Source organism: Sulfitobacter sp. HNIBRBA3233, assembly GCF_040149665.1.
Classification (GTDB): Bacteria; Pseudomonadota; Alphaproteobacteria; order Rhodobacterales; family Rhodobacteraceae; genus Sulfitobacter; species Sulfitobacter marinivivus.
Genome location: NZ_JBEFLP010000001.1, coordinates 1,911,960 through 1,965,009 on the forward strand (window position 1 = coordinate 1,911,960; position 53,050 = coordinate 1,965,009).

Here is a 53,050-nt window from a genome sequence, read left to right on the forward strand (position 1 = left end):
GCCTCGAAGAGACCGCGCTTGTCACCGTACCACCGGTAGAGGGTCTCGTTCGACGCTTTCGCCGAGCGCGCGATGCTCAGCATCGACGCGCCGTCGTAGCCCTTTTCGGCCAGCAAGCCGTAGGCCGCCGCTGCAATCGCTTCGTGTCGCTTCTGCTTCTTGTCGCCCTGCATGACGCGCTCCGATTTTTTTCTTGCCCGAATCCGTACACATCGTTACGCCTTAGGTAAATCCGTAACGATGTGTACGCTTTTGGAGACCCCTCATGCACCGCACAGCCCAGGCACTCATCCTCTTGTCGCTCCTGCTCAGCGCGGCGATCTTCGGCTTCTTCTACGCTTGGGTCTGCTCGACGATGTGGGGGCTCGACAATGCCGATCCGCGTGTCGCGATTGCCGCGATGCAGGCGATGAACGCCTCGGTCCGCAACGCGGTCTTCGCGCCCGCGTTCTTCGCAACCCCGGTCGTTCTGGCGTTGACCGCGGCACTCCTGCGCAAACAGGGGTTTACGCCCAGCGCCGTCCTCTTCGCGCTCGGCGCCACCGTCTATCTGTGTTTCGGCCTGATCCTGACGATGCTGGTCAACGTGCCGATGAACGAAGCGCTGGCCATGCAACCCGTTCCGGCCACAGCCGAAGCGGCCGAGAGTATCTGGCAGGGCTACTCGACCCGATGGCAGCTGTGGAACCAGATCCGAACCGTCGCCTCTGGCGTCTCCTTCCTTCTCACCACCTGCGGTTTGCTGGCCCTGCCCCGCACCGCGCCCGCTGCGGCCTGACCGGCTAGTCCTGCCGCATTCACGCTTCACAGGTACCGCCAACACGGCATAGCCTTCAGACACCCCAAACCAGAGGTCCAGAATGATCACAGTCCAATTCCTCCTGACCGCCCTCGTGGTGGTCATCGCTCCCGGCACCGGCGTCATCTACACGATTGCGCTGGGCCTCGGTCAGGGCAGGCAGGCGGCACTCTGGGCCGCGCTGGGCTGCACCTTCGGCATCGTGCCACACCTCGCCGCGGCCACGCTGGGCCTCGCGGCGGTGCTGCACACCTCGGCGCTGCTGTTCACGGCGGTCAAATGGGCGGGCGTGTCCTATCTGCTCTATCTCGCGTGGCAGACGCTGCGATCGGGTGGCGCGCTGAATGTGAACGCCGCACGAACCACGCAGGCGGGGTGGACCGTCGCGCGGCGCGGCGCGCTGATCAACATCCTCAACCCCAAGCTCTCGATCTTCTTTCTGGCGCTTCTGCCGCCGTTCCTCTCCGGCAACGCGGCCACGGCAACGGCAGAGATGGCAGTGCTGGGCGCGGTCTTCATGGGGCTGACCTTCGCCATCTTCGTCCTCTACGGCATCTTCGCCGCAGCCGCGCGGCGCTGGCTGCTGGGGTCGCGGCGCGTGATGACCTGGCTCAACCGCTCGTTTGCCGCGATCTTCGCAGCCCTCGCTGGCCGGTTGGCACTCGAACGCGCCTGAGCTACCTCTGCCCCATCACCGCAGACGGAGACCGACCATGCCCCCCATTCCCCGCGCGCCGCTCTTGCTCGGCCTCGCCGGCCTTCTTCCCTTCATCTGGGGGGCGGCCACGGTTCTGTCGCCCGCACTGGCGGACATGGGCCTTGCCTGGCTCGGGTCGCGGTTCATCGGCCCCTACGTGCAGCTTTTCTACGGCGCGGTGATCCTTTCGTTCATGTCCGGCGTGCTCTGGGGCTTCGCTACGAAGACGACCGGCACCCGCGCCGCCATGGGCTACGCGCTCTCGACGGTGCCTGCCCTCTGGGCCTTCTTCATGACGGGCTCGGGCCCCACCTCCGCCAGCCTCAACCTGATGATCGGCTTTGCGGGGCTCTTGCTGCTCGACATCGCCTTCTGGAGCTGGGGCCTCGCCCCGCGCTGGTGGATGTCGCTGCGGCTCTTGCTGACGGCCATCGTGCTCGCCTGCCTGTCGGTCACCGCCTTTTTCTGACCGCGCGCGCCCCGGCCCGCGAAAAAGGCTGGACGTTCCCCCCGTCCATTGGATACCCCTCGCCGCAGATGCCTGAACTTTTCGCATATACAGACGGTGCCTGCAGCGGCAATCCCGGCCCCGGCGGCTGGGGGGCGCTCATGCAGGCGCGCGACGGCGACACCGTGGTAAAGGAACGCGAGCTCAAGGGCGGCGAGGCCAACACCACCAACAACCGAATGGAACTGATGGCCGCGATCTCGGCGCTCGAGGCGCTCGACCGCGACACAAAGATCACGATCGTCACCGACAGCAACTACGTCAAGAACGGCATCACCGGCTGGATCCACGGCTGGAAAAAGAACGGCTGGAAGAACGCCGCGAAAAAGCCGGTCAAGAATGCCGAACTCTGGCAACGCCTCGATGCCGCCAACGCGCGGCACAAGGTCACGTGGGAGTGGGTCAAGGGACACGCAGGCCACCCCGAAAACGAACGCGCGGACGAACTCGCCCGTGCGGGCATGGCCCCCTACAAACGCAAATGACCCTCGTTGCCCTGCTCGATTATGCCTCGGTGATCGTCTTCGCCATCACCGGAGCCTTGGTGGCAAGCCGCGCCCAGCTCGATCTGGTAGGCTTTGCCTTCATCGCCTGCCTGACGGCAGTGGGCGGCGGCACCATCCGCGACGTCCTGCTGGATCGAAACCCGATATTCTGGATCGCGGCGCCTGGCTACCTCGGTGCGGCATGCGCTGTGGCACTGGTCATCTTCTTCACCGCGCATCTGGTCGAAAGCCGCATGCGCGCGATCATCTGGCTCGACAGCCTCGCATTGGCCGTGGCGGTGGCGGCGGGCGCGGGGGTGGCTCTGGCACTGGTCCACGCCACACCGATCGTGATCCTGATGGGCATGATCACCGGCTGCATGGGCGGGCTGATGCGCGACGTGGTGGTGGGCGAAGTCCCTCTGGTTCTCAAACAGGGCGAACTCTACGTCACCGCCGCCTTCGCAGGCGCCGCCGCCGCCGCCGTGGCGGCACCGCATGTGCCGGATATGTCGGTCGCCCTGCTGATCGGCGCCGCCGTCACCTGGGTGCTGCGCGCCGGATCGATCCTCTTCGGCTGGCACCTGCCCGTCTACAAAAGCCGCCCGCCCCGCGTCTGAGGCGCCACGGCCCGCTTCTCCATTTTGCCAATAAACTCGAATCCCGTCATCGCCGCCAGTGGAACGGCACGATGATCAGCGCCCCGATCGAGGACGCGATGGCATTCAGCCCCGGCGACGCGAACCCGAAACCGAACATCAGCCGCACAAAGTAGAAGACGAAGGCGCCGCCCACGCAGATGATGATGCTCTGCAGGATGCCGTTTCGGGTCCAGCCCGTCTTTTCGGACAGGTAGCCGACGATGCCCGCGATCACCACGGTTCCGATCATGGTGGGAAACATTGCGCTATCCTTCCAGAACAACGCCCGGCGCGATCTGCGCACCGCGCTGGAATGTCTCTGCATCCTGCGCAGCCTTGCCCGCCCGTTGCAACCGCGTCAGCGCCACCGCGCCCTCGCCGCAGGCGACATGCAGCGCCGGGTCCAGCACCTCGCCGGGACGGCCCGCCCCCTCGACCACGCGCGATCCCAGCGCCTTGACACGCGCGCCGCCCAGCACGAACCAGGCTCCGGGAAACGGCGACAGCCCGCGGATCAACCGGTCAACCTGCGCCGCGGGGCGTGTCCAGTCTATCCGCGCCTCGGCCTTGTCGATCTTGTCGGCGTAGGTCACACCCTCCTCGGGCTGCGGCTCGGCGCTCAGCCTATCGAGACGCCCCAGCGCCTCGACCACCGCCGCAGCACCCATCTCGCTCAGCCGGTCGTGCAGTTCTGCCGTGGTCTCGCTCGGCCCGATATCGGTTTCGCGGCGCAGCAGCACGGGCCCGGTGTCCAGCCCCGCCTCCATCTGCATGATGCACACGCCCGTGCGGGTATCTCCGGCCATGATCGCGCGGTGGATGGGCGCCGCCCCGCGCCAGCGCGGCAGAAGGCTGGCGTGGATGTTCAGACAACCGTGGCGCGGCGTGTCCAGTATCGCCTGCGGCAGGATCAGCCCGTAGGCCACCACCACCGCGATATCGGGCCTCAGCGCCGCGAATTCCGCCTGCACCCCTGCGGTGCGCAGGGTGACCGGCGTGCGCACCTCAAGCCCCAGCTCCAGGGCCCGCGCATGGACCGGGCCGGGCCGCTCTTTCCTGCCGCGGCCCGCCGGGCGGGGCGGCTGCGAATAGACGCAGACGACATCGTGACCGGCCGCCACAAGGGCCTCCAGCACCGGCACCGAGAAATCGGGCGTTCCCATGAAAACAATCCGCATCGCTCAGCGCCCCGCCTTGCGGGCCCGGCGCAGCAGCATGTCGCGTTTGACCTTGCTCAACCGGTCGAAATACATCCGCCCCGCCAGATGGTCGATCTGGTGCTGCACGCTGGTCGCATCCAGCCCGACGAAATCGCGTTCGATGATCGCCCCGGTTTCATCCATGTACCGCACCCGCACGCCGCGCGGGCGCTTCACCCGCGCCGAGACGCCGGGCAGGCAGGGGCTGGCCTCTTCGTGCTCGTTCAGGATCGCCGAAGCGTCGACGACTTCCGGATTGGCGAGCCGGATCCGCTTGTCGCGCGCCTCGGACGTGTCGACCACCGCCAGCCGCTGCATCACGCCGATCTGCGGCGCACCGAGGCCCACACCCGGCATCGCGTCCATGGTGGCGATCATGTCGTCCCAGATCGCGCGCACCGCATCCGTCACCTCGGGCACATCGGCACAGGGGGTGCGCAGACGCTTGTCGGGCCATTGCAGGATCGGTTGCGGTTTCATGTCAGGCCCTCACTGTACTGCGCTTCCAGCGTGGCGCGGGTATCGGGATCGAGATGATCGAAGGTCACCACCCCGTCGAGATGGTCCAGCTCGTGCTGGACGCAGATGGCGCCGAACCCGCTGAACGCCTGCACGTAGCGCCCGCCGTCCAATCCGGTCCAGACCATCTGCACCGTCGTCGGGCGCGACACATCCGCTGAAACGCCGGGGATGCTCAGGCACCCTTCGGGGCCGGTCTCGCGGTCCTCGCCGACCTCCTGCAGCATCGGGTTGATGCAGACCAGCGGGTCGGAATTGCCCTCTTTCCATCCGATGTCCATGACGAACATCCGCAGCATCGCGCCGACCTGCGGCGCGGCCAGGCCACGCCCGGGGGCGTCGTACATCGTCTCGAGCATATCGGCAGCCAGCCGCTCGATCCCGGGGGTGATCTGCTCGACGGGGGCGCAGGTCTCGCTCAGCCGCGGATCGGGCCACTTCACGATGGGCAGAACGCTCATCCGCGCGCCAGCTCGCGTTTGAATTTCACCATCTTGCGGGTGATCATCTGGCGCCTCAGCGGCTTCAGGTGGTCGATGAACAGCGTCCCGTTCAGGTGGTCGATCTCGTGCTGCACGCAGGTCGCCCACAGCTTGTCCATCCCCTCGCGGTGCTCGTTGCCGTCGGCGTCGATCCATTTCACCTCGACTTCGGCGGGGCGGGTCACATCCGCGAACTGTTCCGGAATGCTCAGGCAGCCCTCCTCGTAGGTGTTCATCTCGTCCGAGGCGGCGATCACCTCGGGGTTGAACATCACCAGCGGGCGCGGGGTCTCGCCCTCTTCCTTCACGCAGTCCAGCACGATCAGCCTTTGCAGCACGCCCACCTGCGGTGCGGCCAGCCCGATGCCCGGTGCCGCGTACATCGTCGCCAGCATGTCATCGGCAAGGCTGCGCAGATCGTCGGTGATGTCTTCCACCGGCGGGCAGGTTTTCTTCAGACGCGGGTCGGGGTGATAAAGGATCGGGCGTTTCATGGCACGTCATGTAGGGCAACCCCCCGCATCCCGCAAGCGGGGCTTGCGCCCACAGGCGCGCGCGCTAGGGTCTCGCCGGACGGCAAACAGGAGATGGCGGATGAGTTTTGACACAATGATCGACCGGCGCGGCACCCATTGCGCCAAATGGGACGCGATGGAGACCCTCTATGGCGTATCGCCGGACACCGGCATCGCGATGTGGGTCGCGGACATGGATTTCAAAGCCCCCGACGTGATCCAGAAGGCCCTGCGCGACATGGTCGATCACGGGATCTACGGCTATTTCGGCGACGACAGCGCCTATCGCGCGGCGATCAAATGGTGGATGCAGGAACGCCACGGCTGGGACATGGACCCGGCGCATAGCTTCACGACACACGGTCTGGTCAACGGCACCGCGCTTTGCGTCGATGCCTTCACCGCGCCCGGCGACGGGGTGGTGCTGTTCACGCCGGTCTACCACGCCTTCGCCAAGGTCATTAACGCCTCCAACCGCCGCGTGGTGGAATGCCAGATGCCCCAGCAGGACGGGCGTTACCGGATGGATTTCGCGGCATGGGACGCACAGATGGACGGATCCGAGAAAATGCTGGTGCTGTGCTCGCCGCACAACCCCGGCGGCGCGGTCTGGACCCGCGAGGAATTGCAGGGCGTTGCCGATTTCGCCAGGCGTCACGATCTGGTGCTCGTCTCCGACGAGATCCACGCGGATCTTGTCATGCCCGGCCACAAACATATTCCCATGGCGCTGATCGACGGGGTCGAGGACCGTCTGGTGATGATGACCGCAGGGACCAAGACCTTCAACATCGCCGGTGCCCATGTCGGCAACGTCACCATCCCCAACCCCGACCTGCGCGCCAAGTTCGGCGCACGGATGGCCGCACTCGGCCTGTCGCCAAACAGTTTCGGCCTGCACATGATCACCGCCGCCTATTCGCCCGGCGGGGCCGCGTGGGTGGACGATCTGATGCAATATCTCGACGGGAACCGCCGGCTGTTCGACGACGCGGTCAACGCGATCCCGGGTCTGCGGTCGATGCCGCTTGAGGCGACCTATCTCGCGTGGGTCGATTTCGACGGCACCGGCATGACCCGCGAGGAATTCACCGAGCGCACCGAAAAGGGCGCGGACATCGCCGCAAACCACGGGCCGACCTTCGGCAAGGGTGGCGATACCTTCCTGCGGTTCAACATCGCAACGCCGCGCGCGCGGGTGCAAGAGGCGTGCGAAAGGCTCACCGCCGCCTTCAAGGATCTGCAATAGGCGCAAGTCCGGCGTGCGGTGCGCACACCGCACCCCAGCGGCGTCCTAGCGCGGTTTGTACCCGCGCGACGGAATCCCCACATCCGCTTCCAGCACACCGGCAAGGTGGCTTGAATTGGCGCGCTTGACCTCGAATATACGCTCGTCGTCGTTTTCCTGAACGGCGACGATCAGACCCTGGTAAAGATGCTCTTTACCGTCGAACACATCGACGACACCGCTCAGCGCGGGCACAGCCCGCGCGTCGGCGGCAAACCCGGTCGACCACGTCCGCAAGACCGGAAACCTGATCTGGCCGACTTCGATGTGCAATTGACGTTCCGGCTTCACACTGTGTCTGTGTGGCCGCGCACGGCCCGGCCGAAACCCTTCTGGCAGAAACATATCCATATCGGAGCCCCCCTCACTGGATACCCGGAATCTGTGTCGATAGTTACATATGACAAGTGAATTTTGTAATAAAATTTCAATGTGCGCCTACGCAGCTTTACTGCGCTTCCGAAATGCATCCCATTTGTGGCCCGAAACGTTAGTCTATCGTGAATAGACAAGGGGAGACACGCAGCATGGGCCTTCTGATCGACGGCGAATGGCACGACAAATGGTACGACACCGAGGAATCGGACGGTAAATTCGAACGCTCCGAATCGAAATTCCGCAACTGGGTCACCGCGGACGGCAGCGCCGGCCCCACCGGCGAAGGCGGTTTCGCGGCTGAGCCGGACCGTTACCACCTCTATGTCAGCTTCGCCTGCCCCTGGGCCCACCGGGCGCTTGTTTTCCGTAAACTCAAGGGGCTGGAGGATCTGATCGACGTCTCCGTGGTGCATCCGGACATGCTCGGCGACGGGTGGACCTTCGACACCGATTTCGACGGCGCCACCGGTGACCGCGTCTACGGTCACGACTTCGCCCGCGACATCTATACCCACGCCGAACCCGACTGCACCGGGCGCGTCACGGTCCCGATCCTGTGGGACAAGAAGCGCGAGACCATCGTGTCCAACGAATCATCCGAGATCATCCGGATGTTCAATTCGGCCTTCGACGGCCTCACCGGCAACACCGATGACTACTGGCCCGAGGATCTGCGCGAGGCCATCGCACCGGTGAACGACCGGGTCTACGACACCGTGAACAACGGCGTCTACAAGGCCGGTTTCGCCACCTCGCAGAATGCCTATGACGCCGCCGTGGTGCCGCTCTTTGCCAGCCTCGACTGGATCGAGGAGCGTCTGTCGAAGAACCGCTACCTCATGGGCGACCGCATCACCGAGGCCGACTGGCGGCTGTTCACCACGCTGGTGCGTTTCGATCTGGTCTATCATCAGCATTTCAAATGCAACCGCGCGCGGATCGTGGATTATCCGAACCTCTGGGCCTACACCCGCGAGCTGTTCCAGTGGAACGGGGTTCGCGAAACCGTCCACTTCGACCATATCGTGCGCCACTACCACTACAGCCACGAAACCATCAATCCGCACCGGATCATCCCGATCAATCCGCTGATCGATTGGGATGCGCCGCACGGGCGCGGCTGACCTCTGCGCCGTTTCGGTTTGGCTCAGGCGCTGTAATGCGCAACCATCGCCGCCAGATCCTCTGGCGGCGTATCGCTTTGGACAAAGGCCCGCGCATTGGCCGAATGGGCAAAAATCGACCCGTCCGAGAAGAAGCTGGTGTTGGTCACGAAAATCACCCGCGCGTCGGGCTGGCGGTAATTGGCGTAATCCGAAATCGCCAGTGCCGATCCGTTATCGATGACCAGATCCAGAATGATGATGTCCACGGTCTTGTTGGACAGATGCGCAATCGCTTCCTCCTGCCGGGTAACGGCAGTTACCTCCATGCCGCTACGCTCAAGGTGCCGCATCCAGAGCGCGGCCAGTTCCGGCCTGCTCTCGACGATCAGCACGCGCGGGGACTGTTGTGCATCATCTCTCATGGGTCTGAACCTTTGCTGAAAAACAGCGTTTGGCGAAAGGATTAACAAAGTATTAACGTATAAAAGCAACGAGGCCGGCGGTCCGCATGGCTTGCCATTTACGCGGAATTCCGCTTTGTCGCGATGGTCAATGGGCTGAAGGGCGCCTAGTCTCCCTAAAGTTGATCTTAATTCTAGCAGATATAGCATTACGGGCAAGATGCGAGACCATGGTGGGGGAATCGATGCCGCCTCCGAAAGATTCGGGGGCGCGCGGCAGGACTGGGTGGATCTATCCACCGGGATCAATCCGCATCCCTACCCGCTGCCGGACATTCCCCTGCACAGCTGGACAGCCCTGCCCGATCACGCCGCGCAGGCCCGTCTGGTCAGCGCCGCGCGCCGGTTCTGGTCCGTGCCCGAAGGTGCCGCGATCATCGCCACGCCCGGCGCATCGGCACCGATCGCGCTCTTGCCACGGCTGGCGCCTGCGGGCCGCGTCCATATCGCAGCACCGACCTATAACGAACACGCTGCCGCTTTTGCCGCGGCGGGCTGGACCGCCTGCGCCGATCCCGGCACCGCAGATGCGCAGGTGGTGGTGCATCCCAACAACCCCGATGGTCGATGCTTTGACGCGGGCGATCTCACCGCCCCGCTGCGGGTGATCGACGAAAGCTTTTGCGACGTCATGCCCGACGCGTCGCAGATGCCCGATGCCGTCCGGCCCGGCACCGTAATCCTCAAGAGTTTCGGCAAGTTCTGGGGCCTCGCGGGGCTGCGGCTGGGCTTTGCGATCGGTGATCCCGTCCTCATCGACGGGCTGCGCGACCTTCTGGGCCCATGGCCCGTCGCCGGTCCCGCGCTCGACATCGGTGCGGCGGCGCTGGATGATCCCGACTGGGCCGCCCAAACCCGCGACCGGCTGGCGCGCGAGGCGCGGCGCCTCGATACGCTCTTTACCGCCGCGGGGGCGACCTGCATCGGGGGCACGACGCTCTTTCGCCTTTTTGAGGTGGACGACGCGCAGGCGTGGCAGGACCGGCTGGCCCGCTACCACATCTGGACACGCGTCTTTCCCTATAATACCCGCTGGCTTCGTGTCGGCCTGCCCCCGCAGTCGCATTGGGCGCGGCTCGAGGACGCGCTGGCGTGAACACGGCGGCAATCCTGTGCCTCGCCCTCCTGCTGGATGGCGCATTGGGCGAACCGCGCTGGCTGTGGTCGCGCCTGCCGCATCCCGCCGTACTCATGGGTCGCGCGGTCCAACGGCTCGAACGCGGGCTGAACACCGGCTCCGCGCGCATCGCACGCGGTGCACTGGCCCTGGCGGTGCTGGTTGTCGCCGCCGGAGCGCTGGGGGCGGTGCTGTCCGCCTTCGGGCCGCTGGTCGAGGTGCTCCTCGTTGCGATCCTTCTTGCGCAGAAATCGCTGGTCGATCATGTGCGCGCCGTCGCCGAAGGGTTGCGCATGTCGCTGCCCGCAGGCCGTCGCGCCGTTGCCATGATCGTCAGCCGCGATACCGCCGCGATGGACGCGCCCGCCGTCGCCCGCTCCGCCATCGAAAGCGGCGCGGAAAACCTCAGCGACGGTGTCATCGCGCCCGCGTTCTGGTTTCTCGTCGGCGGGCTGCCGGGCATCCTGATCTACAAGATCGTCAACACCGCCGACAGCACCATCGGCTACCGCACCCCCCGCTACGAGGAATTCGGCAAGGCCGCCGCGCGCGCCGACGATGTGCTCAACTGGATACCGGCGCGGCTGACCGCCCTGCTGATCGCGCTGCCGGGGGGCATCACCGGTGGCTGGCGCGACGTGGCGGCGGACGCCCGCCTGCACCGCTCGCCCAACGCGGGCTGGCCCGAGGCGGCAATGGCGCGCGCCATCTCGGTGGCCCTCGCCGGTCCGCGCGCCTATGATGGGCGGATGCGCGATCTCGCCTGGGTCAACGGCAGCGCCGACCGCAACATCGGCCCGCCGGCGATCGACGCGGCCATCGCCCGCCTCTGGCGCGCCTGGGGCGTTCTGCTGGCGGCCTGCGCGCTGCTGGCCCTGATTGACTGACGGAGAGAGTGATGAAACCGATCCCGAGCCTTGTCGCCGCCCTTGCACTGGCCCCTTTCGCCGGATGGGCCGACACGCCCTGCGGCGGCAGCTTTGCCGCGTTCAAGGACGCGCTGGTGGCCGAAAGCCCAGAGCACGGCGTCGACATGGCGACCGCCGAACGGTTTCTCGCCGGTGTTCGGCAGGACGCAGCCGTGCTCAGGGCGGACAGCGCACAGGGCGTTTTCCAGCTTCCCTTCACCGATTTCGCGCGCCGCCTCATCTCGGCCGATCGCATCGAACGCGGCCGCGCCAATGCCCGCACCTACGACAACGTCTTCGACCGGATCGAGGCCGACTACGGCGTCGACCGTGGCGTCCTGCTGGCGTTCTGGGCGTTCGAGACGGACTACGGCAGCTTTCAGGGCGATTTCAACACCGCCAACGCGCTGGTCACGCTGGCCCACGATTGCCGGCGCCCCGAACTCTTCCGCCCGCAGGTCTTTGCCGCGATGAAGCTTTTCGCCCGCGGCGATTTCGATCCCGCCACCACCACCGGCGCATGGGCCGGCGAAATCGGCATGGTCCAGATGCTGCCCGAGGACATCCTTGAAAACGGCACCGACGGCGACGGCGACGGGCGCGTCACGCTCAAGACATCCGCGCCGGACGCGCTGGTCTCGGGCGGCCGGATGCTGGCCGGTCTGGGCTGGCGCGCGAACGAGCCGTGGCTGGACGAGGTGCAGGTGCCCGCCGGCTTCGACTGGTCGCTCAGCGGGCTCGAGACGCAAAAGACCGGCGCCGACTGGGCCGCGCTCGGGATCACGGCCCGCGACGGCGCGCTTGCCTCCGATCTGCCCGCATCGCTGCTGCTGCCGCAGGGCCGCGATGGTCCGGCCTTCCTCGCCTATCCCAACTTTCGTGTCTTCTTCGAATGGAACCAGAGCTTTACCTACGTGCTCACCGCCGCCTATTTCGCCAACCGCCTGAACGGGGCGGCGATTTTCGACGCAGGAAATCCCGCACCGGGCCTCAGCGGTCCGCAGATGCAGCAATTGCAGCGCAAGCTTCAGGCGCGCGGCTATGACGTCGGCGATGTCGACGGTATCCTTGGCGCGAAAACCCGCGATGCCGTGCGCGCCGAACAGGCCCGCCTCGGCCTGCCCGTCGATGCGTGGCCCACGCCCGACCTGCTCTCACGACTTTAGAAAGGATTGCCCATGCCCCTGAAAACCAGTTCCGCCGACATGGTCGCCCGCGCCCGCGCGCGGATCGAGGAAATCGAAACCGCAGATGCCATCGCCATGGTCGATGACCCCGACGTGCAGATCGTCGATCTGCGCGACCCGCGCGAACGCGAACGCTCGGGCTTCATCCCCGGCAGTTTCCACTGCCCGCGCGGCATGCTGGAATTCTGGGTCGACCCCGACAGCCCCTATTTCAAGGATGTCTTCGCGCAGGACAAGAAATTCGTCTTCCACTGCGCCTCGGGATGGCGCTCCGCCATTTCCGTTGCCACGCTTCAGGACATGGGTTTCGACGCCGCCCATATCAAAGAGGGCTTTTCTGCCTGGGAAAAGGCCGGCGGCCCGGTCGAGCGCAAGGGCTGACGCCCCGCTGCTCCGGACGGCAATCGGGGGGCCTTGGCCCCCGGCCGTCGCGCCCCCTGCCGGAGCGGCGGCCCGTCAAAATTAACCAAATATTTACAATATGTTACCCACGGGTAACCGCCAAGAGTGGCATCACGCGACCATCTTCTCGGCTTTCTTGAGGTCCACAGACACCAGCTGGCTGACCCCCTGCTCGGCCATGGTCACACCGAACAGCCGGTCCATCCGCGCCATGGTGACCGCGTGGTGCGTGATGATCAGGAACCGCGTGTCGGTCTGGCGGCACATCTCGTCCAGCAGGTCGCAGAACCGCGTGACGTTGGCGTCATCCAGCGGCGCATCCACCTCGTCCAGAACACAGATCGGCGCGGGATTGGCCAGAAACACCGCAAAGATCAGCGCCATCGCCGTCAGGGTCTGTTCGCCCCCGCTCAACAGGCTCAGCGTCGACAGTTTCTTGCCCGGAGGCTGGCACATGATCTCCAGCCCCGCCTCCAGCGGATCGTCGGATTCGACCATCACCAGATTCGCCTCGCCGCCGCCGAACAGGTGCCGGAACAGAAGCGAGAAGTTGCTGTTGACCTGCTCGAACGCGGTCAGCAGACGCTCGCGCCCTTCGCGGTTGAGGCTCGCGATCCCGCTGCGCAGGGTCTTGATCGCCGCTTCCAGATCGGTCTTTTCGGCCACCAGAGTGTCGTGCTCTTCCTGCACCTCGCGGGCGTCTTCCTCGGCCCGCAGGTTGACCGCCCCCAGCGCATCGCGCTGGCGTTTCAGCCGGTTCACATCCGCTTCCAGCGCATCCGCGCCGGGCATGCTGTCGGGGTTCACGTCCAGCTGGGTCAGCAACTGGTTCGGGGTCAGCTGCTGCTCCTCGGCGATCCGCTCGGCGGCGGCGCTCACTGTCTCGCGCGCCGCTTCCGATCGCGCTTCGGACCGCGCACGTGATTCCCGCGCCTCGGACGCCGTGCGTTCGGCGTCGCGCTCCGCAACCGTGGCCTCGCGCAAAGCGGCTTCCGCCGTGCTCAGCGCGTCCGCCGCCTGCGCGCGGCGACCTTCGCTGCGGGCGATCTCGGCGCTCAGCTCGGCGCGGCGCGCGGCGATCTCTTCGGGGGCGGCCTTGGCCTCCTCCAGTTCCGCCTGCGATGTGTCGCGGCGTTCGATCAATTCGGCGCTGCGGGTGGTCGCGGTCTCCAGCCGGTGCCGCCAGCCGCTCAATTCCTTGGTGACCTCCTGCGACCGCTTCAGACGCGCCTGCCCCTCGCGGCGCAGCTCGTCGTGGGCGGAGCGGCGCGACATCATCGTGATACGCGCGGCCTCTACCGTCATGCGCACGTCCTCGACGGCAGCGCGCGCGGCATCCAGATCGCCCAGCTCGGCCAGCGCGCGCTCTGCTTCCAGCACCCGCGCGCGGGCCTCCATCGCCTCTTCCTCGTGGCGTTTGACCGCCAGACCCAGCGACTCCAGCCGCCCTGCGGCAAGGTTGCGCTCGGCCTCGGCGCGGCTCAGCGCGCGGCCTGCGTCGGCCACCGCGCGGTCCGCGTCGCGGCGCGTCTCGCGGGCGCGTTTGTCGGCCTCCGCGCGGGTCGCCAGATCGCGGGTCAGGGTCTCATGGGCAGCGCGCGCGCCTTCGGCCCGCTGGCTCGCCTGTTCCAGCGCCTGTTTCAACGTCTCCAGCCGGTTCAGCTGTTGCAGCCGCAACGCCGCGGCCGATGGCGCATCTTCCGCCCACGCGCGAAAGCCGTCCCACCGCCAGAGGTCGCCTTCGGGCGACACCAGCCGCTGGCCGGGCCGCAGGCTGGCTTGCAGGCGCGGCCCGTCATCGGCGTCCACCAGACCGATCTGGCTCATCCGCCGTGACAGGACGTCGGGGCAGGACACATGCGCCGTCAGCGGCGTGACGCCTCCCGGCAAGGGCTGCGGATCGCTGTAGGCGGGCAGCACCGACCAGCCCGAAGGGCCGTCGGCATCGACTTCGGGCGCGCGCAGATCATCGGCAAGCGCGGCCCCCAGCGCCTTCTCGAACCCGTGTTCCACCTGCAACCGGTCGAGGATCTGCCCCCCCTCCGCCGTGTCGCGTTCCAGCAGCTTTGCCAGCGCCGCGGTTTCGGCCCGCAGCGCGTTCATCTCGCCTTCGGCTTCCGAGCGTTCGGCGCGGGCGTCGGCCTCGCGGGTCTGGGTTTCGGCGCGGGCTTCCTCGGCGGCGACAAGTGCGGCATCGGCATCGGTCGCGGCCTGCGCGGCGGCGGCTTCGGCGGCTTCGGCGGCGGCGTGGTCCTGCCCCGCGCGGGCCAGTGCCGCGTCACTCTCGGCCATCGCGGCGCGGGCGCGATCGGCTTCGGACTGGGCGCGGGCCTCGGTCTTGCGGTTGTCCTGCAACAGCCGTTCGGCAGAACCGTAGCGCGCAGCCAGACGAGCCACATCTTCGGTATGCTGACCCAGTGCCTCCTCGCGCGATTGCAGCACCGTGGCGGCCTCGCGCGCGGCTTCGGCGGCTGCCTCGAGCGCGTCCTCGTGGCCCTCACCCGCCTTGGCCAGTTCGGTCGCTTCCCAGTCGAGCCGCTTGATCGTGTCCTCGGCGTCGGCGTTCAGGCCCGCCTCGCGGTCGATATCGCGGCTAAGCTGCGCGATGCGTCCGGTCAGTGTCTCGATCAGTTGCCGCGCCCGGTTTTCCTGATCGGCGATGGTATCGCGCTGAACCACCAGACGTTGCACCACGGCGGCGGCAATCGCGTCTTCCTCGCGCAGCGCGGGCAAGGCCGCCTCGGCCGCCTCGCGGGCCTTGGCTGTCTCGCGCACCTGCGCTTCGGCCTGCGCCGCGGCGGTGACGCGCGCACGCAATTCCTGTTCGGCAGCGGCGCGGGCATCGTCCGCCTCGCGCCAGCGCCGGTAGAGCAGCATCCCCTCGGTGCGCCGCAGCTGGTCCCCGATCTCGCGGTAGCGGGCCGCCTGCCGGGCCTGCCGCGCAAGCTGTGCCAGTTGCGCGGCCAGCTGTTCGATCACGTCATCGACACGCGACAGGTTCGTCTCGGTCGCGTTGAGCTTCAACTCCGCCTCGTGGCGACGCTGGTAGAGGCCGGAAATCCCCGCCGCCTCTTCGAGGATCCGGCGGCGGTTCTTCGGCTTGGCGTTGATCAGTTCCGAAATCTGGCCCTGCCGCACGAGCGCCGGAGAATGCGCGCCGGTGGAGGCATCGGCAAAGAGCATCTGCACATCCCGCGCGCGCACGTCCTTGCCCGCGGCCTTGTAGGCGCTGCCGACATCGCGGGTGATGCGGCGCACGATCTCAAGCTGGTCCTCATCATTGAACCCCGCAGGAGCAAGCCGTTCGGAGTTGTCGATCGACAGCGCCACTTCGGCAAAGTTGCGCGCTGGTCGGGTGGCGGCGCCCGCAAAGATCACGTCTTCCATCCCACCGCCGCGCATCGCGGTCGGACGGTTTTCGCCCATCACCCAGCGCAGCGCTTCGAGCAGGTTGGATTTGCCACAGCCGTTCGGCCCCACAACGCCGGTCAGACCATCGGCGATGATCAGATCGGTGGGGTCCACGAAGCTTTTGAAGCCCGTCAGCCTGAGTTTGGAAAAACGCATGTCCTGCCCGCGCGGATGATTCCGGTTCGACCGTCAGCGTGGCGGGATCGGGTGGGACGAGTCAACCGTGCACCACAATGGAAAGCGGCGCACCGCCAGTTATCCACAAGATATTGCGATTTTGGGCGTTAGAGCGCCGGATCACACTCGATCTCGACCGAGGTGGATCCCAGCACGGTCAATTCGGTCCCGCGCACCGGCACGCAATCAAGATCGACGGCCAGCACCGGGCGCGCCTTGCCCCGCGCCCCGCGGCAATCGAGCAGCCCCAGCGCCTGCGCCTGATCGCCGCGCACCTCGGTCACGGTGCAGCCACTGACGCGGGCCATCGCGCGGCCCGCGCGGCCGCGGATCGGACCGAAGCGCGGCGCGTATTGCGGGTTGATGCGGATCGCCTCTGCCAGATCGCCGCGCACGCGCACGTCAAACACCGATCCGTCCACCGTGATGCGCGTGGCGGGCAGCCCGCGAAAATGCGGCCCGGCGGTGTTGCACGCCGCGAGAACGAGCAGAACGAAGGGGGCGAACCTGTACATGCCGCAAGCTGAGCACGGGCATGGTTAACGTCCACTTAACGCGAACGGCGCCAGCACCCTTGCCGGGCCCGCCCGGCGGTCATATCATTTGACCAATTCACGAGGTTCCGCCCCATGCCCTTCCGCCCGGTCACCCCCGAAAAACTGTCCACTGCGGTCGTGCGGCAGGTGGAGGAGCTGATCCTGCGCGGCATCCTGCGCCCGGGCGAACGCCTGCCGGCGGAACGTGAGCTGGCCGAACGGCTGGGCGTGTCGCGCCCGTCCCTGCGCGAGGCGATTGCCCAGCTCCAGCAGACCGGTTTGCTGAGCGCACGGCCCGGTGCCGGGGTCTATGTGGCCGATGTTCTGGGGTCGGCTTTCTCGCCCGCATTGATTGCCCTGTTCGAGCGGCACGACGAGGCGGCGATGGATTACCTGTCCTTCCGCCGCGATATGGAAGCGCTTGCCGCCGAGCGCGCCGCGCGACTGGGGTCGGACACCGATCTGGCCGTTGTCGCCGCGATCTTTGACAAGATGCAGGCGGCCCACGACACCCGCGATGCCGATCAGGAGGCCGCACTGGACGCGCAGTTCCACATGGCCATCGTCGAGGCGAGCCATAACGTGGTGATGCTGCACATGATGCGGTCGATGTACGAGCTGCTGCGCGGTGGCGTCTTCTACAACCGTCAGGTCATGTTCCGCCAGCAGACCACCCGCACCGCGCTTCTGGAACAGCACAGGGCCATCCACGATGCGCTGGTCGCACGGGATGCCGCCGGCTCCCGCGCGGCGGTCGAAGCGCATCTGAATTTCGTGGAACGCGCGTTGATCGACCAGCACCGCGCCGAGCGTCACGAAGAGATCGCGCGCCAGCGGCTGGATCACGAAATGGAAAGCTGAGGATCGGCGCCCTGTTGCAGTCGGGCTGAAATAGACAAGCCCCGGGGGCGATGCGGGGCTTGTCTTCATTTCGGCAGTGGAGGTCGCGGCTAGTGCAGCTTGGCGTCCACCTGTTCGATCGAGTCGTCGATCAGCCGGTTGGCTTCGGCGGCTGTCATCTGCTTGGCGATCACGTCGCGGGCCGCGGCGACGGCAACAACGATCGCCTGATCGCGCACTTCCTTGACAGCGGCGGACTGCGCCGATGCGATCTGCTCTTCGGCGGCGTTCAGGCGACGCTCCACCGATTTGGCGAGGTCGGCCTTGGCCTGCTCACCGGCGATGGCGGCTTCTTCCTTGGCCGAGGCGACGATCCGGTCGGCCTGTTCCTGCACATCCTTCTGCTTGCGCTCGTAGGAGGCCAGCAGCGTCTGCGCGTCCTCGCGCAGCTTGCGCGCCTCTTCCAGTTCGGACCGGATGCCGTCGGCACGCTTGTCCAGCATACCGCCCAGCAGTTTGGGCACGTTGAAGTAGAACAGGACCGCGATGAACAGCAGGAAAGCCAGCAGCACAATGAAATCGGTGTTGCCGAGCGAAACGAAGGGCCCTTTTGCCGCGAAGGCCGGTGTGGCCCCGAGCAGGGCGAGCGCGGATGTCAGTGTAAGACGCATGGCGTTATCCTTTCATCCGGGCGTTCACAGCCGCTGTCACGGTGCGGGCGTCGGCGTTTCCACCCATGGCGGCAACGATTTCCTTCGCCGTGTCCTTGGCGACTTCCTTCACGCTTTCCATGGCACCGTCGCGGATTTCCGCGATGGCCTTTTCCGACTCGGCGGATTTGGCAGCGATCTGTTCGTCGGCTTCGGCGATGGCCTTGTCGAGGTCGGCCTGCATTTCTGCCTTGGCTTCGTCGATGATGCGCTGCGCCTCGGCGCGGGCATCGACCAGCGCCTTGTCATAGGCCGCTTCGGCCGCTTCCGCCTTCGCCTTGAGATCCTCGGCGGCGGCGATGTCATTCGATATGGTGCCCTGACGCTCGGCCAGAACGGCAGAGATACGGGGCAAAGCGATGCGCGACAGGATGAAGTAGATCGCGATCAGTGCGACCACGAGCCAGAAGATCTGGTTGCCCCACCAGTCGAAACACAGCTGCGGCATCCCGATGGCCGATCCGTCGGGCCCTACACAGGTGCCTGCCAGTTCGACATCGATTGGTTCAGTTGCCATCATGGCCTCCTGTCATAACGTGTAGACTACGATGGGCGATGCGGACAGACCGCACCGCCCAATGCGTAAGGAACGAAACGTCAGACGCTTAGACGGCGAACATCAGCAGCAGCGCGACGAGGAAGGCGAAGATGCCCAGAGCCTCGGCAAACGCGATGCCGATGAAGAGTGTTGCTGTCTGCGACGCAGCAGCGGATGGGTTACGCAGAGCGCCTGCGAGGTAGTTGCCGGCAACGTTGCCAACCCCGATTGCGGCTGCGCCGGAACCGATTGCTGCCAGACCTGCGCCGATGTGTGCGAGTTCGCCTTCCATGTGAATTCTCCTTACGATTGGAAGTTGAGTAGGTAACCGTTGGGCGCGCCGTCAGGCGCACCCTTGGTCGGTCGTTAGTGTGAGGGGTGCAGCGCGTCCTTGAGGTACACGCATGTCAGAATGGTAAAGACGTAGGCCTGGATGAAGGACACCAGTACCTCCAGCCCGTACATCGCTGTAATCGCGACAACGGAAACCGGCGAGATCACAGCGATCGCTGCAAAGCCCGCGAAAACCTTGATCACCGCGTGACCGGCCATGACGTTGCCCGCCAGACGAATGGAGTGGCTGACCGGACGCACGAAGTAGGAGATCAGCTCGATCACCGCGAGGATGGGGCGCAGGGCCAGCGGCGCCGATGACACCCAGAACAGGCCCAGAAACGCCGCGCCGTTCTTGACGAAGCCGAGTATCGTCACTGTCAGGAACACGGCCATCGCCAGCAGCACTGTCACCGCGAAATGGGACGTCGGCGTGAAGGCCGTGGGGATGAGGCCAAGGAAGTTGGCGCAGACGATGAACATGAAGAGCGTCATGATATAGGGGAAATACTTCACCCCTTCCTTGCCGCAGATGTCTTCGACCATCTTGTAGATGAAGCCGTAGGCAAGCTCGGCGACCGACTGCATCCGGCCGGGCACGACCGCGCGCTTGGAGGTACCGACAACCAGCAGCAGGAACACGACCAGAACCGAAAGACCGGTCCAGAGCGCTGCGTTGGTGAGGGTAAACCAGCTGACCGGACCGTCGCCCATCAGGGGGCTGACGATGAACTGGTCCATCGGGTGAAAAACCAGACCGCCGCTCTCTTCGCCGTGTGCTTCTGTCGCCATTCTCAGGCCCCTTTGTTCTCGTCGCCCGGATCGCGGGCTGTGCCAGTCCTGCCCGTGTCGGGCGTATCAATCTCTTCCGCCAGCTCTGCCAGCAGCTTCGCCTGTATCTCGTTCGCCGAGCGCAGCATGGTCTTTACCCCCGCCGCAAGGCCCAGCATCGTGAACAGCACCATGAATATCGGCAGCGTCCCAAACAGAACATCCAGCCCGTATCCGATGCCGAAACCGATCCCGAGACCGGCAACAAGCTCTATCACCATCCGCCAGGCCAGTTGCGCCTGTGAATAATGCTCGTCCGCCCGGGGTTTGGGTGCGGTCAGGCCTCTGGCCTTCGCGATGCGCGCCTCGATCGCCTTCATCTGTTCTTTGCGATCTTGGTCTTCCACGCGCATTTCACCCCGGATGACGTGCGGATTAGCTACTGCGCTGCGGCGAAGGAGTCAACGCCGGGACGACGACCTGTAAGATACTGTATTTTAATGATATAAATTTAGAAACACGGCTGCCGAGCCTGCCGGCAGCGACCAATAGGACAGAAATGCTTATTCAACCATCCGGTTGATTGTACCCAATTGGCTGCGCGGACCGATGAGGCGCCCTGCCCCGATACGCCGCCCGCAGGGGCCGCACGAGGGGCTTGACGGGGCAGCACCCGCGTGACCTTTAGACATATGCCAACACCGCTAGACACCGTCTTTGCCGCCCTTGCCGATCCGACGCGCCGCCGCATCCTGTCGATGCTGCTGGAGGATGACATGGCGGTGACGGATGTGGCCGAGCCCTTCGAGATGTCGCTGGCGGCAATCTCGAAACATCTGGCGATCCTCGCCAATGCCGGCCTGATCGCGCAGGAAAAACGCGGGCGGGTGAAGTGGTGCAAGCTGGAGCCGGATGCGCTGAAGGCGGCATCGGTCTGGATGCAGGGGTTCGGCCAGTTCGAACCTGTCCACCTCGACGCGTTCGAGCGGTTTCTCGCGGCGGAGTTTCCCGACAGTTCCAGAAACGACTAAGGCAGCCGCCCTTGCCGGACCGCTGCCTCAAACTCGTTAATCAAAACGGTATTTAACCTGTCGACGTGCCTCAGAGAACGAACTGCACGATTGCCAGAACGATGACGACGAGACCGACGAGATAGATGATGCCACGCATTGGGGTATTCCTTTTCAGTTATCAGGCAAAGTTCTGAGCGGTGGTCAGGCCACCCCGAGCAGGCGCAATATGATGACGACGATCACGACGAGACCGACGAGATAGATGATACTGCGCACGACACGGTTCCTTGGCTTTGCGTTACCTTTCAACGCGCCGGGCGCGGATTACGTTCCCGATTTTGTGAACTTTCGTCATCGCGCAACAAGAGCAGCAGCGCGAGCACCGTCATCACCACACCCACGGCCATCACCGGCGGCGGCAGGGCGTTGCCCAGCGCGACCTCCCAGCCGATGACCCAGCTGGGCACAAGATAGGTGTAGGCCATGACCTTGGCCGAGGGCAGGCGCATGGTGGCGAACTGCACCAGCACGAATGTGATCGCACTGGCGCCCAGTGCCACATAGAAGATCGTGACCCAGACCAGCGGGCGCAGCGCGGTCCAGTCGGTCGCGGCGATATCGCGCCAGCCGATCAGCGCCATCAGCCCCGCCCCCGCAACCAGCGTGCCGAAGGAGAATACCACCGCGCTTTCGCCGCGGTTGAGCTTGCGGATCATCGGCGTATAGACCGCGTGGCTGAGGCAGCCGAAGAAGAAGATCAGCTCGCCACGGCCGATCTCGAACGCCAGCAGCGCCCCCAGATCGGCGCGGAAAATCACCCAGAGCGCGCCCGCCCCCCCGATGAGCAGCGCCAGCGCCATGCGCGCGGTGGTGCGCTGGCGCAGCAGAAACCACGCGATGACCGCCGACATCGCCGGCACGAGGGTAAAGACCGCCGCCGCACTGACGGGGCGCGCGGTTTTCAGCCCCTCGAACATCAGAACGAAATAGATCGAAAAGAAACCGCCCAGCACCAGATACCGCCATGGCGCGCGCAGGGCGCTGCGCGGGATGCCGCCGCGCGCCACCGCGACCGCGCCCACCGCCGCCCCCGCGATCACGAACCGCAGCGTGTTCAGTGCAAGCGGCGAAATCTCGTTCGCCACCATCGCCCCGAGAGAGAATGATCCCGCCACCAGCGCCGAAAACACCAGCATGGCCGCATGGCCCTGCGTCTGCGGCGACATCAGGAAGGTCCGCTCAAAACGTGCCCGCCACGACGTGGGTTTTCAGGAATTTCACCAGCGCCTGCACCTTGGTCGTGCGGTGCAGATCGACATGGGTCACCAGCCACAGCGGCGTTGTCCATTCCGGGCGCGAGGGGACGACCTCGATCAGGCCGGGGGTGGTGCGCCCGCGGTTTTCGGGCAGAAAGCCCAGCCCCGCACCGGCGCGCACCGCATCCTCCAGAACGTGGCTGTCGTTGCTGCGGAACACGACATTGGCGCGCGGGATCGCACCTGCGAGCCATTTCTCGAAGGGCGCGCGGCTGCTGGCGTCATCGGAGGCGACGAAGCGGTGGTTGACCAGATCCGCCGCATCGGCGGGCATCCCGTGCGCGTCGACGTAGCTTTGCGCGGCGAAGAGCGCCATCGGCGCCTCGATCAGATGCTGGACCACGTTGTCGGGTTGCTCTGGCGCGGCGCCCGCGCGGATCGCCACATGCGCTTCGCCGTATTCCAGCCGGAACAGGCGGTCGCCCGTCAGGTAGCGCACCACCAGATCGGGATACTGCGACTGGAAGTCGACCATCAGCGGCGCAAGCTGTGGCCCCAGCGACACCAGCGACGTGATCACCAGATCCCCCGACACGCCACTGCCCTGCCCCTTGATCCGGCTGAGAAGCTGCGAAAACTGGTCGTCGGTGGCCTGCGCCACGCGCAGAAGGTCCCGCCCCGCCTCGGTCGGGGTGTAGCCGCGGGCGTGGCGCTGGAACAACTTGATTCCCAACCGCCCTTCCAGCGCGTCGATGTGCCGGATCACGGTCGCGTGGTGGACGCCCAGTTGCTCGGCCGCGCCGCTGACCGTGCCAAGGCGCGCCACCTGAAATGCGGTCCTGACCTCATCCCAATTCTCCATGCGCACCCCGTCTGCTTACCAATACGCGCCCATTGTGGGGGGGATGCCGCACAAAGCGCAAGCGGGAAACCCGCGCGCCACGCCAGCCGGGCTTGCGGCGGGAGATCTCGCAAATTCGCACAGAGACTGTTTTGATTTCGACCTATCGTGCGAACGCAAACTCACTATCTGAGCAGCCTACATGAACACGAAAGGCAGTTCTCCCATGTCCATCCTTCACATCACCTCCTCCGCGAACCCCGGCGCCTCGACATCCAAGATGCTGGGCGAAGAAGTTCTGACCGCGATCGGCGGCAGCGTCACGCACCGCGACACCAACACAGGCATCCCGCCCGTGGATGGCGACTGGATCGCCGCCAACTTCACCCCTGCGGACGGTCGCAGCGACGCGCAGGCCGAAAAGCTGGCCCTGTCGGACACGCTGATCGAGGAAATCCGCGCCGCGGACACGCTGGTGATCTCGGCGCCCGTTTATAACTTCGGCATCCCCTCAACACTGAAAGCGTGGATCGACCAGATCTGCCGCGCCGGAGAGACCTTCCGCTACTCCGAAACCGGCCCCGAAGGCCTGCTGAAAGGCAAGCGCGCGATTCTGGTGCTGGCGTCCGGCGGGATGCCTGTCGGCTCCGAGTTCGACTTTGCCTCGACCTACCTGCGTCAGGTCATGGGCTTTATCGGCATCACCGATGTCGAGGTTATTGCCGCCGACCGCATCATGGAAGAAGGCGACGAAGCCGTGGCTGACGCCCGCCGCGCGATCGCCGCACTCTGACCCCGCCGGGGCCGGGTTGACAGATCCGGCCCCGCGCAGTATTCGGCCCTCACATCTCCGGAAGTGTGTTCTTCCGGTCCTGTTCTTTTCAGGATCGCCCCCAGTCAGCGTGTTACGCCCACTGGGGCATTTGTGCATTCACGCGGGCGTTCCTATTTTGGGACAGACCGCAACCGATACGAAGGGGCCATACGCCCATGTTTGAGAATCTCAGCGAACGCCTGTCCGGCGTTTTCGACCGGCTGACAAAGCAGGGCGCGCTCTCGGAAGAGGACGTGAAGACAGCCCTGCGCGAAGTCCGCGTGGCGCTTCTGGAGGCGGACGTGTCGCTGCCCGTGGCGCGCGATTTCGTCAAGACCGTTCAGGAAAAGGCGACCGGTCAGGCGGTGACCAAATCCATCACCCCCGGCCAGCAGGTCGTCAAGATCGTGCACGACGCGCTGATCGACGTTCTGAAAGGCGAGGGCGAACCGGGTGCGCTGAAGATCGATAACCCGCCCGCGCCGATCCTGATGGTCGGACTGCAGGGCGGCGGCAAGACGACGACCACCGCCAAGCTGGCCAAGCGCCTCAAGGAAAAAGAGGGCAAGCGCGTGCTGATGGCCTCGCTCGACGTGAACCGGCCCGCGGCGATGGAACAGCTGGCGATCCTCGGCACGCAGATCGGCGTCGACACCCTGCCCATCGTCAAGGGCGAAGACCCCGTCACCATCGCCAAGCGCACCAAGACGCAGGCGTCTCTGGGCGGTTACGATGTCTACATGCTCGACACCGCCGGTCGTTTGTCAATCGACGACGAACTGATGGCGCAGGTCGAGGCCGTGCGCGACGTGACCAACCCGCGCGAGACGCTGCTGGTTGTCGATGGCCTGACCGGTCAGGACGCCGTGCAAACCGCCGAGAATTTCAACACCCGCATCGGCATCACCGGCGTCGTGCTGACACGGATGGACGGCGACGGACGCGGCGGCGCCGCGCTGTCGATGCGCGCGGTCACCGGCAAGCCGATCAAATACGTCGGTCTGGGCGAGAAGATGGACGCCCTCGAAACCTTCGAGCCGGAGCGGATCGCGGGCCGGATCCTCGGCATGGGCGACATCGTGGCGCTGGTCGAACGGGCGCAGGAAACGCTGGAGGCCGAACAGGCCGAGCGCATGATGAAGCGCATGGCCAAGGGTCAGTTCAACATGAACGACCTGAAGATGCAGCTTGAACAGATGATGAAGATGGGCGGCATGCAGGGCATGATGGGCATGATGCCCGGCATGGGCAAGATGGCCAAGCAGATGGACGATGCGGGCCTCGACGACCGGATCCTCAAGCAGCAGATCGCCCTGATCAACTCGATGACCAAGAAAGAGCGCGCCAATCCCGCGCTGTTGCAGGCCAGCCGCAAGAAACGCATCGCCAAGGGTGCGGGCCTCGAGGTCAGTGACCTCAACAAGCTGATGAAGATGCAGCGCCAGATGTCGGACATGATGAAGAAGCTCGGCAAGGGCAAAGGCGGCATGATGAAACAGGCCATGAAAGCCATGATGGGCAAGGGCGGCATGGACCCCGCGGCGATGGCGCAGGGCATGGACCCCAAGGCGCTGGAAGCGGCAGCCAAGCAGATGGGCGGCAAGCTGCCCGGTGGCATGGGCGGCGGCATGGGCCTGCCCCCCGGCCTGTCCGGTTTCGGAAAGAAGAAATGATGCGCGCGCCAGTCTCCCTTGCGGCGGCCCGCACGCCGCGCCCCTGCGAGCACGTTGCTGCGCGCGCCAAGACTGTCGTCGCGCCCCGGCGCGGCATGGAGGTCACGCCATGACAGATGCCGTGACACGCGCCGCCGAGGTCCTCAAGGAGCACCGCGCCAGCATCGACCGGCTCGATGCGATTCTCGTCTACACGCTGGGCGAGCGGTTCAAACACACGCAGGCTGTCGGGAAACTGAAAGCCACCCACGACCTTCCCCCGTCCGATCCCAGCCGCGAAGCGGCACAGATCGCGCGGCTCGAAGATTTGGCAAAACAGGCGGATCTCGATCCCGAGTTTGCCAAGAAGTTTCTGAACTTCATCATCGCTGAAGTCATTCAGCACCACAAACAACACCAATCTGATACGTAAGGATACACTCCCATGGCTATGAAAATTCGCCTCGCCCGCGGCGGCTCCAAGAAGCGCCCGTTCTACAGCATCGTTGCCGCCGACAGCCGCATGCCCCGCGACGGCCGCTTCCTCGAGAAGCTCGGCACATATGCGCCGCTGCTGCCGAAAGACAGCGAGGACCGCGTCAAGATGAACATGGAGCGCGTTCAGTACTGGCTCGATCAGGGCGCCCAGCCCACCGACCGCGTCCAGCGCATGCTCGAAGCCGCAGGCGTCCGTGAAAAGACCGAGCGCAACAACCCCAACAAGGGTGCACCGGGCAAGAAAGCCCAGGACCGCGCACAGGAGAAAGCCGACAAGGCAGCCGCAGCAGCAGAAGCCGCCAACGCTCCCGCCGAAGAGGCCCCCGCGGAAGAAGCAGCCGCCGAAGAATAAGGCGCGTTGCCCGGCATGCAGTTTTCAGACGATTTCCGTGCCGGGCTGACCGACCTGATGCGCTGGCGCCGCGATGTGCGCCAGTTCAGAACCGACCCCGTGGAGGAGGCGCTCGTGACCGAGTGCCTCTCCACCCTCTCTCTTGCCCCTTCCGTCGGACTTTCCGAACCGTGGCGCGTGATCCGCGTGCGCAGCGCGGCCATGCGCGCGGCGGCGCGCGCGAATTTCGAAGCGGCCAATGCCGAGGCGCTCGCGGGATATGCCGGCGATCAAGCCGGCCTCTACGCCTCGCTGAAGCTGTCGGGCATGCGCGATGCTCCCGAACAGCTTGCCATCTTTTGCGACGATGGCACGACCAAGGGCGCGGGGCTGGGCGCGGCAACCATGCCCGAAATGCGCCGCTATTCGGTCGTGGGCGCGATCACGCTGATGTGGCTGCACGCGCGCAGCCGCGGGTTGGGGATCGGCTGGGTGTCGATCCTCGATCCCGACCGCCTGTGCCGCGATCTCGACGTACCGGCGGACTGGACGCTGGTCGCTTACCTTTGCCTTGGCTGGCCCAAGGATGTATCCACGACCCCAGAACTTGAGACCAAAGGCTGGGAGGCGCGCGCCGCCGAGCTGCATATCGAGGACCGCTGATGTTTGGCCTGTTGAAATTCCTGTTCGTGCTGGTGATCGGGGTTTACCTCGGCTTTCAGGCCAACATGATGCTGATGCGCAGCGAATGCGCCGCTGGCGAGGGCCAGTGGACCGGTACGATCTGCGTCGATTCGGAGCTGCTGCAATGAGCGATACCAAAGTCTGCGTCGGTGCGATCTCGGGCGCCTATGGCGTGCGCGGCGAAGTGCGCGTCAAAAGCTTCTGCGCGCGGCCCGACGATATCGAGGCCTACAGCCCCCTGACCGATGAAAGCGGCGACCGCAGGTTCACGCTGGCCCTGCTGCATCCGATCAAGAACGGGTTTTCCGCGCGGATCGCCGAGGTCGCCACCAAGGAAGAGGCCGACGCCCTGCGCGGCGCGCAGCTTTACGCGGATCGCACCCAGCTGCCGTCCCTGCCCGACGACGAATTCTACCATGCCGACCTGATCGGCGTCGATGTCTTCGACACCGGTGGCACGCGGCTGGGGCGGGTGAAGACCGTCCAGAACAACGGCGCCGACGACCTGCTGGAGCTGCAACTGGCGGGCGGGTCGAACACCGTTTTCCTGCCCTTTACCAAGGCGGCGATCCCGACGGTTGATCTGGCCGCCGGGCGCATCGTGGCGGATCCGCCCGACGGGCTGCTGCCGGAGGCCGCCGGTGGCCCTGCGGAGGACGCGCCGCACCAAGGCGCGGAGGACGCCTCCCGCGACACCCCCGAATGAGACGGGTGATCTTCCACGCGGGCTTCCACAAGACCGGCACCACGGCGCTGCAACAGACGCTGCGCGCCAACCGTCAGGCCCTGCGCCCGGAAATCCGGCTGGTACTGCGCCCGGGCATGACGGCGCTGTGCGAATCCGCCCGCGCCTACAGCCGCAGCCTCAGCGATGTGGACCTCGGCATGGTCAAATTCGAGGCCGCGGCCCTCGCGCGCGTGCTCGACGACGAAATGGCGGACCAGATCTTCATCACCTCCGAGGATCTGTCCGGCCACATGCCCGGACGCCACGGGTTGCGCGACTATGCCGCCGCCCCCGACCTGATGCGCGCGCTCGCTGTGGCCTTCGGTGCGGCCTGCCCCGAGGACGAGATCGCCTTTCTCTTCACCACCCGTGCCGCCGATCCGTGGCTGCGCAGCTGCTACGTGCAACATCTGCGCGCCAGCCGCATGGTGCTGGACGCGGATGACTATACCTCCCGCCTCGCGGCGTCGGCGGATCACGCGGCGATCATCGACCGGATCCGCGCCGAAGTGCCCGATCACAAGGTGCACGTCGCGGCCCTCGAAGACCACGCCGATGCGCCCCTCGGGCTGGCCGAAGTCGCACTCGACCTGCTGGAAGTCTCTGCCGCGCGCCGTGCAAGGCTGCGCCCCGCGCAGGGCCACCGCAACGCGGCCCCCACCCCCGCCCAGACCGCCGAGCTGCTGGCGCTCAACCGGTCCGATCTGTCTCAGGCCGATCTGAAAGCCGCCAAGGCCCGCGTGATGGAGCAAGACAGCTGATGCCCCGCCGGATCGTCATACACGCAGGCTTTCACAAGACCGGCACGAGCAGCGTGCAGCAGACCCTGCGCGCCGCGCGCGGCACGCTGAAACCGGCGCTGGCGCTGCGGTTGAAGGGCCAGATGACCGAACTGATGCAGGCCACGCGGGGCTATTCGACCTACCTGACCGAAGACGCGCTCGACAAGGTGTCGCGCCGGTTCGACGCGATGCTTGACGGGCTGCCGGGGATGCCGCGCCGCACGCTGCTGATCTCAGCGGAGGAGCTTTCGGGGCATCTGCCGGGGCGCGGGCTGCTGGCGACCTACAGCGCGGCGCCGGTGCTGATGTATCTCTACTGGCAGCGGATCCGCGCGCGGTTCACCGAGACGCCGGTGCATTTCTGCTTCACCACCCGCGACCCCGATACATGGCACCGCTCGGCCTGGGCCGAACATGTCACCTCCTCCTCGCTGACCCTGTCGTTCGAGGAGTTCTGCGCAAGCTATCCCGATGCGCCGGACCTGCGCGGGATCGTCAGCCAGGTCACCGCCCGCGTGCCCGCCCCCGTCCACGCCATCGCGCTGGAGGATTGCGCCGACCGCCGGCTCGGCCCCGCCGACGCGGTGCTGGATCTGTGCGACATTCCCGATGACCTGCGCGCCGCCATCCCCGCCCAGCCGCCCCAGAACCGGCGCGCCGACGACGCGACGCTTGCCGCCCTTCTGGCGGCGAACCGCACCCACGAAGACCCGGACACGCGTCGCGCCGCGAAACGCGCGATCCTTGCCGCCGCAGAGGGCCCCACCGCATGAGCGACAGCGAAAGACCTCTCAAATCCCACGGCACCCGCCGCGTGACTGCAACGCTGAAACCGCGCGAGCTGATGCAGGAGACGCCCGATTACGTCGGCGCGTGGCGCGCCCATGTCATCACCCTGTTTCCCGAGTTGTTTCCCGGTGTGCTGGGTGCCAGCCTGACCGGCCGCGCACTGAAGGAAGGCCGCTGGCAGTTGCACGCCCACGATCTGCGCACCCACGGGCTGACCAAGCACCGCAACGTCGATGACACCCCCGCCGGCGGCGGCGCGGGCATGGTGCTGCGCGCCGATGTGGTCGGCCCCGCGATCGAGGCTGTGATGGATCAGGCGTCAGGCCGCTGGCCGATCCTCTACATGTCGCCGCGCGGGCGGCGTTTCGATCAGGCGATGGCGCGCGATTTGGCGCGCTGCGACGGCGTGACACTGCTCTGCGGGCGGTTCGAAGGCGTCGACGAACGGGTGATCGAACACTACGGCATCACCGAGGTATCGCTGGGCGATTTCGTGATGACCGGTGGAGAGCTTGCCGCGCAGGCGATGATCGACGCCACCGTGCGCCTGCTGCCCGGTGTGCTGGGCAACGCCGAAAGCGCGGTCGAGGAAAGCCATTCGGACGGCCTGCTGGAGCATCCGCAGTATACCAAGCCTGCCGAATGGCAGGGCCGCGCGATCCCGCCGGTGTTGATGTCGGGCAACCACGCGGAAATCGCCAGATGGCGGCGCGAGATGTCCGAGAAGCTGACGCAGGAGCGTCGCCCCGATCTCTGGGCCGCGCGGAACGCAAAACGCGATGGCTGACTGGTCCGATCTGCGCGACGAGCTGGACCGCTGGCAACACGCCGGCCTGCGCCCGCGCCTGTGGTGGCGTGACGACGACGCCCAAGCCGTCACCCCCGCGCTCGACCTGCTGCTGTCGCAATCGGATCGCCACGGCGTGCCGGTGCACCTGTCGGTGATCCCCGAAGGGCTGCACCCCGATCTGGCCCCGCGTCTGGACCGCGCCCCGCGCGCGTGGGTGCTGCAGCACGGGCTGCGCCACCGCAACCACGAACCCAAGGGCAGCCCCGCCTCCGAAGTCGGTGCCACCCGCCCCCTGCCCGATCAGGTCGCGGACCTGCGGCGCGGCTGGGCGCTTCTTGCCGGCGCAGGCTTGCCCCGCCTGCTGCCCGCGCTGGTGCCGCCATGGAACCGCATCGGCGATGAGACCCGCGCGCGCCTGCCCGATCTGGGCTACAGCTATCTGTCCAGCTACGAGGGGCGCGGCGATGCCGCCCCGGTGCCGGGGCTTTTCCACCTCGATGCGCATCTCGACCCGATCCGCTGGAAAAAGGGAAATGTCTTTCGCGGCGCGCACAAGATGCTCGATATGCTGATCGACCATCTGGCGCAGCGCCGGACGGGGGCCCCCGCACATCCGGTCGGGCTGGTCACGCACCACTTGCAAACCGGCGATGACATCTGGGCCTTCACGGACCGGCTCTTTGCCGAAACCGCGGGCCTGTGGCACGATCTGCCCGCCCTGCGGCAGGAGGCCTGAGCAATGGTCGAGATCAGTTTCGCCACCCCCGCCCAGCGCGTCGAGATCGAAGAGTTCATGCACGCGGCTTTTCCACGCGCGAAATGGGGGCGTGACGGCTGGACCCGCCTGCTGGCCAGCCGCTGGCTGGAGGGCGGCGAATTTGCGGTGCAGGCGCGGGACGGCGATGCGCTGGTCGGCGTGATGGGCATGAACGACAGCCTGCGCCACACCCCGCGCGGGCCGCAAAGCTACCGCAACCTCACATCGTGGTACGTTCTGAAATCCCATCGCGGCATGGGGTTGGGAGAGCGGCTGATGCATCACGCCATGGCCGACCCGCAGGTCACCTCGACCAACCTGACCAGCGCCAAGGCGGCGCTGCCGCTGGTGGACCGCATCGGGTTTCGCGTGCTCGACGACACCCGCTATACGTGGCGCAAATCCGGCGCGCCCGCCCTGTCGCTCAGCCGCGATCCGCTGGCCGAGGCGCCGCTGGATGCCGTTGACCGTCGCGTGCTGGCCGATCACGCCGATCTGGACCTTGTCCCGCTGGCCATCGACACCCCCGACGGGCTGTGCACGCTGGTGCTGTCGGTCAAGCAAAAGCGCGACGAATACGTCACCCACGAAGTCGTCTACGCGGGCCAGCCCGACCTGCTGGCGCGCAACGCGGCTGCCATCGCGGACACCGTGCTGCCCGACACGCCCGCCGTCTTCAGCGTCGACAGCCGGCTGGCACCGGGTGCCGCGCCGCCGCTGGTCGAGATGATCGAGGTGCCGCGTTTCTACAAGGGCAGCAGCCTGCTGCCCGCCGAGATCGACCACATGTATTCCGAGGTCGTGCTGATGGGTATGAAGCTTTACTGAAAGGAACAATTTCCGCGCGGGCCGCGTTGGCGTGCCAAAGGAGACCCGTCATGCTGGAAATCATTCTCATTCTGCTAGTTATTGCCGCCGTGGCAGCGCTTTTGGGGTTCGGCCGCATCTCCGGCCTTGCGCTGACCGGTGCGAAGCTGTTGATCGGGGTGGTGCTGGTGCTGTTCCTGCTGGTCATCCTCGGCGTCATCGCCATCACCTGACGCGCGGGACCTGACCAAGGGGCTTGAACACGCGCCCCTTCCCGCCTATACGCCCCCTGTCTGGACCGCGCAGCGATTCCGGGCGCGTACGCCGTTGCGTATGGATCAAAGCAAAGACGATGCTACCTTCGGTGCGCCGCTGCGGCAGGCGCAACAGGACAGACCGAAGCTCTTGGATCAGATGAAAACCTTCGTGGCATACCACGAGCATATTTAGGAGAAGATCAGATGAACCTGATCGCACAGATCGAGGCGGAACAGATCGCCGAACTGGGTCACCAGATTCCCGATTTCCGCGCCGGCGACACCATCCGTGTCGGCTTCAAGGTGACGGAAGGCACACGGACACGTGTGCAGAACTACGAAGGCGTCTGCATCAGCCGCAAGAACGGCAAGGGCATCGCCGGTTCGTTCACCGTCCGCAAGATTTCCTTCGGTGAAGGTGTGGAGCGTGTCTTCCCGCTGCACTCGACCAACATCGACAGCATCGAAGTCGTTCGCCGTGGCCGTGTGCGCCGCGCGAAACTGTACTATCTGCGCTCGCGCCGCGGCAAATCGGCCCGCATCACCGAGAACGCAAACTACAAGCCAGTCAAAGCGTAAGGGTCAGACCGATGAAAGCAGATACACATCCCGACTATCACATGATCAATGTGAAAATGACCGACGGCACCGTGGTTCAGATGAAATCCACATGGGGCGCCGAAGGCGACCAGCTGTCGCTCGACATCGACCCCTCCGTGCACCCCGCATGGACCGGCGGCTCCTCGCGCCTGATGGACACCGGCGGCCGCGTGTCGAAGTTCAAGAACAAATACGCAGGTCTGGGCTTCTAAGCCACGACGACCCGCAGAGAGATATGAAGGCGCGCCCCCACAGGCGCGCCTTTTGCTTTTCGGGGCGCGCGCCCTGCGCGCGGATCGACCGGGCGGGCATCCCCCGGCTGTATCCGAAAGCGCGCCGGGACCGGACAAACATCGGGACAGGTCAGGCCAGCAGGCCCGCCAGCAGCGGATGCGGGAAGCTGCGCGGCACCGTGATCGCGTAGAACGTTTCGGTCAGGTCCAGATCGAAAGGCGCGGTTTGCAGCATCCCCGACGCGATCTCGTCGGCCAGCACCACATCGGGCGCCAGCGCCACGCCGACGTTTTCGCGCGCCAGCAGGCGGACCATGGCCACGTCATCGGCTTCGGCGGCGATGGTCGGCGTGATGTCCAGACGCGCCAGCAGGCTGTCGAACCCGACGCGGATCGTGCCCGTGGGCAGGATCAGCGGCTCGGACGAGAGCAGCGACGACAGCGTATCGTGGGCCATGCGCGAGGGCGCGCCGTGCAGGGCCACCCGCTGCGCCGCGATGCTGTGGGTGGTAAAGGCAGTCGCCTCGCCGCTGCGCGGCGGTTCCGTCGCCAGAACCACGTCCACGCCCAGCGCGCCCAACATCTCGAGCAGCCCTTCGGCCTGCCCCGATTTCAGGATCACCTCGCAGGCCCCCAGAACCGGACGCAGAAACTGCAACTGGAAGTTCCGCGACAGCGTCGACAGCGCCCCGACCCGCAGCGGCGGGACGTCGGCGATACCGTGGGCCAGCACGGCCTCGAGTTCGGATCCCGTGGCAAAGATCCGGTCCGCGTGGTCCAGCACGATGCGCCCCACCTCGGTCAGGCGCAGCTGGCGACCGACGCGATCAAACAGCGGATGGCCCAGACGTTCCTCCAGCGCCTTGATCTGCGCCGACAGCGCCGATTGCGACAGGTTCAGCCGCTCGGCGGTGCGCGTCAGATGCCCTTCGTGCGCGACGGCGTGGAAATAGCGCAGATGGTGGTAGTTCAGCATGGATCGCCCCTTTCATTCGTTTCAATAGAACGAAATACCGGTAAATCCACGCAGAATCGGACGGGCCATGTCTGGACGCGGCGATCGCTGTCTGCAATACGGCCGCTGCGCGCCCCGGCGCGCTGGTTTTCGGCAGGATTGCCTGTGCCAGCGTGTCCAAGGTGCTTTCCATAAAGGCAAACCCCACATATAGTGGCTGCAACAATATCCTGCGGCAAAGCAGGCTGGCATGAGGGACATTGGGCATGGCGCATATCATCGTCGTCGGGAACGAAAAAGGCGGGGCCGGAAAATCAACGGTCTCGATGCACGTTGCCACAGCGCTGGCGCGCATGGGCCATTCGGTCAGCGCGCTTGATCTGGATCTGCGCCAGCGGACCTTTGGCCGCTACGCCGAGAACCGCGTGAATTTCCTGCGCGAGGCGGGGCTGGACCTGCCCAGCGCGCGCTGCCACGACCTGCCCGAGATCGACGCATCGGCGCTGGCCCCCGGTGAAAACGTCTATGACCATCGCCTGTCCGCCGCCGTTGCGGAACTGGAGCCGTCGAACGACTTCATCCTGATCGACTGCCCCGGCTCGCACACCCGCCTCAGCCAGGTCGCGCACAGCCTTGCCGATACGCTGATCACCCCGCTGAACGACAGCTTCATCGACTTTGACCTGCTGGCCCACACCGACGCCAGCGGCGAAAAGATCACCGGCCCGTCGGTCTATTCCGAGATGGTCTGGAACGCGCGGCAGTTGCGGGCGCAGGCCGGTCTGCCCCCGATCGACTGGGTCGTGGTCCGCAACCGGATGGGCGCACAGCGCATGGTCAACAAGGAAAAGATGGAGCGCGCGATCCAGAACCTGTCCAAGCGGATCGGGTTCCGCATCGCGCCGGGGTTCAACGAGCGGGTGATCTTCCGCGAGCTTTTCCCGCGTGGGCTGACCCTGCTGGACCTCAAGGACATCGGCGTCAAGCAGTTGAACATCTCGAACATCGCGGCGCGTCAGGAACTGCGCGACCTGATCAAGGCGCTGAAACTGCCCGGCGTCGACGCGGATTTCTAGCCGCGCCGCCGTTGGCGCCGCTGGCGCATCAGCACGACTGCGTTGGACACAAACAGCGCTCCCAGCACCACAGCCCCCCCGCTCACGGCCCATGGGCCGGGATTCTCGGCCAGCAGCCACCACACCAGCAGCGGGGCGAAGACGCTTTCGCCCAGCACCAGCAGCGCCACCTCGGCGCTGGTGATGAACCGCGGCCCCAGCGCGAGGAAAATCGACGACAGCGCGATAAACCCCGCGTGCAGCGCCAGCAGCGGAACCTGCCCCGCCCCGACCGACAGCGGGGCCGCCAGCGGCAGGATCAGCAGCGCCACGACAACATAGGCAAAGGGCACGGCGGCAACCATCGACACATGCCGCAAGCGCCGCGCCGCGGTCAGCCCGCCGGCGAACATGGCCGAGACGCTCAGCGCCATCAGATCGCCCTTCAGCGACGCGCCCTCCGTCTCGCCCGAGCCGTAGGCGATGATGCTGAGCCCCACGGCCACGGCGGCAATGGTCAACAGCATCCGCCGCGTGATCGGTTCTTTCAGGAACACCCGGCTGAAGATCATCGCGAAGACCGGCATCGACGCGATGATGAAGACCACGTTCGCCACCGATGTATTGTCGACGGCAAGCACGAACATCGCACCGCTCAGCCCCGTGCCCGCGCCATAGATCACCCCCGGCCAGCCGGTCCGCATCACCGCGCGGAAGGGCGCCACCCCCTGCCAGACCAAAAGCCCCAGCGCGATCAGCGCACCGGCGTTCAGCAGCCGCCAGAAGGCGATGGTCAGCGCATCCGCCGCGATCACGCGCACGAACAGGCTGTCGGGCACGACGAAGGCCACGCCGAGCGCGGTCAGGATCAGGCCTTTGAGTTGGTCATTCATCCCTCACCACTGCCCCGAAATCCGGGGCCAGTAAAGCGCTGCGGTTGTTTTGATCCGTCGCGCCCTACCATGTGTTGCGCGAAGTGAAGGAAGACCGCCGATGCCCCTGCCCGATGACATCCTTGTCCCACGCAGCCTGCTGCGCGATCCCGACACATTCGGCGGCACCCGCGAAGGCGACTGCCAGCGCGGGCGTCCGCAGGTGCGCGGCGGATATCTTGCCGGGCTCGAGGCCGCGCCGCCGACCGACAGGCCCTGCCTCCTACTGCCAAGGCTAACGGAACCGCATTGCCATCTCGACAAATGTCACACCCTGCCGCGCATGGGGCCGGTGGCAGGCGATCTGATGACGGCGATCGAGGCGCAAAAGCGTGACAAGCAGAACTGGACCGAGCAGGACATCCGCACCCGCGCCACCCGCGGCCTGAACGAGGCGCGCGCGAACGGCACGGGGCTGATGCGCAGCCACGTGGACTGGGGCAAGGGGGCGGAGCCGCCGCTGTCGTGGCAGGTGCTCAAAGAGATTGCCGGACAGAGCCGCGACATCGCGCTGCAACTGTCCCCGCTGACCGATGTGGACGACTGGGCGGAGCCGGCCTTTGCAAAGGCCGTGGGCGGCGAGGTCGCCTCCGTCGGCGGCGCGGTCGGGGTATTCCTGCGCGGCCAGCCCGATGTACCCGCACATCTGCGCGCCATGTTCCGCGCGGCTGACAAACACGGCATTGCGCTCGATTTTCACGTCGACGAGGGGCTGGGCGATCTCAACGGGCTGGAACAGGTGGCCGATATCGCGCTGGAGACGGGCTTCGACGGGCCGATCCTGTGCGGCCATGCTGTCAGCCTGATGGACCGCGACGCGCAGGCCGTCGAGCGTATCGCGGACAAGCTTGCGCGGGCGGGGATATTCGTCTGCGCGCTGCCGACAACCAACCTCTATCTTCAGGATCGGCGCGACGGCACGCCGGACCGGCGCGGCATCACGCGCCTGCGCGAGTTGCGGGCGGCGGGCGTGCGCGTGCTGACCGGTTCCGACAACGTCAGCGATGCCTTCTGCCCCATGGGCCAGTTCGATCCGATGGCCGCCCTGCATCTTGCGGCACTGACCGCGCACCTCGACCCGCCGATGGGCGACTGGTTGCCGCTGATCACCACCGACGCGGCGCGGGCACTGGGGCACCGGGCCCCCCTTATCGAGGATACGCCACTCGCCGATTGCCTGATCAGCGATGCCACCGACACCGCCGGTCTGGTCGCGGGGCGCACGCCGCTGCGGCCCGCGCGCGGGGATCTGTCGGTTTCGCGCAATGAACTGTCGGCCCGCAAGGGTTGACGGGCGGGGGCGTATCGTCGGATCATCCCCACGCGGGTGCGGTAGCAAAAAGCGTATCCCTGAAACCAAGAAGCGGGAGAATAACCCGTCATCACCATGCCGCCCTTCGGGAAAGGCAAGTACGGCACCGCCGACACGCGGGGCCGTTTGTACAATAGAGAGGAAGACGATGACGTTCACCACACGCACCGGAAAGCCATTGCCGAAAGCCGTGCTCGATAGCGCGGAATCCGCCAAGCACGACGAAATTTCGCGCCGCGAGTTCCTCGCGACCGCCAGCGCCTTTGGCGCGACCGCCGCCACCGCCTATGCGATGATGGGCATGACCGCCCCCGCGCAGGCCGCAGCCCACGCCGACAAGAAGATGGGCGGCACCGTCCGCATGCAGATGGAGGTCCGCGCCCTGAAGGATCCGCGCACCTACGACTGGTCGCAGATCGCCAACTTCACCCGCGGCTGGCTGGAATACCTCGCCATTTACGAGAATGACGGCACCTTCTCGCCCGCGCTTCTGGAAAGCTGGGAAATCAACGACGACGCGACCGAATACACGCTGAACGTCCGTCAGGGCGTGAAGTGGAACAACGGCGACGACTTCACCGCAGAAGACGTCGCACGCAACATCGAGGGCTGGTGTGACAAGGCGCTCGAAGGCAACTCGATGGCGGGACGCTTTGCAACGCTGATCGACGAGGAAACCGGAAAGGCGCTCGAAGGCGCGATCGAGGTCGTCGATTCGCACACCGTGAAGCTGAACCTGCCAGCCTCCGACATCACGCTGATCGCGGGCATGGCCGACTATCCCGCCGCCGTCACCCACAGCTCGTTCGACGCCAACAACATGGTCGAGAACCCGGTCGGCACCGGCCCCTACATTCCCGAAACGCTCGAGGTGGGCGTGAAGGGCGTTCTGGTCAGGAATACCGAACACACATGGTGGGGCACCGAAGTCTACGGCGGGCCCTACATCGACCGGCTGGAATACATCGACTACGGCACCGATCCCGCCGCATGGATCGCCGCAGCCGAGGCTGAGGAGGTCGACGCCTTCTACTCCATGGAGGGTGATTTCATCGACATCCTGTCCGGCCTCGACGGCTGGGTCGAGCACGAGATCGCGACCGCCGCGACCATCGTGATCCGCCCCAACCAGCTGGCCGAAGTCGACGGCAAGCGCATCTACGAAGACCCGCGCGTGCGCCGCGCGCTGGCGATGGCCGTGGACAACAACGTGCTGCTCGAGCTCGGCTATTCCGGTCGCGGTCTGGTGGCGAACAACCACCACGTCGGCCCGATGCACCCCGAATACGCCGAAGTCGAACGCATTCCTTTCGATCCCGCAGGTGCCAAGGAGCTGATGGAAGAGGCCGGCATGGCCGATTTCGAGCACGAGCTGATGTCGATCGACGATGCATGGCGCAAGGACACCACCGATGCGGTGGCGGCCCAGCTGCGCGATGCGGGCATCAACGTGAAACGGACGATCCTGCCCGGATCGACCTTCTGGAACGACTGGGTGAAATATCCGTTCAGCTCGACCAACTGGAACCACCGCCCGCTGGGCGTCCAGATCTGGGCGCTTGCCTATCGCTCCGGCGAGGCGTGGAACGAATTCGGCTGGAGCAATCCGGAATTCGACGCCCTGCTGGCCGAGGCACTGGCCACGGCGGACGTCGAAAAGCGCCGCGCGCTGATGGCGAAGGGCGAGCAGATGATCCTCGACGCGGGCGTCACGATCCAGCCCTACTGGCGGTCGCTCTACAACCACACGGTCGAGGGGCTTGTCGGGGCAGAGCATCACATCAGCTTCGAATACCACCCTGCCCGGATGGCCTGGACAAACGACCGCGCCGATCAGTAAGATCGCGCCAGTCCAGCGAAAAGGCCGGAGCATCGCTCCGGCCTTTTTGCGTTTAGGAAAAATGCGCGCGACGCCTACGCCGCCGGTGCATCCCGCAGCGCCGCAACCTGCCGCGCCAGCTCTGCGGCGGCATCGCGCCGGGTGCGCCCGCCGGTGTCCACAACCGCATCCGCCCGCGCCAGCCGGGCGCCGCGCTCTTGCAGCAGACGCTCCAGATCGCGCGCCTCCGGCACGGGGCCGCCCTTTGCGCCAAGCCGCGCCAGATGCTCCGCCACCGAACAGCGCAGCCATATCGTATGACACTGCTCCAGCAGCCGGGCATAGCCCGCCTCGCGCTCCACAAAGCCGCCTGACACGGCCAGCACCATCGGCCCGTCCTGCGCCAGCAAACGCTCCAGCGCCTCTTCCTCGAGCCGCCTGTACCCTTCACGACCGTAGAGTTTCAGGACCTCCGCAACCGGCAGTCCGGTTTCGCGCGCGACCCAGTCCCCCAGATCGTTGAACGGCACACCAAGACTGTCGGCCAAGAGCGGGCCGAGTGTGCTTTTGCCCGCGCCGCGCAGCCCGATCAGGCAGACGCGCAGGGGGGCTTGCGCGCCCTCCTCCGCCGCAAGCGCGCGATCGACGGCCGCGCGGGTGCGCGCCGATGCCGCCGCATAGCGCCGCGCCACATCCAGCGCGTCAGGATCGAGGCCGGTATCATCGCAAATCAGCGCCTCGAGCGAGGTTTCCAGCGCGCGCGCCACACGTTCCAGCAACACGATGGAGATATTGCCCTCCCCCGCTTCAAGCTGCGCAAGATAGCGCGGCGACACGCCTGACCGGTCGGACAGCACACGGCGCGGCATACCGCGCGCCTTGCGGGCGGCGCGGACCCGCTCTGCCACCGGCGCGATCACGGCGCGGCGTGCGTCTTCTGTGCTGGTGTCTGTATCGTCATCACTCATGCTGACGAAAATAGTGCATCGCCCCCACAGTCAAAAGAAATTTTGAACCGCGTGGAACCTTTTCGGGCGCCGCGTGTTTCTAACGCTGCTTAGGGCAGCAGGAACAGCGTAATCGCCGGAAACGCCACGAGAATGATCACCCGCACGATATCGGATCCCACGAAGTACATCACCGCGCGGTAGGTATCGAACATCGGGGTCTCGCGGTCCATCGAGTTGATGATGAAGAGGTTCATCCCCACCGGCGGCGTGATCAGCCCGACCTCGACCACGATCAGAACCAGTATCCCGAACCAGATCGCCACATGTTCGGCTGGCATTCCGAAATCCATGGCCGAGATCACCGGAAAGAAAATCGGCACCGTCAGCAGGATCATCGACAGGCTGTCCATCAGGCAGCCGAAGATCAGGTAGAACGCAAGGATGATGATCAGAACCAGCCACGGGTTGAGCCCCTGCCCCACCACCCAGTCGGCCATCACCTGCGGCACCCCCGACAGGGCGAGGAACCCGTTGTAGAACGCGGCCCCCAGCACGATGAAAAAGATCATCGCGGTGGTGCGCGCCGTCCCCAGAAGGCTTTCCTTGAGCACGCCCCACCCCAGCGCCCCGGCAAAGAGCGCGGCGATCCCGGTGCCTGCGGCCCCCACGGCGGCCCCTTCGGTCGGGGTGAACCAGCCCAGATAGATACCGCCCACCACCAGCGCAAAGATCGCCAGCACCGGCCAGCAGCGGCCCAGCGCGATCCAGCGTTCGGCCATCGGCACCGGCGGTCGCGTCCCCGCCGCATCGGGGTTCAGCCGCACATACAGCGAGATCGTCAGCACATAGCCGACGGCCGCGAGGATGCCGGGCACGAAAGCCGCGAGAAAGAGCTTCGCGATGTTCTGCTCCGTCAGGATCGCGTAGATCACGAGGATCACCGACGGCGGGATCAGAATGCCCAATGTGCCACCGGCGGCCAGCGTGGCCGTCGAGAACCCGCCCGAATAGCCGTAGCGTTTGAGTTCGGGCAGGGCGACCTTGGACATGGTCGCGGCGGTGGCCAGCGACGATCCGCAGATCGCGCCGAAACCCGCGCAGGCGCCCACGGCGGCCATCGCCACACCGCCGCGCCGATGGCCCAGAAAGCTTTCGGCGGCGCGGAACAATGCCTGGCTCATCCCCGAGAGGGTCGCGAACTGCCCCATCAGCAGGAACAGCGGAATGATCGTCAGCGAATAGCTGGAGAAGGTGGTGTAGGTCTCGGATTTCAGCTTGGCCAGCAGCGGCGTGGGGTTGCCGCCCATGGCGAAATACCACCCCCCGAACCCGCAGAGCAGCATGGCCAGCCCGATGGGCGCGCGCAGAAAGATCATGAGCAGCAGAACGGGAAAGGACCAGAAGCCCAGTTCGAGATTACTCATGGGCTCAGGCCTCGTGTTCGGTGGGCAGAAGGGGGCGGCCCCGCATAGCCTCGGCGATGCGCATCACCGCGCAGTAGACCGCCACGATACAGGCGATCAGACCGGCGGCAAAGCTGGCGGCATAGCTCCACCAGACCGGAAATTGCAGAAACAACGTCGTCTCGCCGTTGCCGTAGTACCGCTCCAGCCCACCGTAGAGCCGCCAGACGATCAGCACGATCACGGCGGACAAAACGACCTCCCAGAAGGCCGCGATCACGCGGTTGGCGCGGGCCGGCAGACGCGCGGTAAAGATGTCCACCGTCGCATGCGCCCCGTATAGCTGGCACACCGGCAGGAACGAGAATATCGCGAAGGCAACCCCCGCTTCGAGGAGTTCGTAGTTGCCGTTGATCTCGCCGATGCCCAGATCGAGCAGCCATTGCGACAGCCCCCCGGACGCGCCCTCGGCGGCGTTGCTGTGCAGCGCCTTGTTGAGCGATCGGCCAATGATCGACAGCGTGGTCATCGCCGTCAGGACGATCAGCACGACCCCGCCCAGAAGAGCGGTGGCACGGGCGAGACTGCGGATGCTGCGGTGGATCATGTGGCGGAACTTCCGGCGGATGACCGCGCCGGTCGAAACCGGCGCGGCGTCAGTGTGGCGTCAGATCAGTCGGTATAGGCGTCCATGAGGCTGCGCGCTTCGTCGATCAGCGCCTGCCCGTCGATACCCTTGCTTTCCATATCGGCAAGCCATTCGTCATAGACCGGCTGTGCCGCCGCGCGCCATGCCTCTACCTCGTCACCCGACACGGTATAGATCGCGTTGCCCGCGTCGACAGCGGCCTGACGCGATGGTGCGTCTGCGTCCTGCATGCCGCCACCCGCAAGGATCGAGAATTCCAGCCCGGAGTTGTCATCCAGAACCTTCTGCAGCTCGGGATCGAGGCTCTCATAGCGGTCCTTGTTCATCGCCAGAACGAAGGTCAGCGTATAAAGCGCGTTGCCCTCGAATTCGGTATGGTTGCTGACAAGCTCCGGCACCTTCAGCGATCCGGTGACTTCCCACGGGATCGTGGTGCCGTCGATCACACCCTTGCTCAGCGCTTCGGGGATGGCGGGAACCGGCATACCCACGGGGGAGGATCCGACCTTCTCCAGCAGGGCGTTCGCCAGACGGGATCCGCCGCGAATCTTCAGCCCCTCCATGTCGCCGGGGGTTTTCACCTCACGGTTGGCGTGGATCAGGCCGGGTCCGTGGACCCATGTGCCGAGGATCTTGAGATCCTTGAATTCGGTGTCTTTCATGTGCTTTTCGAACATCTGCCAGTAGGCGGACGACATCGCGCGCGCGTCTGTCATCATGAAGGGCAGTTCGAAAACCTCGGTCGACGGGTAGCGACCGGGCGTATAGCCGACCACAGTCCATACGATATCGGCCACGCCGTCGATCGCCTGGTCCATCAGCTCCGGCGGCTTGCCACCCAGCGCCATCGCGCCGTAGCGTTCGATCTTGATCCGGCCATCGCTCGCCTCTTCCACGCGGTCGGCCCACGGATACAGAATCAGGTTCGGCACATTCGCCTGATCCGGCAGGAATTGGTGCATCCGCAGCGTCACGTCCTGCGCAGCGGCGGGCAGCGCGGGCGCCATCAGCGCAGCGGCAATCAGGCCCAATACGGATTTACGGGTAAAATTCATCGTCTCTCTCTCCCTTGGCGGCGCGTTTCCCGCGCCTGTTTGTGCCCAGACGCTAAGCGCTCGGGTCCCTGTTGTCACGACCCAAAACGCCCTGACGCGCACCCGCGTCCGGCGGCTGTGCGCAATGCCCGTGGAGATGTCGAAAAGGAGGATTTTGGTGGCGTTACCTGGACTTGAACCAGGGACCTAACGATTATGAGTCGTTCGCTCTAACCAACTGAGCTATAACGCCATGGAGCGCTGACCTAAGACAAGCCCTTGTCTGCGTCAACCTCAATCTGGCCGGTTCGGGACAGTTATTTATCCCTCAGACCCACTTCGCCAGCGGCGGCAGGCTCATCAGCACCGCATTCGCATCGTGGCCGGTCTCCAACCCGAATTTCGTGCCCCTGTCGTAGACAAGATTGTACTCGGCATAGAGCCCGCGATGGACCAGTTGCGCGTCCTTGTCGGCCTCGCTCCAGTCGCTCGGACGGCGTTTTTCCACCAGCGGCACATAGGCGGGCAGGAACGCGCGCCCGATATCCTGGGTAAGGGCGAAATCCGCCTCCCAATCGCCGGTGTTGCGGTCGTCCATGAAGATCCCGCCGACGCCGCGCGCGCGATGGCGGTGCGGTATGTAGAAATATTCGTCCGCCCATGCCTTCAGCTTCGGATAGATCTCGGTCCCGTGGGGATCGAGATATTGCTGTTGGGTGGCGTGGAAATGCGCGGTGTCCTCGGCGTATTCGAGGCAGGGGTTCAGGTCGGACCCGCCGCCGAACCACCACGCGCCGGGCGTCCAGAACATGCGGGTGTTCATGTGAACCGCAGGGCAATGGGGGTTTTGCATATGCGCGACAAGGCTGATGCCGGAGGCCCAGAACCGCGGATCGTCGGCCATACCGGGCACGCCGCGGGCGGCCATGGCGCGCTGCGCCCGCTCGCCCAGCGTGCCGTAGACGGTCGAGATATTGACGCCCACCTTTTCGAACACGCGGCCGCCCCGCATCACGCTCATCAACCCGCCACCGGCATCCGATCCGTCATCGGAGGTCCGCGCGGTTTCTGTCACCTCGAACCGTCCGGGCGCCATATCGGTCAGCGGGCCGGTGTCGTGACTGTCCTCCAGCCCCTCGAAAGCCTCGACGATATCGTCGCGCAACTGCCTGAACCACGCGGAGGCGCGGGATTTTTCGGTCTCGAAATCGGTCGTCATGGGGTCTTCTCTGTCAGGCTATGGGGACACCGCCTAGTGGGCAGGAGCGCTGACAGCATCCAGCAAAGAGCGTCCGCCGTCCACCACCATTATCTCGCCGGTCATGAAACTGGAACTGTCGGCCGCGAGGAACTGCACGGCTTCCGTCAACTCGCCGGGGGCGGCGATGCGGCCCAGCGGCGTGTGGCTGCGAATGTCGTCGCGCCACTCGCGGTTTTCGGCGACCGATGCCTTCAGCGATGCGGACATGACCGACCCGAAGGCGACCGCGTTCACACGGATGCGGTGCGGTGCCAGCGTCAGCGCCATCGACCGCGTCATCTGGTCCAGCGCCGCCGAGGCGATGGAATAGGCCATCAGGTTCGGCTGCGTGTGGTGCGCCGCGATCGAGCTGAGGTTGATGATCGACCCCACCTGCCCTTCGGACTGGTCTTCGGACTGCTTGATCATCCGCCGCGCCACCTGCTGCGACAGGCGCAGCGCGGTCATCAGGTTCTGTTCCAGCAACATCTCGACCGAGGTGTCATCGACATCCAGCGCATCGGTGGGCATCACCTGCCGCGACGCATTCACAAGGATATCCACCTGTTCGAAGGCGTCGATGGTGGCCGACACGAGATTGGCAATGGTCAGACGCTGGCGCAGGTCACCCGCGAAGAAGCGGATGTTGCCCTCGTCGCGGGTTTCGCCCAGCTCTTCTTTCAGCTTCTTTTCGTCGATATCCGCGCACATCACATTGGCACCCTTGTCGGCAAAGGTGCGGGCGATGGCCAGACCGATACCGTTCGCCGCGCCGGTCACGATGGCGGTCTTGCCGGAAATGGAAAAGGACATGGACGGGCCTCCAGTCGGGAGATTTAGCGGCGTCTGCGCTGCGGGCGCGCCGCGTGAAAAAGCTTGAACCGCGCATCGCCGCCGATCTCTTCGACCTGCGCGAAATGCCGCTTCAGCTCGGTCTCATAGGGCAAATGACGATTCGCCACCATCCAAAGATGCCCCTGCGGGGCCAGCAAACGCGCCGCTGACGCCACGAAAGCCTGCCCGATCTGCGGCTCTGCCGCGCGGCCCTGATGGAACGGCGGGTTCATCACAACGCTGTCCATCCGGTGCGCGGGCGACCACGTGGTCGCATCCGCCCAGTGAAACACCGCGCGATCGTCGACCACATTGCGGCGGGCGCATTCCAGCGCGATGTGCTGCGCCTCGACCAGATGCACAACCTCGACATCCTCGCGCGTCAGGATATGCGCCGCCAGAAATCCCCATCCGGCCCCGAGGTCGGCCACATGCGCGCCCAGTGTCTCGGGCAGCGCATCCGCCAGCAGGGCCGACGCCAGATCGACCGAATCCGCCGAGAACACCCCAGGCGCGGTCCAGAACCCGCCCTCGGTCAGGGTGGGCCCGTCCTGCCAGTCGACGAAACAATCCGCCGCCGGACTGCTGAGCCAGAAAAGCTTGCCATGCGCCTTGGTCACGGGGCCGTGCACGGTCACCCGCTGCTTCATCGCCTTCAGGATGCTGTCGACACCGTCTGTCTTCTGGCCGTCGATCACGACGATGCCATCACAGACCTCCGCCGCCCCGGCAATCAGCGCACGCGCCTCCGATTTTGCACGCGGCAGACAGACCACCGCAGCGGCATAGCGCCCTTCGCAGGTCACCACGGTGTCATAGCCGCGCTCGGCCCACAGATCGTGGGAGGGGCGGAACCCCTGTATGATCTGCACGCGGTCGCGCGGCAGATCGGACAGGTCAACCTCGTCAGCGGGAGAGAATACCGCGATCCGGCCCTCTTCGGGCCATTCAAGGCCGCCACTGTCCAGAGCGAGCGGCAGGCGCTTGTCGAGCATTCGTTATTCTTCTTTTTCCATGGTGCATTGCAGCGGATGCTGGTGGCGGCGGGCGAAATCCATCACCTGCGCCACTTTCGTCTCCGCGATCTCGTGACTGAAAACGCCGACAACGGCCAGCCCCTTCTTGTGCACGGTCAGCATGATTTCGAACGCCTGCGCGTGGTTGAGCCCGAAAAAGCGCTCAAGCACATGCACGACGAACTCCATCGGCGTGAAGTCATCGTTGAGCAGCAACACCTTGTAGAGAGGGGGCCGCTTCGTCTTCGGTTTGGTCTTGGTCAACAGTTCGGTGTCGTCACCGTCGTCTGGACCTGCCATCGTGATCGGGTCTAGGTGCATTGCTGCTCCTGCGGAATGTCGTTTTCAGCTGAACTTTGAGTTGTCTATATAACGTCTCGACCCCATTAGAAAAGAGGGACGGCTGCGAATGCCCGACAGGTTGACGACAATTGGCTTCGATGCCGACGACACATTGTGGCACAACGAACGCTTCTTCGCGCTGACACAGGCGCATTTTGCCGAGCTTCTGGCCGACTACGCGGAGCCCGCGACGCTGATGGACCGGCTGCTCGCGGCAGAGCGTCGCAACCTGCCGCACTACGGCTTTGGCATAAAGGGATTTACCCTGTCGATGATCGAGACCGCCATCGAGGTGACCGACGGGCGCGCCCCCGCCAGCGTGATCCGCGAGATCCTCGATGCGGGACGCGACATGCTGAGCCACGAGATCGAGCTGCTGCCCCACGCGCGCGAAACGGTCGAGGATTTGCGGAGTGATTTCAAGGTACTGGTCATAACCAAGGGCGACCTTCTGGATCAGGAACGCAAGCTGGCGCAATCGGGCCTGCGCGATATTTTCGACGGGGTCGAGATTGTGTCGGACAAGACGGCGCCAACCTATGCACGGATATTCGACCAGCACGGCACCGGCGCGCAAGAGGGGCTGATGGTCGGCAATTCCATGGCGTCGGATGTGCTGCCGATGATTGCCGCGGGCGGCTGGGGCGTCTTTGCCCCGCAGGAGATCGCATGGGAGATCGAACACGCCCCGCCGCCCGATCACCCCAGATTTCACGATATCGACGACCTTTCCGCGCTGGTGCCGCTGGTACGCGACATCGCCGGCACGCCGGGTTGAGCGCGCCATTTGCCGATTCGCGCGACCGTCCGGCATATTTCGAATTTCCACACGAAAAACCCGCCCCCGAAACGGCCCGCGCGCCAACCTGACTGTTCGATCAGGACCGCGCGCGGCGTTTTCCAGATTTCAATAAACTTAAACTGTAGCACGCCAGACGTATTCCACCGGAATTCGCCCCAATCGCGCCACAATTCTGCCTTAATCGCGGGTGTTGTGTTTGACCGATCAAGGATGTCTACATATGGAATGCCGCAGCGCAGAAATACCAATAAAACCCTTAAAAATAAGGGTTTTCGGATTGATTTAACCGTGCTACCTTTGTCTTAATCAATAATATGGCCACCCGAAAAATCGGGGGTCAGAGGCAGAAAAAGGCAGGCTATCATGAAGGTTCGGCGCAGGCAGCCGGCCCACTTTGGGCTATTCATTCTTGCAGCAATCTGGTTTCTCGTTCTCGTGCCGATCAGCGCGCTGGCAGCACCCTATGCGGCCTATGTGATCGACGCGCGATCCGGCGAGGTTCTGCATTCCAGCAACGCCGATACACGCCTGCATCCGGCCTCCCTGACCAAGATGATGACCCTCTACATCGCGTTCCAGGCGATCGAGCGCGGTGAAATCTCGCTCGATACGAAGGTCAAGATCAGCCAGAACGCCGCCTCCGAGCCGCCCAGCAAGCTGGGTCTGAAATCCGGCCAGACCATCGCGCTGCGCTATCTGATCCGTGCGGCGGCGGTGAAATCGGCCAACGATGCCGCCACCGCCATCGGCGAGGCGATCTCGGGCTCCGAAGCGAAATTCGCCCGCCGGATGAACCGCACCGCCACGCAGCTTGGCATGACGCGCACCACCTTCAAGAACGCCCACGGCCTGACCGAAAACGGCCACCTGTCGACCGCCCATGACATGACGATCATGGGGCGGCACCTGCTCTATGACTTTCCGCAGTACTACAACCTGTTCTCGCGCATCACCGCGGACGCGGGCGTGCGCCAGGTCTCGCATACCAACCGCCGCTTTCTGGGGTCCTACAAGGGCGCCGACGGGATCAAGACCGGATACACCCGCGCGGCGGGCTTCAACCTGACCGCCTCGGCGGAACGGGGCAACGAACGTGTGATCGTGACTGTTTTCGGCGGCAAATCCACCGCGTCGCGCAACGCCAAGGTGGCCGAACTGATGGACCTCGGATTTCGCCGCGCGCCATCGAATGCGCCGCTCAACAAACCGCAGGCTCCCGCCTATATCGCGAACGCCGAAACCGCCCCCGCCGGCGCACAGGGCAAGACCATCCGCCTTGTCGGAGCGGTGAAGGCATCCAAACGCCCCGCGATGCGGCCCATGGCCGAAGTCGTCGTCGCCACCGCCGAACAGCCCGGCGCCACCAGCGATTTCCTGTCTGCCGCGATCGACAGCGCGGTGGCCGAAGCGGTCAAGGCCCCTGTCACCGCAGCCCCCGCCGAGGCCGCGCCATCGGACAATGTGATTCTGGCCGCCGCGCAGCAGTCCGCCCGCCCCTCCCTGCGGCCGAAGGGCCTTGTGGTCATCGGGGCCGCGCCCAAACCGCGCATGGCAGCAGCCCCGCAAGAGGTCGTGACCCGCGTCTCCACCTCCGGCGGGCGTCACTGGGGCGTCAACGTGGGCCGGTTCGGCAACCGCTATCTGGCCGAGAAAATGCTGCTGAAAACCGCGCTTGCCGAAATGGCGACGCTCGACGGCACCCTGCGCAAGGTCGTGCGCAAGCCGCAGGGCTACGATGCGAACTTCCTTGGCATGACGCGCGAGACCGCGGACCTTGCTTGCCGCAGGCTCAAGGCGCGCAATGTCAGCTGCTTCATGATCGGGCCAAGCTGACCCTCCGGCCTATCTGCCCTGAGGCATCCTGAACCGCATCTGCGGCGGGACTGGATTCGGGCGATCAAAAGTTTCAGAGCGGACGCTCTACTCTGTCCGCCCCTCGCGCCTGAGCCATGTGACAAAGGATTTCAGCGGTGTGCGCAGCACGCCGGGCCGGGTGACGATGTGGTATCCGGTGCCGGGGATTGTTTCCTCGTGCAGCACCACAAGCCGCCCCGCCTCTATGTCAGGCTCGACAAAGCGGCGCGGCACCACGGTAACCCCCTGCCCGTCCCGCGCCCCGTCCAGCAACAGGTTGCCCGGCACCTGCAGTGTGCTGCCACGCCGCGTCTCTCCCATCATCCGGTAGCGCCAGCGGCTGGCCTCTGACATGCCGAATTCCTCGATCCACGGCAGGTCGGCCAGCGCCTCCAGATCCTGCGGATCAATTCCGGCGGTCAGCGACGGCGACCCCACCACCACCATGGCACTTTCCCACAAAAGCTCGGTCTCGACCCCCGCCCAGCCACCGCCGCCGTAGCGGATGGCCATGTCGATCCCGTCTGCCGACAGGGTCACCACCTTGGGCGTGGGATCGATCATCAGGTCGATTTCGGGATGCAGGCTGCGGAAGCCCGACAGCCGCGGCATCAACCACGAGGCAGCAAAATTTGGCGTGACCGAAATATGCAAGGGCCGCTCCTCGCGCGCAGCGACGATCTGCGCCACCCCTTCGGCCATCAGCGCAAAGCCGCCGCGCAGCGTGTGGGCCAGCTGCTGCCCCTCCGCCGTCAGCCGCAGCGCCCGCCCACTGCGGTCCAGAAGCGCCGCGTCGAGATGGGTTTCAAGCAGGCGCAACTGCTGGCTGACCGCCGCGTGCGACACCCCCAGCGCCACCCCCGCATCCGTGACATTGCCCGCTTCGGCAAAGGCGGCGAAGGCCCGCAGGGCCGAAAGCGGCGGCAGGCTGCGCCAGTCCATATGTAACTCCAACTTACATGAGGCAAGAATGCATGAGTCGCAATTTATGCCGCGATGGTCAAGTTTGACGACAGAGCAAAGGAGACTACCATGTTCACCATCTACGCAAACACCTTCATGAATGCGACGAGAACCGGCAAAACGCGCCTGCACGATATCCCTTCGGTGTCAGGACCAAAACGCCGCCGCTGGTTTACCCGTCGCACTCTCCGGGTGCCAAACTGAAAGACCTGTAAGGAAACGAATATGACCACCACTGCACTCATCGTAATCGACATCCAGAACGATTACTTCACCGGCGGCCTCTGGCCCGTTCACGAAATGGATCGCGTGGCCGAAAACGCCGCCAAAGCCTTGGAAAAAGCGCGCACAGAGGGGCAGAAGGTGATCTTTATCCGCCACGAGGCGCTCTCGGACGAGGCGCCTTTCTTCCGCCCCGGCACGGAAGGGGCGGAGATTCACCCTTCGGTCGCGCCCCGCGACGGCGAGCCTGTCGTGCTCAAGCACCGTCCGAACAGCTTTCACGAAACCGACCTGCACCAGCGCCTGCAGGACGCGGGTGTGACCGCCGTCACGCTCGTCGGCGCGATGAGCCAGATGTGCATCGACGCCACCGCCCGCGCGGCGCGCGATCTGGGCTATGACGTGACCGTCATCGCCGATGCCTGCGGTGCGCGCGAGGTAAGCATGGGTGACACGACGATTTCCGCACCCGATGTGCACGCGGCCTTCATGGGCGCGCTGCAGGGCGCCTACGCCGAGGTCGTCTGAACCGATCAAGAACCGGCGCGCCCGCGCGCGCCGGTTTACCGCGCGGCCTGCAGCAGGGTGCGCGTATATTCCGTCTGCGGATTGTCATAGAGCGCATCGACATCGCCCGCTTCCACGACATCGCCGCGCTTCATCACCATGACGCGATGCGACATCGCGCGCACGACCCTCAGGTCGTGGCTGATGAACAGATAAGCCAGCCCGTATTTCACCTGCAACGACCGCAGCAGGTCGACGATCTGGACCTGCACCGTCATATCCAGCGCCGAGGTCGGCTCGTCCAGCACCAGAAGCTTCGGTCGCAGGACCATGGCCCGGGCGATCGCGATGCGCTGTCGCTGCCCGCCGGAGAATTCGTGCGGGTACCGGTCCATCGACGCAGGGTCGAGCCCCACCTCCAGCATCACGTCATGCACCAGTTGCCGCTTGTCGCGGTCCGGATCGACGCGGTGGATGTTCAGCCCCTCGGCGATGATCTGCATGCAGGTCATGCGCGGGCTGAGGCTGCCGAAGGGATCCTGAAACACGATCTGCATGTCCTTGCGCAACCGGCGCAATTCCTTGGTGGACCATTTGCGCACATCGCGTTCGGTGAAATAGATGCCGCCTTCGGACGCGATCAGGCGCATCATCGCCAGCGCCAGCGTCGTCTTGCCGGATCCGCTTTCGCCGACGATGCCGATGGTCTCTCCGGCGCGCACGGTCAGGCTTGCGTCGTTCACCGCCTTCACATGGCCCACTGTTCGGCGCAGCAGCCCCTTCTGGATCGGGAACCAGACTTTCAGATGCTCGGCCTCGGCAATCACCTCGGCGCCTTCGGCGACCGGCGCGGGGCGGCCCGTAGGCTCCGCGCCCAGCAGTTTCTTGGTGTAGGGGTGGCGCGGGTTGGCAAAAATCTCTGCCGTGGGCCCCTGCTCCACGATTTCGCCGTGCTGCATCACGCACACACGGTCCGCGATTCGCCGCACCACGCCCAGATCGTGGGTGATGAACAAAAGGCCCATACCCTCGCTCGATTTCAGTTCGGCCAGCAGTTCGAGGATTTGCGCCTGAATGGTGACATCCAGCGCGGTCGTCGGTTCATCGGCGATCAGCACGTCGGGCTTGTTCGCCAGCGCCATCGCGATCATCACCCGCTGGCGCTGCCCACCGGACAGCTGGTGCGGATAGGCGTTCAGGCGGCTTTCCGCGTCGTTGATGCCCACGCGGTCCAGCAGTTCCAGAATACGCGTCCGCGCGGCGGCCCCGCTCAGCCCCTGATGCAGCGACAGCGATTCCGCCAGCTGCTTTTCGATGGTGTGCAGCGGGTTCAGCGACGTCATGGGCTCCTGAAAGATGAAGCTGATGTCATTGCCGCGCACCTTGCGCAAAAGCGCGTCACTGGCGCCGATCATCTGCTGCCCGTCGTAGGTCACCGACCCTTCCACATGGGCGGTTTCACCCAGCAGGCTGACGGTGCTCAGCGCCGAGACAGATTTGCCCGAACCGCTTTCCCCCACCAGCGCCACGGTTTCCCCGCGGTTGACGTGGAACGACACGCCCTTGACCGCCGGTATCAGCTGTCCGTCCTGCCGGAAGGACACGCGCAGGTCCTGAACGTCGAGTAGCGGCGTATCACCCATTACGAGAACGTCTTTCTGGGATCGAACGCATCGCGGATCCCTTCGAAGATAAACACCAGAAGCGACAGCATGATCGCGAAGGTAAAGAAGGCCGTAAAGGCAAGCCAAGGCGCCTGAAGGTTCTGTTTCGCCTGCAAGGTCAGCTCTCCGAGGCTGGGCGCCGACGAGGGCAACCCGAACCCGAGAAAATCGAGCACCGCCAGAGACGAGATCGTACCGGTGATGATGAACGGCAGCATCGTGAGCGTCGCGACCATCGCGTTGGGCAGCATGTGGCGGAACATGATCGTGGTATTGCTGACCCCCAGCGCCCGCGCGGCACGCACGTATTCAAGGTTGCGCGCGCGCAGGAACTCGGCCCGCACCACCCCGACCAGCGCCGTCCAGCTGAACAGCACCAGCAGGAAAACCAGCAGCCAGAAACTTCGCCCCAGAATGGCGAACATGATGATGATCACGTAAAGCGACGGCGTCGAGGTCCAGATTTCGATGATCCGTTGAAAGATCAGGTCCAGCCAGCCGCCGAAGAACCCCTGCACCGCCCCCGCCGCAATCCCGATCAGCGTCGACAGCCCCGTCACCAGCAGCGTAAAGACGATGGACAGCCGGAAGCCGTGGATCACCCGCGCCAGCACGTCGCGTTTGGTGCCGTCCGTGCCCAGCAGGTTCTCGCCGTTGG

The 53,050-nt window shown here is 65.4% G+C and carries 65 protein-coding genes and 1 tRNA gene (2 of these 66 only partly in view); 35 read left to right on the forward strand and 31 right to left on the reverse strand.

The features are described 5' to 3' along the window. A protein-coding gene (locus tag ABMC89_RS09340; protein ID WP_349567484.1) for a TetR/AcrR family transcriptional regulator crosses the window boundary here: on the reverse strand, positions 1–173 show its beginning. It extends 421 nt beyond the left edge of the window; the window shows 173 of its 594 coding nt (coding positions 1–173); it begins with the start codon at positions 171–173; its stop codon lies off the left edge, out of view. Between the two features lie 92 nt (positions 174–265). On the opposite strand from ABMC89_RS09340, the gene ABMC89_RS09345 reads away from it, so the two are divergent. The 5 genes from ABMC89_RS09345 (at position 266) to ABMC89_RS09365 (ending at position 3,109) form a co-directional block, all read left to right on the forward strand. Beyond that, complete coding sequence (locus ABMC89_RS09345) at positions 266–778, forward strand: anthrone oxygenase family protein (RefSeq protein WP_349567486.1); 513 nt, start codon at positions 266–268, stop codon at positions 776–778. Positions 779–860: 82 nt separating this feature from the next. Further along, a complete protein-coding gene (locus tag ABMC89_RS09350; RefSeq protein WP_349567488.1) occupies positions 861–1,475 on the forward strand; it encodes a LysE family translocator in 615 nt (204 codons plus the stop codon). Positions 1,476–1,512: 37 nt separating this feature from the next. Further along, a complete protein-coding gene (locus tag ABMC89_RS09355; protein ID WP_349567490.1) occupies positions 1,513–1,965 on the forward strand; it encodes a DUF3429 domain-containing protein in 453 nt (150 codons plus the stop codon). A gap of 68 nt (positions 1,966–2,033) precedes the next feature. Then, on the forward strand, positions 2,034–2,489 hold the full coding sequence (gene rnhA / locus ABMC89_RS09360) for a ribonuclease HI (protein ID WP_349567492.1): 456 nt from the start codon (positions 2,034–2,036) through the stop codon (positions 2,487–2,489). After that, positions 2,486–3,109, forward strand: a complete 624-nt coding sequence (locus ABMC89_RS09365; protein ID WP_349567494.1) for a trimeric intracellular cation channel family protein — start codon at positions 2,486–2,488, stop codon at positions 3,107–3,109. Before rnhA ends, ABMC89_RS09365 begins: the two co-directional genes overlap by 4 nt. Before the next feature lie 46 nt (positions 3,110–3,155). Here the strand turns inward: ABMC89_RS09365 and ABMC89_RS09370 are convergent, their stop codons facing one another. From ABMC89_RS09370 to def (ABMC89_RS09390), 5 genes are read right to left on the reverse strand one after another with little or no spacing between them, the layout of a single operon-like run. Continuing rightward, complete coding sequence (locus ABMC89_RS09370; protein ID WP_349567496.1) at positions 3,156–3,392, reverse strand: hypothetical protein; 237 nt, start codon at positions 3,390–3,392, stop codon at positions 3,156–3,158. A gap of 4 nt (positions 3,393–3,396) precedes the next feature. Next, complete coding sequence (gene fmt, locus ABMC89_RS09375) at positions 3,397–4,308, reverse strand: methionyl-tRNA formyltransferase (RefSeq protein ID WP_349567498.1); 912 nt, start codon at positions 4,306–4,308, stop codon at positions 3,397–3,399. A gap of 3 nt (positions 4,309–4,311) precedes the next feature. Continuing rightward, a complete protein-coding gene (gene def / locus ABMC89_RS09380; RefSeq protein WP_349567500.1) occupies positions 4,312–4,809 on the reverse strand; it encodes a peptide deformylase in 498 nt (165 codons plus the stop codon). Continuing rightward, positions 4,806–5,309: a peptide deformylase gene (gene def, locus ABMC89_RS09385; RefSeq protein ID WP_349567502.1), complete on the reverse strand. Its 504-nt coding sequence runs from the start codon at positions 5,307–5,309 to the stop codon at positions 4,806–4,808. The genes def (ABMC89_RS09380) and def (ABMC89_RS09385) overlap by 4 nt, the downstream gene beginning before the upstream one ends. Next, positions 5,306–5,824, reverse strand: a complete 519-nt coding sequence (gene def, locus ABMC89_RS09390) for a peptide deformylase (protein WP_349567504.1) — start codon at positions 5,822–5,824, stop codon at positions 5,306–5,308. The genes def (ABMC89_RS09385) and def (ABMC89_RS09390) overlap by 4 nt, the downstream gene beginning before the upstream one ends. A gap of 100 nt (positions 5,825–5,924) precedes the next feature. Here def (ABMC89_RS09390) and ABMC89_RS09395 point away from each other — a divergent pair, with 100 nt between their 5' ends. Beyond that, a complete protein-coding gene (locus ABMC89_RS09395) occupies positions 5,925–7,094 on the forward strand; it encodes a MalY/PatB family protein (protein WP_349567506.1) in 1,170 nt (389 codons plus the stop codon). A 45-nt stretch (positions 7,095–7,139) separates the two neighbouring features. Here the strand turns inward: ABMC89_RS09395 and ABMC89_RS09400 are convergent, their stop codons facing one another. Beyond that, on the reverse strand, positions 7,140–7,424 hold the full coding sequence (locus tag ABMC89_RS09400) for a hypothetical protein (protein ID WP_349567508.1): 285 nt from the start codon (positions 7,422–7,424) through the stop codon (positions 7,140–7,142). 236 nt (positions 7,425–7,660) lie between these two features. Between ABMC89_RS09400 and ABMC89_RS09405 the strand changes: the two genes are divergently transcribed. Next, positions 7,661–8,635 (forward strand): glutathione S-transferase family protein, encoded by a 975-nt coding sequence (locus ABMC89_RS09405; protein WP_349567510.1) that lies wholly within the window; start codon positions 7,661–7,663, stop codon positions 8,633–8,635. Between the two features lie 23 nt (positions 8,636–8,658). On the opposite strand, the gene ABMC89_RS09410 is transcribed toward ABMC89_RS09405, so the two are convergent. Further along, positions 8,659–9,039, reverse strand: a complete 381-nt coding sequence (locus tag ABMC89_RS09410) for a response regulator (RefSeq protein ID WP_349567512.1) — start codon at positions 9,037–9,039, stop codon at positions 8,659–8,661. A 199-nt stretch (positions 9,040–9,238) separates the two neighbouring features. Between ABMC89_RS09410 and cobD the strand changes: the two genes are divergently transcribed. From cobD to ABMC89_RS09430, 4 genes are read left to right on the forward strand one after another with little or no spacing between them, the layout of a single operon-like run. Beyond that, positions 9,239–10,174 carry a threonine-phosphate decarboxylase CobD gene (gene cobD, locus ABMC89_RS09415; RefSeq protein ID WP_349567514.1) on the forward strand — a complete coding sequence of 312 codons (936 nt, stop codon included), beginning with the start codon at positions 9,239–9,241 and terminating at the stop codon, positions 10,172–10,174. Continuing rightward, a complete protein-coding gene (gene cbiB / locus ABMC89_RS09420; RefSeq protein ID WP_349567516.1) occupies positions 10,171–11,082 on the forward strand; it encodes an adenosylcobinamide-phosphate synthase CbiB in 912 nt (303 codons plus the stop codon). Before cobD ends, cbiB begins: the two co-directional genes overlap by 4 nt. A gap of 11 nt (positions 11,083–11,093) precedes the next feature. Next, entirely contained in the window at positions 11,094–12,269 is a 1,176-nt protein-coding gene (locus ABMC89_RS09425) for a lytic murein transglycosylase (RefSeq protein WP_349567518.1), read from the forward strand. A gap of 12 nt (positions 12,270–12,281) precedes the next feature. Further along, positions 12,282–12,671, forward strand: coding sequence for a rhodanese-like domain-containing protein (locus ABMC89_RS09430; RefSeq protein WP_349567520.1), 390 nt, complete (start codon positions 12,282–12,284; stop codon positions 12,669–12,671). A gap of 132 nt (positions 12,672–12,803) precedes the next feature. Here the strand turns inward: ABMC89_RS09430 and smc are convergent, their stop codons facing one another. Next, the gene (gene smc, locus ABMC89_RS09435; RefSeq protein ID WP_349567522.1) at positions 12,804–16,259 is read right to left on the reverse strand and encodes a chromosome segregation protein SMC; all 3,456 of its coding nucleotides are present in this window, start codon (positions 16,257–16,259) and stop codon (positions 12,804–12,806) included. 128 nt (positions 16,260–16,387) lie between these two features. After that, positions 16,388–16,795, reverse strand: coding sequence for a hypothetical protein (locus ABMC89_RS09440; protein ID WP_349567524.1), 408 nt, complete (start codon positions 16,793–16,795; stop codon positions 16,388–16,390). 114 nt (positions 16,796–16,909) lie between these two features. Between ABMC89_RS09440 and ABMC89_RS09445 the strand changes: the two genes are divergently transcribed. After that, entirely contained in the window at positions 16,910–17,677 is a 768-nt protein-coding gene (locus tag ABMC89_RS09445) for an FCD domain-containing protein (protein WP_349567526.1), read from the forward strand. A gap of 89 nt (positions 17,678–17,766) precedes the next feature. Here the strand turns inward: ABMC89_RS09445 and ABMC89_RS09450 are convergent, their stop codons facing one another. The 5 genes from ABMC89_RS09450 to ABMC89_RS09470 all read right to left on the reverse strand — a co-directional run bounded on the left by ABMC89_RS09450 (position 17,767) and on the right by ABMC89_RS09470 (position 20,421). Further along, a complete protein-coding gene (locus ABMC89_RS09450; protein WP_349567528.1) occupies positions 17,767–18,327 on the reverse strand; it encodes a F0F1 ATP synthase subunit B in 561 nt (186 codons plus the stop codon). Between the two features lie 4 nt (positions 18,328–18,331). Beyond that, a complete protein-coding gene (locus tag ABMC89_RS09455; RefSeq protein WP_349567530.1) occupies positions 18,332–18,883 on the reverse strand; it encodes a F0F1 ATP synthase subunit B' in 552 nt (183 codons plus the stop codon). An 88-nt stretch (positions 18,884–18,971) separates the two neighbouring features. Further along, entirely contained in the window at positions 18,972–19,196 is a 225-nt protein-coding gene (locus ABMC89_RS09460) for a F0F1 ATP synthase subunit C (RefSeq protein ID WP_011567586.1), read from the reverse strand. A 74-nt stretch (positions 19,197–19,270) separates the two neighbouring features. Beyond that, positions 19,271–20,029 carry a F0F1 ATP synthase subunit A gene (locus ABMC89_RS09465; protein WP_349567532.1) on the reverse strand — a complete coding sequence of 253 codons (759 nt, stop codon included), beginning with the start codon at positions 20,027–20,029 and terminating at the stop codon, positions 19,271–19,273. 2 nt (positions 20,030–20,031) lie between these two features. Beyond that, positions 20,032–20,421 carry an AtpZ/AtpI family protein gene (locus tag ABMC89_RS09470; protein WP_439655645.1) on the reverse strand — a complete coding sequence of 130 codons (390 nt, stop codon included), beginning with the start codon at positions 20,419–20,421 and terminating at the stop codon, positions 20,032–20,034. Positions 20,422–20,700: 279 nt separating this feature from the next. Between ABMC89_RS09470 and ABMC89_RS09475 the strand changes: the two genes are divergently transcribed. Then, positions 20,701–21,039 carry an ArsR/SmtB family transcription factor gene (locus tag ABMC89_RS09475; RefSeq protein WP_349567536.1) on the forward strand — a complete coding sequence of 113 codons (339 nt, stop codon included), beginning with the start codon at positions 20,701–20,703 and terminating at the stop codon, positions 21,037–21,039. Between the two features lie 287 nt (positions 21,040–21,326). Here the strand turns inward: ABMC89_RS09475 and ABMC89_RS09480 are convergent, their stop codons facing one another. After that, on the reverse strand, positions 21,327–22,247 hold the full coding sequence (locus tag ABMC89_RS09480; protein ID WP_349567538.1) for a DMT family transporter: 921 nt from the start codon (positions 22,245–22,247) through the stop codon (positions 21,327–21,329). A 13-nt stretch (positions 22,248–22,260) separates the two neighbouring features. Then, positions 22,261–23,139 (reverse strand): LysR family transcriptional regulator, encoded by an 879-nt coding sequence (locus tag ABMC89_RS09485; RefSeq protein ID WP_349567540.1) that lies wholly within the window; start codon positions 23,137–23,139, stop codon positions 22,261–22,263. A gap of 205 nt (positions 23,140–23,344) precedes the next feature. Here ABMC89_RS09485 and ABMC89_RS09490 point away from each other — a divergent pair, with 205 nt between their 5' ends. From ABMC89_RS09490 to rpmE, 15 genes are all read left to right on the forward strand, one after another. Further along, entirely contained in the window at positions 23,345–23,911 is a 567-nt protein-coding gene (locus ABMC89_RS09490; protein WP_349567542.1) for an FMN-dependent NADH-azoreductase, read from the forward strand. Positions 23,912–24,108: 197 nt separating this feature from the next. Further along, positions 24,109–25,605 carry a signal recognition particle protein gene (gene ffh, locus ABMC89_RS09495; protein ID WP_349567544.1) on the forward strand — a complete coding sequence of 499 codons (1,497 nt, stop codon included), beginning with the start codon at positions 24,109–24,111 and terminating at the stop codon, positions 25,603–25,605. Between the two features lie 109 nt (positions 25,606–25,714). Next, on the forward strand, positions 25,715–26,017 hold the full coding sequence (locus ABMC89_RS09500) for a chorismate mutase (RefSeq protein ID WP_349567546.1): 303 nt from the start codon (positions 25,715–25,717) through the stop codon (positions 26,015–26,017). Positions 26,018–26,029: 12 nt separating this feature from the next. After that, positions 26,030–26,434 (forward strand): 30S ribosomal protein S16, encoded by a 405-nt coding sequence (rpsP, locus tag ABMC89_RS09505; protein ID WP_349567548.1) that lies wholly within the window; start codon positions 26,030–26,032, stop codon positions 26,432–26,434. 15 nt (positions 26,435–26,449) lie between these two features. Beyond that, positions 26,450–27,076, forward strand: a complete 627-nt coding sequence (bluB, locus tag ABMC89_RS09510) for a 5,6-dimethylbenzimidazole synthase (RefSeq protein WP_349567550.1) — start codon at positions 26,450–26,452, stop codon at positions 27,074–27,076. After that, positions 27,076–27,225: a hypothetical protein gene (locus ABMC89_RS09515; protein ID WP_349567552.1), complete on the forward strand. Its 150-nt coding sequence runs from the start codon at positions 27,076–27,078 to the stop codon at positions 27,223–27,225. Before bluB ends, ABMC89_RS09515 begins: the two co-directional genes overlap by 1 nt. Then, positions 27,222–27,803 (forward strand): ribosome maturation factor RimM, encoded by a 582-nt coding sequence (rimM, locus tag ABMC89_RS09520; protein WP_349567554.1) that lies wholly within the window; start codon positions 27,222–27,224, stop codon positions 27,801–27,803. Before ABMC89_RS09515 ends, rimM begins: the two co-directional genes overlap by 4 nt. Further along, positions 27,800–28,585, forward strand: a complete 786-nt coding sequence (locus ABMC89_RS09525; RefSeq protein ID WP_349567556.1) for a hypothetical protein — start codon at positions 27,800–27,802, stop codon at positions 28,583–28,585. The genes rimM and ABMC89_RS09525 overlap by 4 nt, the downstream gene beginning before the upstream one ends. Next, positions 28,585–29,379 (forward strand): hypothetical protein, encoded by a 795-nt coding sequence (locus ABMC89_RS09530; protein WP_349567558.1) that lies wholly within the window; start codon positions 28,585–28,587, stop codon positions 29,377–29,379. Before ABMC89_RS09525 ends, ABMC89_RS09530 begins: the two co-directional genes overlap by 1 nt. Beyond that, complete coding sequence (gene trmD, locus ABMC89_RS09535; protein ID WP_349567560.1) at positions 29,376–30,182, forward strand: tRNA (guanosine(37)-N1)-methyltransferase TrmD; 807 nt, start codon at positions 29,376–29,378, stop codon at positions 30,180–30,182. The genes ABMC89_RS09530 and trmD overlap by 4 nt, the downstream gene beginning before the upstream one ends. Beyond that, positions 30,175–30,921 carry a polysaccharide deacetylase family protein gene (locus tag ABMC89_RS09540; RefSeq protein ID WP_349567562.1) on the forward strand — a complete coding sequence of 249 codons (747 nt, stop codon included), beginning with the start codon at positions 30,175–30,177 and terminating at the stop codon, positions 30,919–30,921. Before trmD ends, ABMC89_RS09540 begins: the two co-directional genes overlap by 8 nt. Before the next feature lie 3 nt (positions 30,922–30,924). Continuing rightward, positions 30,925–31,770 (forward strand): GNAT family N-acetyltransferase, encoded by an 846-nt coding sequence (locus ABMC89_RS09545; RefSeq protein WP_349567564.1) that lies wholly within the window; start codon positions 30,925–30,927, stop codon positions 31,768–31,770. Between the two features lie 50 nt (positions 31,771–31,820). Further along, positions 31,821–31,982: a DUF1328 family protein gene (locus ABMC89_RS09550; RefSeq protein WP_349567566.1), complete on the forward strand. Its 162-nt coding sequence runs from the start codon at positions 31,821–31,823 to the stop codon at positions 31,980–31,982. Positions 31,983–32,210: 228 nt separating this feature from the next. Next, complete coding sequence (gene rplS, locus ABMC89_RS09555) at positions 32,211–32,585, forward strand: 50S ribosomal protein L19 (protein ID WP_349567568.1); 375 nt, start codon at positions 32,211–32,213, stop codon at positions 32,583–32,585. 11 nt (positions 32,586–32,596) lie between these two features. Next, on the forward strand, positions 32,597–32,818 hold the full coding sequence (rpmE, locus tag ABMC89_RS09560) for a 50S ribosomal protein L31 (protein ID WP_349567570.1): 222 nt from the start codon (positions 32,597–32,599) through the stop codon (positions 32,816–32,818). Positions 32,819–32,969: 151 nt separating this feature from the next. Here rpmE and ABMC89_RS09565 read toward each other — a convergent pair whose 3' ends face one another. Beyond that, on the reverse strand, positions 32,970–33,815 hold the full coding sequence (locus ABMC89_RS09565) for a LysR family transcriptional regulator (RefSeq protein ID WP_349567572.1): 846 nt from the start codon (positions 33,813–33,815) through the stop codon (positions 32,970–32,972). A 245-nt stretch (positions 33,816–34,060) separates the two neighbouring features. Here ABMC89_RS09565 and ABMC89_RS09570 point away from each other — a divergent pair, with 245 nt between their 5' ends. Further along, positions 34,061–34,870 carry a division plane positioning ATPase MipZ gene (locus ABMC89_RS09570; protein ID WP_349567574.1) on the forward strand — a complete coding sequence of 270 codons (810 nt, stop codon included), beginning with the start codon at positions 34,061–34,063 and terminating at the stop codon, positions 34,868–34,870. Here the strand turns inward: ABMC89_RS09570 and ABMC89_RS09575 are convergent. Next, positions 34,867–35,742, reverse strand: a complete 876-nt coding sequence (locus tag ABMC89_RS09575) for a DMT family transporter (protein ID WP_349567576.1) — start codon at positions 35,740–35,742, stop codon at positions 34,867–34,869. The two genes, ABMC89_RS09570 and ABMC89_RS09575, sit on opposite strands and share 4 nt — an antisense overlap. A 100-nt stretch (positions 35,743–35,842) precedes the next feature. Here ABMC89_RS09575 and ABMC89_RS09580 point away from each other — a divergent pair, with 100 nt between their 5' ends. Together ABMC89_RS09580 and ABMC89_RS09585 are read left to right on the forward strand one after the other, a co-directional pair. Further along, positions 35,843–37,072: an amidohydrolase family protein gene (locus tag ABMC89_RS09580; RefSeq protein ID WP_349567578.1), complete on the forward strand. Its 1,230-nt coding sequence runs from the start codon at positions 35,843–35,845 to the stop codon at positions 37,070–37,072. 169 nt (positions 37,073–37,241) lie between these two features. After that, positions 37,242–38,933, forward strand: coding sequence for an ABC transporter substrate-binding protein (locus ABMC89_RS09585; protein ID WP_349567580.1), 1,692 nt, complete (start codon positions 37,242–37,244; stop codon positions 38,931–38,933). Between the two features lie 74 nt (positions 38,934–39,007). Here ABMC89_RS09585 and ABMC89_RS09590 read toward each other — a convergent pair whose 3' ends face one another. From ABMC89_RS09590 to clpS, 9 genes are all read right to left on the reverse strand, one after another. After that, a complete protein-coding gene (locus tag ABMC89_RS09590) occupies positions 39,008–39,880 on the reverse strand; it encodes a shikimate kinase (RefSeq protein ID WP_349567582.1) in 873 nt (290 codons plus the stop codon). A gap of 89 nt (positions 39,881–39,969) precedes the next feature. Next, complete coding sequence (locus ABMC89_RS09595; RefSeq protein WP_349567584.1) at positions 39,970–41,286, reverse strand: TRAP transporter large permease; 1,317 nt, start codon at positions 41,284–41,286, stop codon at positions 39,970–39,972. 4 nt (positions 41,287–41,290) lie between these two features. After that, positions 41,291–41,872, reverse strand: coding sequence for a TRAP transporter small permease (locus ABMC89_RS09600; protein WP_349567586.1), 582 nt, complete (start codon positions 41,870–41,872; stop codon positions 41,291–41,293). Positions 41,873–41,937: 65 nt separating this feature from the next. After that, positions 41,938–42,921 carry a TRAP transporter substrate-binding protein gene (locus ABMC89_RS09605; protein ID WP_349568580.1) on the reverse strand — a complete coding sequence of 328 codons (984 nt, stop codon included), beginning with the start codon at positions 42,919–42,921 and terminating at the stop codon, positions 41,938–41,940. Positions 42,922–43,124: 203 nt separating this feature from the next. Then, positions 43,125–43,201: transfer RNA gene (locus ABMC89_RS09610), tRNA-Met, on the reverse strand. A gap of 75 nt (positions 43,202–43,276) precedes the next feature. Further along, a complete protein-coding gene (gene hemF / locus ABMC89_RS09615) occupies positions 43,277–44,167 on the reverse strand; it encodes an oxygen-dependent coproporphyrinogen oxidase (RefSeq protein WP_349567588.1) in 891 nt (296 codons plus the stop codon). A gap of 33 nt (positions 44,168–44,200) precedes the next feature. Continuing rightward, a complete protein-coding gene (locus ABMC89_RS09620) occupies positions 44,201–45,001 on the reverse strand; it encodes an SDR family NAD(P)-dependent oxidoreductase (protein ID WP_349567590.1) in 801 nt (266 codons plus the stop codon). A 23-nt stretch (positions 45,002–45,024) separates the two neighbouring features. Further along, positions 45,025–46,017: a class I SAM-dependent methyltransferase gene (locus tag ABMC89_RS09625; RefSeq protein WP_349567592.1), complete on the reverse strand. Its 993-nt coding sequence runs from the start codon at positions 46,015–46,017 to the stop codon at positions 45,025–45,027. Between the two features lie 3 nt (positions 46,018–46,020). Then, positions 46,021–46,359, reverse strand: a complete 339-nt coding sequence (gene clpS / locus ABMC89_RS09630) for an ATP-dependent Clp protease adapter ClpS (protein WP_349567594.1) — start codon at positions 46,357–46,359, stop codon at positions 46,021–46,023. A gap of 88 nt (positions 46,360–46,447) precedes the next feature. Between clpS and ABMC89_RS09635 the strand changes: the two genes are divergently transcribed. Together ABMC89_RS09635 and ABMC89_RS09640 are read left to right on the forward strand one after the other, a co-directional pair. Continuing rightward, positions 46,448–47,158: an HAD family hydrolase gene (locus tag ABMC89_RS09635; RefSeq protein ID WP_349567596.1), complete on the forward strand. Its 711-nt coding sequence runs from the start codon at positions 46,448–46,450 to the stop codon at positions 47,156–47,158. A gap of 387 nt (positions 47,159–47,545) precedes the next feature. Then, a complete protein-coding gene (locus ABMC89_RS09640; protein ID WP_349567598.1) occupies positions 47,546–49,015 on the forward strand; it encodes a D-alanyl-D-alanine carboxypeptidase family protein in 1,470 nt (489 codons plus the stop codon). A gap of 87 nt (positions 49,016–49,102) precedes the next feature. On the opposite strand, the gene ABMC89_RS09645 is transcribed toward ABMC89_RS09640, so the two are convergent. After that, on the reverse strand, positions 49,103–49,978 hold the full coding sequence (locus ABMC89_RS09645) for a LysR family transcriptional regulator (protein WP_349567600.1): 876 nt from the start codon (positions 49,976–49,978) through the stop codon (positions 49,103–49,105). Positions 49,979–50,068: 90 nt separating this feature from the next. On the opposite strand from ABMC89_RS09645, the gene ABMC89_RS09650 reads away from it, so the two are divergent. Then, positions 50,069–50,203 carry a hypothetical protein gene (locus tag ABMC89_RS09650; protein WP_349567602.1) on the forward strand — a complete coding sequence of 45 codons (135 nt, stop codon included), beginning with the start codon at positions 50,069–50,071 and terminating at the stop codon, positions 50,201–50,203. A 21-nt stretch (positions 50,204–50,224) separates the two neighbouring features. Next, on the forward strand, positions 50,225–50,749 hold the full coding sequence (locus ABMC89_RS09655) for a cysteine hydrolase family protein (RefSeq protein WP_349567604.1): 525 nt from the start codon (positions 50,225–50,227) through the stop codon (positions 50,747–50,749). Positions 50,750–50,784: 35 nt separating this feature from the next. Here the strand turns inward: ABMC89_RS09655 and ABMC89_RS09660 are convergent, their stop codons facing one another. Then, positions 50,785–52,371: an ABC transporter ATP-binding protein gene (locus ABMC89_RS09660; RefSeq protein ID WP_349567606.1), complete on the reverse strand. Its 1,587-nt coding sequence runs from the start codon at positions 52,369–52,371 to the stop codon at positions 50,785–50,787. Continuing rightward, positions 52,371–53,050, reverse strand: the 3' portion of a protein-coding gene (locus ABMC89_RS09665) for an ABC transporter permease (RefSeq protein ID WP_349568582.1). The gene runs 427 nt beyond the window's last position; only the last 680 of its 1,107 coding nucleotides appear in the window; the start codon falls outside the window, past its right edge — the gene reads right to left on this strand; it ends in the stop codon at positions 52,371–52,373. Before ABMC89_RS09665 ends, ABMC89_RS09660 begins: the two co-directional genes overlap by 1 nt.

Excerpts from the sequence above, each read along its gene's own strand:
- ABMC89_RS09345 (WP_349567486.1), top strand. The coding sequence starts at position 266 with ATGCACCGCACAGCCCAGGCACTCATCCTCTTGTCGCTCCTGCTCAGC.
- ABMC89_RS09350 (WP_349567488.1), top strand. The coding sequence starts at position 861 with ATGATCACAGTCCAATTCCTCCTGACCGCCCTCGTGGTGGTCATCGCT.
- ABMC89_RS09355 (WP_349567490.1), top strand. The coding sequence starts at position 1,513 with ATGCCCCCCATTCCCCGCGCGCCGCTCTTGCTCGGCCTCGCCGGCCTT.
- rnhA (WP_349567492.1), top strand. The coding sequence starts at position 2,034 with ATGCCTGAACTTTTCGCATATACAGACGGTGCCTGCAGCGGCAATCCC.
- ABMC89_RS09365 (WP_349567494.1), top strand. The coding sequence starts at position 2,486 with ATGACCCTCGTTGCCCTGCTCGATTATGCCTCGGTGATCGTCTTCGCC.
- ABMC89_RS09370 (WP_349567496.1), bottom strand. The coding sequence starts at position 3,392 with ATGTTTCCCACCATGATCGGAACCGTGGTGATCGCGGGCATCGTCGGC.
- fmt (WP_349567498.1), bottom strand. The coding sequence starts at position 4,308 with ATGCGGATTGTTTTCATGGGAACGCCCGATTTCTCGGTGCCGGTGCTG.
- def (WP_349567500.1), bottom strand. The coding sequence starts at position 4,809 with ATGAAACCGCAACCGATCCTGCAATGGCCCGACAAGCGTCTGCGCACC.
- def (WP_349567502.1), bottom strand. The coding sequence starts at position 5,309 with ATGAGCGTTCTGCCCATCGTGAAGTGGCCCGATCCGCGGCTGAGCGAG.
- def (WP_349567504.1), bottom strand. The coding sequence starts at position 5,824 with ATGAAACGCCCGATCCTTTATCACCCCGACCCGCGTCTGAAGAAAACC.
- ABMC89_RS09395 (WP_349567506.1), top strand. The coding sequence starts at position 5,925 with ATGAGTTTTGACACAATGATCGACCGGCGCGGCACCCATTGCGCCAAA.
- ABMC89_RS09405 (WP_349567510.1), top strand. The coding sequence starts at position 7,661 with ATGGGCCTTCTGATCGACGGCGAATGGCACGACAAATGGTACGACACC.
- ABMC89_RS09410 (WP_349567512.1), bottom strand. The coding sequence starts at position 9,039 with ATGAGAGATGATGCACAACAGTCCCCGCGCGTGCTGATCGTCGAGAGC.
- cobD (WP_349567514.1), top strand. The coding sequence starts at position 9,239 with ATGCGAGACCATGGTGGGGGAATCGATGCCGCCTCCGAAAGATTCGGG.
- ABMC89_RS09425 (WP_349567518.1), top strand. The coding sequence starts at position 11,094 with ATGAAACCGATCCCGAGCCTTGTCGCCGCCCTTGCACTGGCCCCTTTC.
- ABMC89_RS09430 (WP_349567520.1), top strand. The coding sequence starts at position 12,282 with ATGCCCCTGAAAACCAGTTCCGCCGACATGGTCGCCCGCGCCCGCGCG.
- smc (WP_349567522.1), bottom strand. The coding sequence starts at position 16,259 with ATGCGTTTTTCCAAACTCAGGCTGACGGGCTTCAAAAGCTTCGTGGAC.
- ABMC89_RS09440 (WP_349567524.1), bottom strand. The coding sequence starts at position 16,795 with ATGTACAGGTTCGCCCCCTTCGTTCTGCTCGTTCTCGCGGCGTGCAAC.
- ABMC89_RS09445 (WP_349567526.1), top strand. The coding sequence starts at position 16,910 with ATGCCCTTCCGCCCGGTCACCCCCGAAAAACTGTCCACTGCGGTCGTG.
- ABMC89_RS09450 (WP_349567528.1), bottom strand. The coding sequence starts at position 18,327 with ATGCGTCTTACACTGACATCCGCGCTCGCCCTGCTCGGGGCCACACCG.
- ABMC89_RS09455 (WP_349567530.1), bottom strand. The coding sequence starts at position 18,883 with ATGGCAACTGAACCAATCGATGTCGAACTGGCAGGCACCTGTGTAGGG.
- ABMC89_RS09460 (WP_011567586.1), bottom strand. The coding sequence starts at position 19,196 with ATGGAAGGCGAACTCGCACACATCGGCGCAGGTCTGGCAGCAATCGGT.
- ABMC89_RS09465 (WP_349567532.1), bottom strand. The coding sequence starts at position 20,029 with ATGGCGACAGAAGCACACGGCGAAGAGAGCGGCGGTCTGGTTTTTCAC.
- ABMC89_RS09470 (WP_439655645.1), bottom strand. The coding sequence starts at position 20,421 with ATGCGCGTGGAAGACCAAGATCGCAAAGAACAGATGAAGGCGATCGAG.
- ABMC89_RS09475 (WP_349567536.1), top strand. The coding sequence starts at position 20,701 with ATGCCAACACCGCTAGACACCGTCTTTGCCGCCCTTGCCGATCCGACG.
- ABMC89_RS09480 (WP_349567538.1), bottom strand. The coding sequence starts at position 22,247 with ATGTCGCCGCAGACGCAGGGCCATGCGGCCATGCTGGTGTTTTCGGCG.
- ABMC89_RS09485 (WP_349567540.1), bottom strand. The coding sequence starts at position 23,139 with ATGGAGAATTGGGATGAGGTCAGGACCGCATTTCAGGTGGCGCGCCTT.
- ABMC89_RS09490 (WP_349567542.1), top strand. The coding sequence starts at position 23,345 with ATGTCCATCCTTCACATCACCTCCTCCGCGAACCCCGGCGCCTCGACA.
- ffh (WP_349567544.1), top strand. The coding sequence starts at position 24,109 with ATGTTTGAGAATCTCAGCGAACGCCTGTCCGGCGTTTTCGACCGGCTG.
- ABMC89_RS09500 (WP_349567546.1), top strand. The coding sequence starts at position 25,715 with ATGACAGATGCCGTGACACGCGCCGCCGAGGTCCTCAAGGAGCACCGC.
- rpsP (WP_349567548.1), top strand. The coding sequence starts at position 26,030 with ATGGCTATGAAAATTCGCCTCGCCCGCGGCGGCTCCAAGAAGCGCCCG.
- bluB (WP_349567550.1), top strand. The coding sequence starts at position 26,450 with ATGCAGTTTTCAGACGATTTCCGTGCCGGGCTGACCGACCTGATGCGC.
- ABMC89_RS09515 (WP_349567552.1), top strand. The coding sequence starts at position 27,076 with ATGTTTGGCCTGTTGAAATTCCTGTTCGTGCTGGTGATCGGGGTTTAC.
- rimM (WP_349567554.1), top strand. The coding sequence starts at position 27,222 with ATGAGCGATACCAAAGTCTGCGTCGGTGCGATCTCGGGCGCCTATGGC.
- ABMC89_RS09525 (WP_349567556.1), top strand. The coding sequence starts at position 27,800 with ATGAGACGGGTGATCTTCCACGCGGGCTTCCACAAGACCGGCACCACG.
- ABMC89_RS09530 (WP_349567558.1), top strand. The coding sequence starts at position 28,585 with ATGCCCCGCCGGATCGTCATACACGCAGGCTTTCACAAGACCGGCACG.
- trmD (WP_349567560.1), top strand. The coding sequence starts at position 29,376 with ATGAGCGACAGCGAAAGACCTCTCAAATCCCACGGCACCCGCCGCGTG.
- ABMC89_RS09540 (WP_349567562.1), top strand. The coding sequence starts at position 30,175 with ATGGCTGACTGGTCCGATCTGCGCGACGAGCTGGACCGCTGGCAACAC.
- ABMC89_RS09545 (WP_349567564.1), top strand. The coding sequence starts at position 30,925 with ATGGTCGAGATCAGTTTCGCCACCCCCGCCCAGCGCGTCGAGATCGAA.
- ABMC89_RS09550 (WP_349567566.1), top strand. The coding sequence starts at position 31,821 with ATGCTGGAAATCATTCTCATTCTGCTAGTTATTGCCGCCGTGGCAGCG.
- rplS (WP_349567568.1), top strand. The coding sequence starts at position 32,211 with ATGAACCTGATCGCACAGATCGAGGCGGAACAGATCGCCGAACTGGGT.
- rpmE (WP_349567570.1), top strand. The coding sequence starts at position 32,597 with ATGAAAGCAGATACACATCCCGACTATCACATGATCAATGTGAAAATG.
- ABMC89_RS09565 (WP_349567572.1), bottom strand. The coding sequence starts at position 33,815 with ATGCTGAACTACCACCATCTGCGCTATTTCCACGCCGTCGCGCACGAA.
- ABMC89_RS09570 (WP_349567574.1), top strand. The coding sequence starts at position 34,061 with ATGGCGCATATCATCGTCGTCGGGAACGAAAAAGGCGGGGCCGGAAAA.
- ABMC89_RS09575 (WP_349567576.1), bottom strand. The coding sequence starts at position 35,742 with ATGAATGACCAACTCAAAGGCCTGATCCTGACCGCGCTCGGCGTGGCC.
- ABMC89_RS09580 (WP_349567578.1), top strand. The coding sequence starts at position 35,843 with ATGCCCCTGCCCGATGACATCCTTGTCCCACGCAGCCTGCTGCGCGAT.
- ABMC89_RS09585 (WP_349567580.1), top strand. The coding sequence starts at position 37,242 with ATGACGTTCACCACACGCACCGGAAAGCCATTGCCGAAAGCCGTGCTC.
- ABMC89_RS09590 (WP_349567582.1), bottom strand. The coding sequence starts at position 39,880 with ATGAGTGATGACGATACAGACACCAGCACAGAAGACGCACGCCGCGCC.
- ABMC89_RS09595 (WP_349567584.1), bottom strand. The coding sequence starts at position 41,286 with ATGAGTAATCTCGAACTGGGCTTCTGGTCCTTTCCCGTTCTGCTGCTC.
- ABMC89_RS09600 (WP_349567586.1), bottom strand. The coding sequence starts at position 41,872 with ATGATCCACCGCAGCATCCGCAGTCTCGCCCGTGCCACCGCTCTTCTG.
- ABMC89_RS09605 (WP_349568580.1), bottom strand. The coding sequence starts at position 42,921 with ATGGCGCCCGCGCTGCCCGCCGCTGCGCAGGACGTGACGCTGCGGATG.
- hemF (WP_349567588.1), bottom strand. The coding sequence starts at position 44,167 with ATGACGACCGATTTCGAGACCGAAAAATCCCGCGCCTCCGCGTGGTTC.
- ABMC89_RS09620 (WP_349567590.1), bottom strand. The coding sequence starts at position 45,001 with ATGTCCTTTTCCATTTCCGGCAAGACCGCCATCGTGACCGGCGCGGCG.
- ABMC89_RS09625 (WP_349567592.1), bottom strand. The coding sequence starts at position 46,017 with ATGCTCGACAAGCGCCTGCCGCTCGCTCTGGACAGTGGCGGCCTTGAA.
- clpS (WP_349567594.1), bottom strand. The coding sequence starts at position 46,359 with ATGCACCTAGACCCGATCACGATGGCAGGTCCAGACGACGGTGACGAC.
- ABMC89_RS09635 (WP_349567596.1), top strand. The coding sequence starts at position 46,448 with ATGCCCGACAGGTTGACGACAATTGGCTTCGATGCCGACGACACATTG.
- ABMC89_RS09640 (WP_349567598.1), top strand. The coding sequence starts at position 47,546 with ATGAAGGTTCGGCGCAGGCAGCCGGCCCACTTTGGGCTATTCATTCTT.
- ABMC89_RS09645 (WP_349567600.1), bottom strand. The coding sequence starts at position 49,978 with ATGGACTGGCGCAGCCTGCCGCCGCTTTCGGCCCTGCGGGCCTTCGCC.
- ABMC89_RS09650 (WP_349567602.1), top strand. The coding sequence starts at position 50,069 with ATGTTCACCATCTACGCAAACACCTTCATGAATGCGACGAGAACCGGC.
- ABMC89_RS09655 (WP_349567604.1), top strand. The coding sequence starts at position 50,225 with ATGACCACCACTGCACTCATCGTAATCGACATCCAGAACGATTACTTC.
- ABMC89_RS09660 (WP_349567606.1), bottom strand. The coding sequence starts at position 52,371 with ATGGGTGATACGCCGCTACTCGACGTTCAGGACCTGCGCGTGTCCTTC.